Source organism: Brotaphodocola sp. (assembly GCF_983179755.1).
Genome location: NZ_CFAHBC010000026.1, coordinates 1 through 40614 on the forward strand (window position 1 = coordinate 1; position 40614 = coordinate 40614).

At 46.8% G+C, this 40614-nt stretch carries 31 protein-coding genes and 2 pseudogenes; 9 read left to right on the forward strand and 24 right to left on the reverse strand.

Annotated features, from left to right (window positions below; translation table 11 throughout):
- Nucleotides 1-112: 112 nt before the first annotated feature.
- From AC4EVX_RS09745 to AC4EVX_RS09770, 6 genes are all read right to left on the reverse strand, one after another.
- A complete protein-coding gene (locus tag AC4EVX_RS09745) occupies nt 113-745 on the reverse strand; it encodes an ECF transporter S component (RefSeq protein WP_177978412.1) in 633 nt (210 codons plus the stop codon).
- Nucleotides 746-1321: 576 nt separating this feature from the next.
- Nucleotides 1322-1561, reverse strand: coding sequence for an RNA-binding S4 domain-containing protein (locus AC4EVX_RS09750; RefSeq protein ID WP_177978411.1), 240 nt, complete (start codon nt 1559-1561; stop codon nt 1322-1324).
- 231 nt (nt 1562-1792) lie between these two features.
- Nucleotides 1793-2068, reverse strand: a complete 276-nt coding sequence (locus AC4EVX_RS09755; protein ID WP_177978410.1) for an HU family DNA-binding protein — start codon at nt 2066-2068, stop codon at nt 1793-1795.
- A gap of 98 nt (nt 2069-2166) precedes the next feature.
- On the reverse strand, nt 2167-4401 hold the full coding sequence (locus AC4EVX_RS09760; protein WP_490160106.1) for an alpha-amylase: 2235 nt from the start codon (nt 4399-4401) through the stop codon (nt 2167-2169).
- 273 nt (nt 4402-4674) lie between these two features.
- Nucleotides 4675-5433: an exodeoxyribonuclease III gene (locus tag AC4EVX_RS09765; RefSeq protein ID WP_490160107.1), complete on the reverse strand. Its 759-nt coding sequence runs from the start codon at nt 5431-5433 to the stop codon at nt 4675-4677.
- Nucleotides 5426-6349 carry a nucleotidyltransferase family protein gene (locus AC4EVX_RS09770; protein WP_177978407.1) on the reverse strand — a complete coding sequence of 308 codons (924 nt, stop codon included), beginning with the start codon at nt 6347-6349 and terminating at the stop codon, nt 5426-5428. The genes AC4EVX_RS09765 and AC4EVX_RS09770 overlap by 8 nt, the downstream gene beginning before the upstream one ends.
- Nucleotides 6350-6686: 337 nt before the next feature.
- Between AC4EVX_RS09770 and AC4EVX_RS09775 the strand changes: the two genes are divergently transcribed.
- The 4 genes from AC4EVX_RS09775 to AC4EVX_RS09790 all read left to right on the forward strand — a co-directional run bounded on the left by AC4EVX_RS09775 (nt 6687) and on the right by AC4EVX_RS09790 (nt 10386).
- On the forward strand, nt 6687-7886 hold the full coding sequence (locus tag AC4EVX_RS09775) for an ABC transporter substrate-binding protein (RefSeq protein ID WP_490160108.1): 1200 nt from the start codon (nt 6687-6689) through the stop codon (nt 7884-7886).
- Nucleotides 7883-8602: a GTP-binding protein gene (locus tag AC4EVX_RS09780; RefSeq protein ID WP_490160109.1), complete on the forward strand. Its 720-nt coding sequence runs from the start codon at nt 7883-7885 to the stop codon at nt 8600-8602. The genes AC4EVX_RS09775 and AC4EVX_RS09780 overlap by 4 nt, the downstream gene beginning before the upstream one ends.
- A complete protein-coding gene (locus AC4EVX_RS09785) occupies nt 8581-9615 on the forward strand; it encodes an ATP-binding cassette domain-containing protein (protein WP_308450281.1) in 1035 nt (344 codons plus the stop codon). Before AC4EVX_RS09780 ends, AC4EVX_RS09785 begins: the two co-directional genes overlap by 22 nt.
- A gap of 96 nt (nt 9616-9711) precedes the next feature.
- The gene (locus AC4EVX_RS09790; protein WP_490160110.1) at nt 9712-10386 is read left to right on the forward strand and encodes a Crp/Fnr family transcriptional regulator; all 675 of its coding nucleotides are present in this window, start codon (nt 9712-9714) and stop codon (nt 10384-10386) included.
- A gap of 33 nt (nt 10387-10419) precedes the next feature.
- Here the strand turns inward: AC4EVX_RS09790 and AC4EVX_RS09795 are convergent, their stop codons facing one another.
- From AC4EVX_RS09795 to AC4EVX_RS09810, 4 genes are all read right to left on the reverse strand, one after another.
- A complete protein-coding gene (locus tag AC4EVX_RS09795; protein ID WP_490160111.1) occupies nt 10420-12192 on the reverse strand; it encodes a sortase in 1773 nt (590 codons plus the stop codon).
- Between the two features lie 150 nt (nt 12193-12342).
- Nucleotides 12343-13065, reverse strand: coding sequence for a class C sortase (locus AC4EVX_RS09800; protein ID WP_490160112.1), 723 nt, complete (start codon nt 13063-13065; stop codon nt 12343-12345).
- Nucleotides 13037-14575 carry an isopeptide-forming domain-containing fimbrial protein gene (locus AC4EVX_RS09805; RefSeq protein ID WP_177978401.1) on the reverse strand — a complete coding sequence of 513 codons (1539 nt, stop codon included), beginning with the start codon at nt 14573-14575 and terminating at the stop codon, nt 13037-13039. The genes AC4EVX_RS09800 and AC4EVX_RS09805 overlap by 29 nt, the downstream gene beginning before the upstream one ends.
- A complete protein-coding gene (locus AC4EVX_RS09810; protein ID WP_490160113.1) occupies nt 14572-17001 on the reverse strand; it encodes a prealbumin-like fold domain-containing protein in 2430 nt (809 codons plus the stop codon). The genes AC4EVX_RS09805 and AC4EVX_RS09810 overlap by 4 nt, the downstream gene beginning before the upstream one ends.
- A 775-nt stretch (nt 17002-17776) precedes the next feature.
- Between AC4EVX_RS09810 and AC4EVX_RS09815 the strand changes: the two genes are divergently transcribed.
- Entirely contained in the window at nt 17777-18583 is an 807-nt protein-coding gene (locus tag AC4EVX_RS09815) for an adaptor protein MecA (protein ID WP_177978399.1), read from the forward strand.
- A 293-nt stretch (nt 18584-18876) separates the two neighbouring features.
- Here AC4EVX_RS09815 and AC4EVX_RS09820 read toward each other — a convergent pair whose 3' ends face one another.
- On the reverse strand, nt 18877-19077 hold the full coding sequence (locus AC4EVX_RS09820) for a DUF1858 domain-containing protein (RefSeq protein WP_177978429.1): 201 nt from the start codon (nt 19075-19077) through the stop codon (nt 18877-18879).
- Between the two features lie 242 nt (nt 19078-19319).
- On the opposite strand from AC4EVX_RS09820, the gene fdxA reads away from it, so the two are divergent.
- Nucleotides 19320-19490 (forward strand): 4Fe-4S ferredoxin, encoded by a 171-nt coding sequence (gene fdxA / locus AC4EVX_RS09825; RefSeq protein WP_177978398.1) that lies wholly within the window; start codon nt 19320-19322, stop codon nt 19488-19490.
- A 70-nt stretch (nt 19491-19560) separates the two neighbouring features.
- On the opposite strand, the gene AC4EVX_RS09830 is transcribed toward fdxA, so the two are convergent.
- From AC4EVX_RS09830 to AC4EVX_RS09845, 4 genes are all read right to left on the reverse strand, one after another.
- Nucleotides 19561-20244 carry a MerR family transcriptional regulator gene (locus tag AC4EVX_RS09830; RefSeq protein WP_177978397.1) on the reverse strand — a complete coding sequence of 228 codons (684 nt, stop codon included), beginning with the start codon at nt 20242-20244 and terminating at the stop codon, nt 19561-19563.
- A 353-nt stretch (nt 20245-20597) separates the two neighbouring features.
- Nucleotides 20598-21929, reverse strand: coding sequence for a replicative DNA helicase (gene dnaB, locus AC4EVX_RS09835; protein ID WP_177978396.1), 1332 nt, complete (start codon nt 21927-21929; stop codon nt 20598-20600).
- A gap of 131 nt (nt 21930-22060) precedes the next feature.
- Nucleotides 22061-22507: a 50S ribosomal protein L9 gene (gene rplI / locus AC4EVX_RS09840; RefSeq protein WP_177978395.1), complete on the reverse strand. Its 447-nt coding sequence runs from the start codon at nt 22505-22507 to the stop codon at nt 22061-22063.
- Nucleotides 22507-24549 (reverse strand): DHH family phosphoesterase, encoded by a 2043-nt coding sequence (locus AC4EVX_RS09845; RefSeq protein WP_177978394.1) that lies wholly within the window; start codon nt 24547-24549, stop codon nt 22507-22509. Before AC4EVX_RS09845 ends, rplI begins: the two co-directional genes overlap by 1 nt.
- 318 nt (nt 24550-24867) lie before the next feature.
- Between AC4EVX_RS09845 and AC4EVX_RS09850 the strand changes: the two genes are divergently transcribed.
- Nucleotides 24868-26025 (forward strand): DUF4317 domain-containing protein, encoded by a 1158-nt coding sequence (locus AC4EVX_RS09850; protein WP_308450274.1) that lies wholly within the window; start codon nt 24868-24870, stop codon nt 26023-26025.
- Between the two features lie 189 nt (nt 26026-26214).
- On the opposite strand, the gene AC4EVX_RS09855 is transcribed toward AC4EVX_RS09850, so the two are convergent.
- The 3 genes from AC4EVX_RS09855 to AC4EVX_RS09865 all read right to left on the reverse strand — a co-directional run bounded on the left by AC4EVX_RS09855 (nt 26215) and on the right by AC4EVX_RS09865 (nt 31522).
- Entirely contained in the window at nt 26215-27546 is a 1332-nt protein-coding gene (locus AC4EVX_RS09855; RefSeq protein WP_177978392.1) for an MATE family efflux transporter, read from the reverse strand.
- A gap of 395 nt (nt 27547-27941) precedes the next feature.
- On the reverse strand, nt 27942-29942 hold the full coding sequence (locus tag AC4EVX_RS09860; RefSeq protein WP_177978391.1) for a glucose PTS transporter subunit IIA: 2001 nt from the start codon (nt 29940-29942) through the stop codon (nt 27942-27944).
- A gap of 254 nt (nt 29943-30196) precedes the next feature.
- Nucleotides 30197-31522: a 6-phospho-alpha-glucosidase gene (locus tag AC4EVX_RS09865; RefSeq protein WP_177978390.1), complete on the reverse strand. Its 1326-nt coding sequence runs from the start codon at nt 31520-31522 to the stop codon at nt 30197-30199.
- Nucleotides 31523-31781: 259 nt separating this feature from the next.
- Here AC4EVX_RS09865 and AC4EVX_RS09870 point away from each other — a divergent pair, with 259 nt between their 5' ends.
- Together AC4EVX_RS09870 and AC4EVX_RS09875 are read left to right on the forward strand one after the other, a co-directional pair.
- Nucleotides 31782-32606 carry an SIS domain-containing protein gene (locus tag AC4EVX_RS09870; protein WP_177978389.1) on the forward strand — a complete coding sequence of 275 codons (825 nt, stop codon included), beginning with the start codon at nt 31782-31784 and terminating at the stop codon, nt 32604-32606.
- A complete protein-coding gene (locus AC4EVX_RS09875; RefSeq protein ID WP_490160114.1) occupies nt 32590-33396 on the forward strand; it encodes a MurR/RpiR family transcriptional regulator in 807 nt (268 codons plus the stop codon). Before AC4EVX_RS09870 ends, AC4EVX_RS09875 begins: the two co-directional genes overlap by 17 nt.
- 114 nt (nt 33397-33510) lie before the next feature.
- Here the strand turns inward: AC4EVX_RS09875 and lepB are convergent, their stop codons facing one another.
- The 6 genes and pseudogenes from lepB to murC all read right to left on the reverse strand — a co-directional run bounded on the left by lepB (nt 33511) and on the right by murC (nt 40440).
- The gene (gene lepB / locus AC4EVX_RS09880) at nt 33511-34161 is read right to left on the reverse strand and encodes a signal peptidase I (RefSeq protein ID WP_177978387.1); all 651 of its coding nucleotides are present in this window, start codon (nt 34159-34161) and stop codon (nt 33511-33513) included.
- A gap of 122 nt (nt 34162-34283) precedes the next feature.
- The gene (locus tag AC4EVX_RS09885) at nt 34284-35456 is read right to left on the reverse strand and encodes a ribose-phosphate pyrophosphokinase (protein WP_177978386.1); all 1173 of its coding nucleotides are present in this window, start codon (nt 35454-35456) and stop codon (nt 34284-34286) included.
- A gap of 202 nt (nt 35457-35658) precedes the next feature.
- On the reverse strand, nt 35659-36651 hold the full coding sequence (locus AC4EVX_RS09890) for an ATP-binding protein (RefSeq protein ID WP_177978385.1): 993 nt from the start codon (nt 36649-36651) through the stop codon (nt 35659-35661).
- A gap of 112 nt (nt 36652-36763) precedes the next feature.
- A pseudogene (locus tag AC4EVX_RS09895) lies at nt 36764-37426 on the reverse strand (DnaD domain protein); the annotation flags it as partial.
- Between the two features lie 1032 nt (nt 37427-38458).
- A pseudogene (locus AC4EVX_RS09900) lies at nt 38459-38680 on the reverse strand (DnaD domain protein); the annotation flags it as partial.
- A 380-nt stretch (nt 38681-39060) separates the two neighbouring features.
- Nucleotides 39061-40440, reverse strand: coding sequence for a UDP-N-acetylmuramate--L-alanine ligase (gene murC, locus AC4EVX_RS09905; RefSeq protein ID WP_490160115.1), 1380 nt, complete (start codon nt 40438-40440; stop codon nt 39061-39063).
- Nucleotides 40441-40614: the final 174 nt, after the last annotated feature.

Genomic DNA, 40614 nt, shown 5'->3' on the forward strand with positions numbered 1-40614 from the left:
CCGGGCGGATTCCGGACTTGCACCGGTTAGAAACGTGCGCCGCCGGGCGCACTCAGAAAAAGGAGCATGCCCTATCTGAACCATACAGGTTCGGGCACGCTCCTTTCATTTTTTACTTTCTCAGTGCAACTGCCAGTGCTCTCGATACGGCACTTCCAAGCAGAGTGCAGACAACTGCCTCAATCGCACCCTGAAGACCTACAAACAGAGTAACAAAGATGAACGGATTGCCTGCTCCAAGACCGGATGCAATATTCTGGATGTAGTCGGTATTGTAGAAGAATACAACCAGAGAGCTCATAAAGAGCAGAGTATTGAGAAGCGGGCAGGACAGGCTTGCCACAACAAAGGCACCATTCTTCGATACTTTTTTTACCACCTGGAAGATCAGACCGCAGAGCCAGCCTTCCAGAATACGCGGTACAAGCAGAGTAAATAAAAGTCCAAACGGGTTAATCTGAAGAAGGGCTGCACTGAATGCGGAACCACCGGTCAGTGCCATGATCATGCTCGTCATACCGAAAGCACAACCGCAGACAGCACCGGCGGCCGGTCCGAGAATGATCGCTCCGACTGCAACCGGCACAGTCAGAAATGTAATCGTAAGTCCCGGGGTTCTAAGGTAACCGAGCGGTGAAAATGCCATGACAAAGATGATGGCAACCATCATCGCCAGCTTCACCATAAAGGATGTCCGGGAACGGGATTGTTCAAGAGTAATTGTGTTTTTTGTGACTGCTTTCATTTTGTTCTCCTTTTGCTCTGATAAAACGGCGCACCACAAATCTGCGGGGCGTTCCCCTGCTTTTCAGAATATTTATTTTTTCGGGGATACACATACGAAACAAACGACTCTCAAGAATACAAATTTCATTTTTTTAGAAATTAATGAAAATAAAGATCACACAGTTTCAGACAGAATTCTGCATACAGATACCTGACATACAGAAATCACTTACCTGGATTACACACAGATTTTTCATGAAAACTTTTTCCCTGTTTTGAAACACTCTCGCTCAGATCCATCCGCACATCCTGTTACAGCCTCAAGAGGTCTATACATCCATGCCTGTCTCTGAATCATGATCCAAATCTGAAATTCTCTGATTGATTCATCCAAGTAATACGAATTTAGAAATCGCAGAAGCGATTTCTCATCCCGACTGACCGTGATACGTTTTCCCAAGAATAACGTTCATCCGCAACGGTTTATAACGATCCGCAGTCTTTGCAATTTCTGCAAAGGTCTGCGAAACCGTTACACTTCCCTCTTACTATAACACAAATCTTTAAAACAGCAAGTTTTTCTGGAAGGACAATTTTATAGATACTCGAACATCTCTTTCGCATCCTCCTTGCGAATCGACTCCTGCACGCTCGTCACGCGCACCTTGACCGACTTGTTGCCGAACGCAATCTCAATCACGTCCCCGGCTTTCACCTCTGCGCTGGCTCTTGCAACCTTGTCGTTGAGCATCACACGCCCGCTGTCGCACGCCTCGTTTGCCACGGTTCTTCTCTTGATGATACGGGAAACTTTCAGATATTTATCTAATCGCATATCGTTCCTCCTTATTTCTCTAATCTGTAAAACAAAATTCCCCCTATCATGCAGTCGCACATACCATGCAAGTCGCACATAGAGGGAATTATTTTACGCGTTTTATTAAAATCTCAGACTTTTCACTGCGAAACGAAGTAACTATATCAAAAGTCACTTTGCAAGTTCACAGGAGCTGTACCGTTACCAGGAAATAAGCAGAGATTTTATATATTTTCGTTCGTTATAAACTTATGCGTTTACCAGATCCTTCAGAGCCTTACCAGCTTTGAACTTCGGGGTCTTGCAAGCCTCGATCTTCATGCTCTCGCCAGTCTTCGGGTTTCTGCCCTCTCTTGCTGCTCTCTCAGATACCTCAAAAGTACCAAAACCAACCAGCTGGATCTTATCTCCCTTCTTCAGTGCATCAGAAACAACATCAGTAAATGCCTTTACTGCTGCCTCTGCGTCTTTCTTGGAAAGACCTGCCTGCTCTGCTACTGCTGCAACTAATTCTGTCTTGTTCATTATCATTTCCTCCTAGAATGGTCCATAGTACCGTTTCAGGTTACTATCTTGTATTAAAAAATGTACTCTTCCATTTATATCTGTTTTACCTTGCTTTGTCAAGGTTTTTCCACGGTTTTTCCGATAAACACAGCAATGCTTCGCGAGGGCGCCATAAACTTTTTCTGAGACTTGAGTTCCGGCTCTTTTCCGGCCTCATAGAAGCCATTCTGAGCCTCATCTGCGGTCTGAAATACTACCTGCCATTTTTTTCCTGCTGACAGCGTTGGAAGCGCAAATTCATGCGGTTCCCAGTGCATATTGTAGATGACGAAGAACGTATCGTCCGGTGTCCCGTCCGCCTTTCTCGCATAGTCCCCACAGTAGAGAATTCCAAACTGTCTGCGGAAATTGTCAAATTCCGGCTTCCACGCACTGATTCCATGATAGGAGACATCCGGCTGACCGCAGGCAAGCGAATCCATGAGTTTCGGCTCTGTCGGCTGATGAAACACCGGATGCTCTTTTCGGAATGCGATCGCATGCTTTACAAATTCGAGCTGATCCGCGTTCGTCTTCTGGTTATTCCAGTTCAGCCATGAGATCTCATTGTCCTGACAGTAAGCGTTGTTGTTTCCGTCCTGCGAATTGCCAAATTCATCCCCGGCAAGCAGAAGCGGAGTTCCCTGACTCAGCATCAGAAGCAGAACCGCATTCCTGAGCTGTTTTTTGCGAAGCTGACGGATCTTCTTTCTACGAACCGAACCCTCTGCACCACAGTTCCACGAACAGTTGTAATCCGTTCCGTCGCGATTCTCCTCCCCGTTCGCCTCATTGTGTTTCTGGTCGTAAGAAACCATATCTGCCATCGTAAATCCATTGTTAGATGCCATGTAGTTCAACACACCGAAGGTATCGGGATTTCTGCGGCTGCGAAATGCCAGCGCACCCATCTGCCCCTCATCGCCCTTGAGGACGCGTCTCATATCAACGAGAAAGCCATCGTTGTACTCGCCAAGAACTCTCGTCCGTCTCTTTGGCTCCACCGCTAATCCCATCATTTCTGCATTTTTTTCAGAGCCATTCTCTTTTCCGGCATCTTTCGCTTTTTCCGCACTGTTTGCTTTATCCGCGCTTGCAGCTTTGCCGTTTTCCGCTTCCTGCACCTTGCCACGGCTTACCTGTCGGGTCTGTGCAAACTGCTTCTTGAAAATCTGGCTCTCTGCGAGTCTTCTCTGGAACGGATCGGTCTTCGCATTTTTCTTCTGCCCGCTTCCCGCAATCTCAATTCCATCCCAGCTCGTCGCCCAGATCATCGTGTCAGAGAGATAAGGATCGGAGGCGAGAAGCGCGATCGGGGCTGTCCCGCTGATGTGGAGTCCATCGACATGGAATTCCCTCACCCAGAATCTCGCCACTTCCACGACATCGGCAGGCGTCTCCTCTCCGGTAAAGAAAAGTTCTACCACGATTCCGAGTCCTTCCCGGTGCAGGGTTTTTACAAGGTTCTTGAATTCCGTGACCGGATTTTTTCCTTTTCCCGCATAGGATGCCTTCGGTGCAAACAGAAACGACGGTCCATATCCCCAGTAATTTAAGCGACCATCCGCCTCCATGACAGATGTGCTCGAATTCAGATCCGTTTTCCTCGATGTGGTTTCCGAGGACGCAGTCTCCGAAGACTCCATTTCCAAGGATGATGACAAGCCCGTTTTCATTTCTTTCGATCGCTCCTGATAGCGATGCTGGATCTGCCTCGGGCGCATCATCACCTCATTAAACTCGGTTGCTGGCATGAGTTCGACCGTTGTCACTCCAAGTTCCTTGAGATAAGGAATCTTTTCCACAATTCCGGCAAAGGTTCCTCTGTTCTCCACACCAGATGAGGCATGGCGGGTGAAACCGCGCACATGAAGCCGATACACAATCACATCCTCGTAGGAAATCCCCTGACGCTCATCATCCTCCCAGTCAAACTCCGGCTGAGATACCGGTGTTTTCAGCAGAATATTTCCCAGCTCTTTCTTTCCCCAGCGCTCATGTCCCTCAAACGAGCGCCCGTGAGGATCTTCAAAACGAACTCCATCTGCCTCAAATGCATAGTCATAGCGATCCAAATCTTCCCCTAGAACGGTCATCGTCCAGACATTGCCTATCTTTCCCTCTTCCAGAAATGCAATCCGCGCCGTCTCTTTCTTCTCCTCTCTCTGCCGTGAATGAGATCCCGACAGATACAAGAGCAGGGCACACTCCTTCGCATCGGCTACCACTGCCACACGAATGCCTCCGTCTACCTTCGTAAGTCCCAGCACTGCGTCTCCCCTCACACTGTTGTCAATCTTAAATGAATGCATCTCCAGCTCCCCCCCCTTCTTTTATGATTATGAATTACCACATGTAAAGTTTTTATCTTCTCTGTTTTCTCTGTTTTCTCTGTCTTCTACGTCAGCAAACATGGCAGTCCACGATTTCAATATTTCATAGAAAAAAAGGGCAGTCACAAAACGGCACACAGATCACACTGTTTTTGCTGTTTTATGACGGCCCCTTTGAACTCTCCGTTTTCTAGCAACATCCAGCAACATTGTTCTTTTTATGCAGAACTTATCTTTTTTATGCCAAAATTGCTATTCTTTCAGATTCAATTCCACCGGACAGTGATCTGATCCCAACACCTCTGTGTGAATCGATGCGCTCTCAAGATGGTCTTTTAAAGACTCTGAAACACAGAAATAGTCGATTCTCCACCCTGCATTCTTTTCTCTCGCCTTGAAACGATAAGACCACCAGGAATACACGCCCTCCTGATCCGGATAGAAATAGCGGTATGTGTCGATAAATCCTGCATCGAGAAGACGGGAAAATTTCTCGCGCTCCTCGTCGGTAAATCCGGCATTCTTTCGATTCGTCTTCGGATTTTTCAGATCAATCTCCTTGTGTGCCACGTTCAGATCGCCACAGAAAATCACCGGCTTCTTCTCCTCGAGCTTTTTCAGCCACGAAAGCCATGCGTCCTCCCATCCCATTCGATAGTCCAACCGGGCAAGCTCACTCTGAGAATTCGGCGTGTAACAGGTTACAACATAGTACTCCGGAAATTCCGCTGTGATGACGCGTCCCTCTCCGTCATACTTCTCGATCCCGATTCCATAGGTCACAGAAATCGGTTCTGTTCGGGTAAACATCGCCGTTCCGGAATATCCCTTTTTCTTGGCATAGTTCCAGTACTGATGATACCCCGGCAGTTCAAGATCAATCTGTCCCTCCTGAAGTTTCGTCTCCTGAAGGCAGAAAATATCTGCATCCGCCTCCTGAAAAAAGTCTAAAAACCCCTTGCCCACGCAGGCACGGATTCCGTTGACATTCCAGGAAATCAATTTAGTCATACAGATGCTCCTTGTAAACACCGTCTGCAATCAGCTTGCGGATCGAATCCACCACAGTCTGCTTATCTGCCTGATAAGTCACACCAAACCACTTGTCGCGGGTCTCAAGAACCTTTACAGAACCACGTCCGCTCTTAATCATCTGGTCAATGATCGTCGGAAGCAGATACTCAGCCTTGAGGTTGCCCTCCTCAATGTTGTCGAGGAACTTCGGGAAACCGGTCTCAAGCTCATCGAAAAACTTTGGCGGAAGTCCCCACATATTCATGGATACATGCTGATGAGGATCTACGGTAACTGCATTGCCCTTGCCGTCAACTGCACCAAGCACGCCATCCTTCCACTGAATCTCGAAGGTCTCTGTTACGTCCTTCAGAGTTCCATCCGGATTTACCTCGCAGACACCACGGGTTACGGTTCCGTTATCGCTCAGTGTGTTCTCCAGAATGAATCCACCCATGCACATATCATACGGATCTGCATCCGGGTCCATCTCATTTACCATGTAATCATGGATCTTCTTGAATCCCTCTTTGCCGTAGTAATCATCTGCATTGATTACAAGGAACGGCTCATTTACAAGATCCTTTGCGCAAAGCACTGCCTGACCGGTTCCCCACGGCTTTGTGCGACCTGCCGGTACGGAATATCCCTCCGGAAGCTCATCAAGCTCCTGGAATGCATACTCTACTTTTGCCACTTTCTCAATACGATTTCCGATGATCTCCTTGAAATCCTTCTCCAAATCCTTGCGGATAATGAAAACGATCTTATTGAATCCAGCCTCTAAAGCGTCATGGATGGAGTAGTCCATGATGATTTCTCCGTTCGGTCCTACCGGTGCGAGCTGTTTGATTCCACCGCCGAATCTGCTTCCGATTCCGGCTGCCATAATAACCAGAGTTGTGTCTCTCATTGTCTTTTTTTCCTTTCCGTGTATTGCTTTCTCTGATTTTCACTATAACATAAGTAATCAAAAATAGCAATTTTATCTTTTCCTCAAAATTCTTATTGTATTTCAAAAAAATGGTTACTATTACAGCATTCTGTAAGTATGGCATCCTATAAATATGACATCCTGTAAAATTGCCAATCCAGAACATTTCTGCCCATATACAGGAACATTTCTCCATAATCCGTTTTCGTAACATTTGTTACATACTCTCTGGACTTTTTCTGTTAGAATGCGTATAGTAAAAATAGTTAAAAAGCAAACTAAGTCAAGTACAGACAAGCATAAGGAGGAAACTGATTTGAATCCATATTTTTCTCTTACCGATAAAGTTTACAATATAACCGAACAGTACCCGGAGTTGATTGAACCGCTCGTGGAGATGGGCTACGAATCTCTCAAAAACGATGCCCTGCGAAAGCTGATGGGACGCTCTGTCTCCCTTGAAATGGCTTTAAAGACCCGCCATCTCGATGTAGAAAAAACAGAGCAGACGCTCGTCGACGTAATCCGTCGCACCCGCGAAAATCCAGATGCTCTCCGCGTGACCGGTGTGCTTCCCTGCCCGATCCGCATTCAGCTGATGGAAAAGCTCAACAACTGGATTGAAGAACACCACGCGGATGTCAGCTGTGATCTTCAGGCTGCAAGCATGGGACTTGATCATATCGAGGAACAGGTAAAAAACAGCAAGAGCGCCGATGATCTCGCAGATATTTATCTGTCGGCCGGATTCGGTCTCTTCTTTGACCGCAGTCTCCTCGGACACTATTCCGACGCCGGTGTCTTCGCCGACTTAACCGGAATGGAAAAGCTCAACTCCTGCTTTGACAATGAACATCTTCAACTGAAAGATCCGAAACATCAGTACACCATCCTTGCAGGCGTTCCTGCTGTCTTTATGGTAAATGAATCCGTCCTCGATGGACGCGAGTTTCCACAAAGCTGGAGTGATCTGCTCTCCCCGGAATTTGAGAATTCGATCTCAATGCCGGTTCGGGATCTTGATCTCTTCAACGCACTCCTGCTCGGCATTTACAGCCATTACGGGGAGGACGGAGTTCGCGCCCTCGGTCGCAATCTGATGAGTGCAATGCATCCCGCAGAGATGGTCAAGACCGGAACAAAGGCAAAGAAAGCCTCCTCCCCGGCAGTCACCGTCATGCCGTATTTTTTCACGCTGATGAACCGCGAAAACAACACTCTGACTCCTGTATGGCCGTCAGATGGTGCGATTTTAAGCCCGATTTTCCTGCTGAGCAAGGCCTCCTCTTCTGAGAGGTCTCAGGAATTTATCTCCTATCTCGCCTCCAAAGAGATGGGCGAAGTCTTCTGTGCCGGCGGAAAATTCCCATCCGCACACCCGGATATTGACAATGGACTCTCGCCAGAAGAGACCTTCCTGTGGCCGGGCTGGGATTTCATCTACTCACACGATATCGGCTCTCTCTTAAAAGAGACAGAGCGCATGTTTTTTGAAGCATCGGAGGAAACGAAATGAATCTGATTATTTTTTCTGGTCCGCCCTCATCCGGCAAGACCTCAGTAATCTTAAAGACGATCGCCTCCTTTCAGGCAGATGGAAAGAAGGTCGGCGTTGTAAAATTTGACTGTCTGTTCACTGATGATGACATCCTGTACGAGAAAGCAGGAATCCCCGTCAAAAAAGGACTCTCCGGCGGTCTCTGCCCCGACCACTTCTTTGCCTCAAACATTGAGGATGTCGTAAACTGGGGAAACCGCGAGGGACTTGATCTTCTTATCACCGAATCCGCAGGGCTTTGCAATCGTTGCTCCCCTTATCTTGAGGAAATCACCGGAGTCTGCGTCATCGACAACCTCTCGGGAATCAACACGCCGAAAAAGATCGGACCGCTCCTCAAGTCGGCTGACATCGTCGTCATCACCAAGGGCGACATCGTCTCCCAGGCAGAGCGAGAGGTCTTCTCCGCCCGTGTCAGTGCCGTCAATCCGCGTGCAATGGTCATCCATGTCAATGGTCTGAGTGGACAGGGTGCACACGAGCTCAGCACTCTGCTCTACAACAAGGAACAGAACGTTGAGAGCGTTCAGGGCATGAAGCTGCGTTTCTCAATGCCGTCTGCGATGTGTTCCTACTGTCTCGGCGAACGAAGAATCGGTGAAAAATTCCAGCTTGGCAACAGTCGAAAAATGGATTGGAAGGAGAACGAATCATGCACAAACAGACAAGTCTGATCAGTCGTTTCACGATCGCAGAACTACTCGAGAAATACCCGTTTACAGAAGAGTTCTTTCTTCAAAACCGACTTGATACGAAAGGCTCAGAATCCCTGACTTTTCCGGAATATCTTGCACAACTTGACCAGGATGAGATCGAGGAGAAAGCACTCGACTGCGCCGAACTCCCGGAACAGTTCGATATATATATTCATCAGATGGCTGAATTTCTCGGAATTCAGACGGACAACCAGGTTCGCTCCCTCACGATTCTTCCGGGAACGGACAAGAGCCATGTGCCAGAGGGGTTTGACGAACTCACGATTCTTCCGGGGCAGATCATCTCGATTGTCGGACCGACCGGTTCTGGAAAAAGTCGTCTGCTCGCAGATATCGAGTGGGCTGCCCAGAACGACACCCCGACCAGACGCAGTATCCGAATCAATGGTGAACGTCCTGATCCGAAATGGCGCTACTCTGCAAACAACAAACTCGTCGCCCAGCTCTCCCAGAACATGAACTTTGTCATGGATTTAAAAGCCGGCGAATTTCTCGAGCTTCACGCACAGAGCCGAATGATCGAGAACAGCAGAGAAATTGCAGAACAGATCCTCGAATCTGCCAATCAGCTCGCCGGTGAGTCCTTCACTGCGGACACCCCTGTCACCGCCTTGAGTGGTGGTCAGTCCCGCGCCCTGATGATTGCAGACACGGCAATTTTAAGTGCTTCCCCGATCGTCCTGATCGACGAGATCGAGAATGCCGGAATCGACCGCAAGAAGGCGCTAGATGTCCTCGTCTCTCAGGACAAAATCGTTTTGATGGCGACTCACGATCCTCTGCTTGCACTGATGGCAGACCGACGAATCGTAATCCAGAACGGCGGAATCCACAAAGTTCTCACCACAACTTCAGAGGAAAAGGAACTCCTGAAGCGCTTAGAAGAACTCGATGCAATGATGGGAAATGCCCGCCAGCAACTCCGCCAGGGACTCTCCCTCAACCTTGATCTTGTGCAAAATCTCGTGTAACTTAGAGTATAACGCGCAGTAATTCTCTACGAGCATTGACTTAAATACAGAGCGTACTGAAAATCCACGATTCCGTGAGCGAAAGGAGGTTCCGTTATGAAATTTAATCTGAATCAGTGTCCCCTCTTTGCGGGAATGTCAGAGGCAGAGATTGAGGAATGTCTTCTCGTCAGTCAGGCGCGCATTGTCTCCTACCCGAAGGACACCTATCTCTTTCATCAGGGAGAACTGCCCCGCTACATGATGGTTCTGCTCTCCGGCTCGATCGTTATCGGCAATGACTCCCTCGGAGGAAAACGTAACATCGTTGCGACATTTCAGGAGCACGGAGAAATGTTCGGGGAGGTTTTTCTCTTCCTAAACAAAAAAGAATACGACTACTTCGCTCTGGCAGATTCGACTGCTGACGTTCTCCTGATTCCAAAGGCATTCTTTGATGTGGATGCCGTAAACCAGAATTCCTTCAGCTACCGGCTGATTGCAAATCTTCTCCCCGTCTTCGCCGGAAAAGCATACTATCTGAACCAGAAAATCCGCATCATCTCCGGAGCTTCGCTTCGCCAGAAAATCGCCCGGATGCTTCTTCAACATACACATTCTGATCCCGACTACACGTTCTCAATGAACCGGGAAAAGATGGCAGATTACCTCGGCGTTGCCCGCCCCTCCCTCTCAAGGGAGCTCTCAAACATGCAGGCGGAAGGAATGATCTCCCTCGAAAAACGACAGATCCGCATCGTGGATCTCTCCGCGCTTCAAGAAATCATATAACTCAGAAGGGGCTTGTCTCTCCCCTTCTGAATTCTACTCATCCTGCACCAACGCGTCACAGCGCACGGCAATGCGCCGTCCACCTCCGACAGTACAGGTAAACAGAGTCAACGCCCACCAGCTCTCTGTCATTCTCTCCGTCTCTTCTGCATTTAAAATTTCAATTTCTGTCACCTCATAGAAAAATCGATTTCCGTCCATATCTGTAAAAATCACCGAATCTCCTTTTTTCAGATTTCCGATTCCAGAAAAATGCGCGCGATAATTATGACCGGCAATCACCAGATTTTGCAGATACGCCGAACCCGCATATCGGCACGGAGCCTGCTTTAGTCTCTCATCCGTCCACTCACTCATCACGGGAAGTTCACGCCCAAGAGAAGGAATCTCCAATACCCCAATATAGGCTTTCCCATCCACCACTTTCTCCGGCATCACCCGAGCCGGGTCAAGCAGATAGAGTGGTTGTTCCTGCTTTTTCTTTGCTTGTTCTTCCACCTCCAGTTTTCGTTGACTCTCCTTGACATGATTATACGCCCGAATCTCATCAGAACTATTCTTTCCCGCAAAAATCCCAGCCAAAATCATACAGCATGTCCCAAAAATTCTTAGCATCCACACCCAAATGCTTCGCCATTTTTTCTCCCCCGCCTTCTCTTCTGTTTTCTCTCTTTTTCTCTCTTTTTTTCCGTCATCCGCCTTTCTTCTTTTTTCAATCTTTCCACAACATCTCACAAGCAAAATTCCGATCGCTCCCAAAATCAAGACCAGATACCACGAGCTTCCTGTTTGCGGAAGTTTTTCGGCATCCGGCAGATCCGGTTCCTCCACCGAAGTTTCAGACTCCCCAGGCAAATATCTATTCTCCTTCCGATTTGTCAGCAGAAATGTCTCTCCCTCCTGACGAATCGAGACGACATATCCTTCCGGAACTTCCTCTGCCACCTTCCAAACCCTGTCTGCATCCAGATTTTCCCACATACAGCTCCATTGATTGTCCTCCGACAACACGGCATTTTCCATGAATACACCATCCCTCAAAAGCTGTACCGTTACCTGTGTCGGATGCGCCTGAATATCCTGTTGCCTGATCTCCGGGTAAGCCCTTGTCTTCTCCTCCTCCCAGACTTTTATTGCCCTTACTCGAATGGTTTCCGAAGCATCATCATGATCCCGATTTGAAGACCGCGCTTTCTCTTCTTCCCGGTACTTCGGATGCACCGTCACCTGATAAGCTCCTCCTTCATCCATATTCTCTGATTTTCCGTTCTCCGACTTTTCGTTTCCTGATGCAACCTTCTCCGATTCCTTATTTTCCGGTAATTTGCCTTCTCTTGCCAGGACAAGTAAAATCGGCTCCGGAATATAGGTCTTTTTCCCCTCTATCTTTTTCTCTCCAACAATCAGATAAACTCCTGCTCCCAGATTTTCAAATTTCAATCGCCCATTCAGATCTGTCTCCCCTTTTCTCAGCGGAGTCAACCGATCCCTCAGCACATAAATCTCCAATGTTTCCGCGGTCTCCCTCCACCGCGAAACATCCTCAAGTTCAATCTGAACCGGACACGTTTCAAAGTCTCCTGTTTTCCGGTAACTTCCATTTTCCGTTTTCTCCGCCACCTGAATTTTCTCTGATACCTGAATTTTCTCTGATACCTGAAAGATTGAAAAACCTGCATGCTGAATCGGCTTTTCCCGTCCATATTCCAAGATCACAGATCCGATCTTCTTTCCCTCTATGGGACTTTCTGAAAGATTCTCCGTCATCGCCAACACCTGAATTCCCTGCATATGAAAAAATATCATCACACACAAAATCCCTACGCACACTCCACCTGCGATAAGTGTCATGATCCTTCGCATTGTATCTCCCCATCTTTTTCTTTTTATGACCTTCTTTTCTACGTTTTCTTGTTTTTTTCTTTCTCTGTTTTTTCTCTCTATTGCTGTTTTTTCTTAATCTCTATCTCCGTTTTGTTTTTCCACACGACTTCCCCGAACCAGAATCCGATGAGAATTCACCCCATAAGGGGTACAGGTAACAAGCGTGCAAAAATCCTTTTCGGGGTCAATCTCCAATTTTCCAATGTCATCCGGAAGCACGATATTGATCTCATCGATCTGATACTGCAACGTCCGATTGAGCACCCGCAGATTAAAAAAATCGCCGATTTTTAGCTGATCAAGACCTGAAAACAGTCTTGCCGACGGAAGCCCCCTGTGACCGGAAATCACACAGTGACTCCCGGCTCCTCCCACAGGAAGAGAACTTCCCTCGATATGACCCGTCGCAACCTGAAGAACCGCCTCATCCGTCCCATGATAAATCGGAAGCGAACACCGAATCGAGGGGATCTCAATATAGCCCATGATTCCATTTCCAGTCAGATTTAGGAGCTGGTGATAGCGAATCTGATCCTCCTCACTCAGATAATAACGATTCTTCTTTCTCTTTAACTCCATATTGTAAATCCTTGCCTGCTTCCACATGTTCTCAAGATCTTCTCGCTTTTCCTGCGAAACAGCATCTGCATATCCCGCAATCGCACGCGACTGATGCCACCGATTCCAACAATCGCTGACATATGGATAAAGCATCAGCGACACTCCAACAACAAACAGCATCACAGGCACAAACTTCAGAAATCTTCTAATCCATCGTCTCTTTATGCTCGTCATCCTCCCCTCCTCTCGACGAATTTTTCATCAGATACATCATTCCTGCTCCCATCGATGCAAAGATCAAAACACCACCAACTGCATAAAACAGAAAAGTTCCGCGTCCACCTGTCTCCGGAAGTGACACTCCATGTTTGTTGACAACCGTTGTCTCGAGAAATCCTTCCTCCTTGTCAATGACAAATGTGATCTCTCCTGTCGCCGTCTCTCCATTCAAATTTTCCAAAATCGGCGAATCTGACAGAATCTGGTGATCTGCTGTAATCGTAAAATAGAGAGCCGGAACCGTATTGTATCCTGCCGGTGTGATCGACTCTGTCAATCGATATGCACCGTCATCTAATCCCCGAAATGTAAAAACGGTTCCCGTTGTATTCTTTTCCGCCACAAATGACTGCCAGTTTTCATCTCCCTCATCACGATCTGGCAACTGTTTTTCCAGAATAAATTCCGCACCTTCCAACGCTTTTCCTGTCTCATCCAACTTCTTTACAACAATCTTGTAGGTAAAAACAATTACCGTATCCTCCGGTGTCTTTCCAGTCTCTCCCTCCTGTCCCTGATTCGGATTGTTTGAGTATTCCAGATACATCGTATTGGGATTTCCCTCTGCTCCTAAAACTGCCTGATCCGTCAACCGTGATTTATATTCAACCGTCACCGTGCTTCCCGCTTTTACTTCCGGGATTGTCTTCATGTTTTCAAACACTACCTCAAACGCATCCCCATCCTCTGTCGACGTCTGCACAGAAAATCCCTGTGTAATCTCCTTTTCGTCCACAAACACCCGCACTGTATCCACCTGAAAATCAAGCCCCTCTGACTGCTGATCATGAAAAACAAAACGATAGCTCAAATAAGAATCATAATTTGACGCTACTTTTCCGGTCAGCTGAAACGGAACCAGATCTTCCACATCATAATCTGCGGAATCCTGCCATCCAGATTCTTCTCCCAGCGTGTCATTTCGATCCTTCACTTTCTTTTCTGAAGAAGGCTTGTCCGCTTTCGGAGCCATCTTCACATCACCCACAACCTTCACGAGCCAAGTTGTATACGCATCATTCTTTCCCGCCTGAGAACCATCCTTATCCTTCATCAGATAATATCCAGACGGAACACTTAAAACCCTTTCTTCCGAGATCATCTTAAATGCCTCTTCTTTCTTGATTCTGGCATACTTTTTAATCACCGCGAGTTTCTCTGCATCTGTTCCACTTGCCTCCTCAATCTCCTTCAAAATAGAATCCGGAACTCCGGCTCCACACTCTCCACTTCCATTTTCTCCCCACTTTACATTCGATAAAATCCCTTCGGTCTCATCGCCCGTGAAAATCTGATAGACTTCATACTCATGTCCATTGTCCGGCGCAGTAATCGTATGCATCGTTCCCGCCAACGCCGTGATTCCCATCATCATGATTCCAATACAAATCACCATTGAAATCCATGCCATCATCCTACATCCCCACTTGTACCACACAGAACTCTCCCTAACGTTTTGGTTCATCTTTGATCCTCCTCTACTTTCTTCTTTTTTCCAGTCTCCTTCACCTGTCCGATTGGTTTCGAAACACTGAAAACAATATCAAATACACTTCCCATTCCTGCAAATATCAGAAAAGCAACTGTTATATATTCATCCGTCCCGACTCCGCCGGTCTGAGGAAGTGTATATGTCTTTATTCTCCGGTCCGTCACCAGAATCCAACTCGAAAGACTTTCATCCTGTCCCTCTTCAATCTCTATCGCCTCTTCATCCTCTGCACCATAGACTCCTGTAAAACGTGCCTCTTCCAACAGCGGACGAATCGACTGTTCATAATCCGATTCTGCAAAATAGAACCATGTTCTCGTTTCATTTTTTTCATACCCATCCGGAGCTTCTATCTCTTGCAGATAATACAGACAATCTCGATCCAAGAGAAAACCGTTCACCGGATCTCCACGAAACAGACACTCTCCCAGCGCATCCGTAACTCCTTGCACCATCAACTCTCCCGTAGACGAATAAAGTCCATAAAGAGCACCAGGGACCGCCCTACCACTATCTTCCTCACTCTTTTTCATTCGCACAAAATATTCCTCTGCACTAGAGCTAAAACTGTAATCCTCTGCACAAAACTCCCGCCCCCACAAAGTAACCTGCGCTTCATTTTTCACTTCACCCGCCCCGCCATCACTTTTGGCTACTGTCTTATAGGTGAACTGATAACAATACGCCCCCGGATTCGCAACATGAATCCGAATGTGCTGAGCACTTCCATCCACTTTTTCCACTGTAAAATCCGTTCCATATTGAAGCGGAAACGTAACCCCATTTTTGTCCGTCACAAACACAGTCATCGAGCCTGTCACATAATAAGCGTTGCCCGTCATAACGTCGTCAATAACAACCTCTTGCCGACTTAAATCATAAAAATCTGGATTTAATGTGATTGTGTATTTAGATGAATCTGAGGAATGAGATTTACTGAGTATGGGGGAAAGATTTATTTCTGTTGTTACTCGTTTAGTATTTAACCACGCATCATTGCTTACTTTTAACTCTTCATCGTCATTACTAATCCAATCTAATCCATCCTCTAATTCATTTGAATAATAAATAATTACTGTCGACGGTTTAGTAAAATACCAATGTGTACAAAATCCATCGCAACTATCTTTCTCTGTAATGTTTACTAAATATAATCTTCTTGGACTTTTGCTATTATCCCATCGATAAGCTAAATTTTGATTTCCTTGTTTAGCTTCATTTTCACTGAATAGTAAATGTTCTTCGTTATCATAAATAATTATTATTTTTTGTATTTCATCTACTGACCATTCTTTAACATTTCCATTAACATCCCAAAATCTATCCCTAATAGACCACTCCTTCGCCTTTCCACCAGCATATGCCGGAATCTGGGCTGTGATCGTCCACTCAAATTGTCCCGTTAATCCATTAAAATATCCTGTTTTCGCAATACTTCCATCTTTATGCGATTCAATTTTGATTGCAGGATTCTCTCTTTCAAAGTCAACCGTACAACAAAATGTCACATTCAATCGAATCTTTTTATTTTCTTTCATACTGATACTCAAAATTTTTCCTGATTCCAATATTTCTAAAATTCCAATTTCTGCTCCATCACTTGCTCGAATATTTTGCGATAAAATTTGAATTGCTTTTATTCCTTCTGGCATAATATATTGATAAATACCTTTTTCCGGAATTCCCATAGGTGCATAAAAATGAACGTTCAGATAATAAAGATCATTCTCATAGACATGATAGATGCCGTTATCATCCGGCTCGATTGTTATTCCTCCTGCATCTAACAGAGAAACATTAAAATTTGCCAATTCATTTGTACTTCCTCTGCTGAGTACATAATCCTTTAAATCTCTTATTTGATTTTCACTTATAGATTCTGTTTTCTGTTCTGAATTTTTTTGATTTTCTGATGTGTTGAAATATAGATTTTCTGATTCTTGATCGTTTGTTACTGTATCTTCAAAATTTTCCTGAGGATTCTCGTTTTCTAATTTCTTATCCTCTATTTTTTCCTGCAAATCCTTGTCATCCCAGTCACTATCTGATGCTTTTATTATCTCATTCGAACAATTATCTTCATTTCCTAAACTGCCATTGCCATCATCTTCATCCGATCTTATTTCTTCTTTTTTTTGATCATCTTTTCCTTTTGTATTTGATCCAGTGGCATATTGATTTATCACTTCTGCTCTATCATTACTTACTATTATTTTCTGAATGCTTTTCTGATTCACCTGATCTCGATCATGCACATCTCTTGTATGCATCGCAAATACAGGCAAAGGTAGGACTACAAATAGAATAAAAAATACCGTCAGCAAAATCCCTCGCCTCAATCTACGCCCTAACATGTTTTTCACTTCTGGGCAAAACATCCAGTAGATCAACTTTTTCAAATTCATTCATCTCCTTTGGGGGTCTACGTTTATTTATTTTTTTACTTTGATTTTTTATTGAATGATTTAGTGATTTATAATTAGATCTAACCGACTTTTTAGAATTCTTCTGAAAAAGAAAAACTTAATTCTTATTTTTCTCTGATAGTTGGATTATAGTCTATTCCCCCACTCGCTGTCAACTGAAAACTCAAAAAACTCACGGCGCCGTAAGGCTGTAAGAAATCCATTAGGGACCCGTATGAAACGCCGGTGTTTGGACTGCGTATTTTGCAGTCCTATGCACCGCTGCGTTGAATCGGAGCGAGAGCGAGTCCCTATGGATTTACTTCAGCCGTCGGCGCCCTGTTACTCTTTCTGTTATTCTTTCTATTACCCTTTCTGTTATTCTTCATTATTCTTTCTTTTATTCTTCCCATTATCGTTCTTATTATCTTTCCCATTATTTCCCATTATTTCCCATTATTCCCCATTATCTCCCTCTCTGCCAGAATGAACAAGCACATCGCCAAACCGATCGATATGAACGAACTTTTCCAAACGATTTATCTCATACTCAGAGAGCGCAGCTCGACAGAAACAAAATAGTTACTGTTTGTTCATGCGTTACACGAATTGTAGTGGATTTTTATTTCAGGAAATTTCTGCCTGTGTATTGCAACACGATAACCTTAACTTTTTATAAAATTTACACATAGGAATTGATTTTTCCCCGTATCATATACTATAATTAAATTGAGCAAATAGCATCTTTTTTATAGAGAGGAGTGATCTTATGAGGATAGAGCGAATTAATGACAACCAGATACGTTGCACCCTGACCAGTACCGATCTGAGCACACGCAACTTAAACCTGGGAGAGTTGGCTTATGGAAGTGAGAAAGCCCGCAGTCTATTCCGTGAGATGATTCAAAAGGCCTCCACTGAAGTAGGATTTGATGCGGAAGATGATATTCCGTTGATGGTTGAAGCAATTCCGCTTTCCGGCGAGAGCGTTATGCTGGTCATTACCAAGATAGAAGATCCAGAAGAACTTGACACCCGTTTTTCCAAGTTTTCTCAGCTTTCCGAGGAAGACCCGGAGTCCTCAACCAGATTCGCCGGTGAATTTCTTGAGGGAGCTGACGATCTGATGGAATACTTAAACAAAGAGCTTCAGGCGATTTCCGAAGCGCCCGATCCGGAACTTTCCGGCATCGCGACGACACAGGATTCTGATCCGAATTCTCTTAATTCTACTCAGAGTGAGACGAAAAACGCTTTACAGGCAATTCAGAAAGCCCTGCCTGTTCAGACCCGCATCTATCGTTTCGACAGCCTTGATCAGGTCTCCGAAGCCGCCCGAGTAACCGTCTCAATTCCACAGGGCATCAACACCCTGTACAAGAAGCCGGGAACTTCCCAGTATTATCTGGTACTCAGCAGTAAGGATATGGATCCACTTGGATTCAGCCGGATCTGCAACATCTTATCTGAATACGGAACCCGCGTGAAACCGGAATCCGCCAGTGAAGCCTACTATCAGGAGCATTATGAAATCATCGTTCGTGCACATGCACTCGAGAAAATGGCTCTGATTTAACACGCTATGAGCAAGAAATCCCCCACCTCTAAACAAATGTGTAGGTGGTGGGATGAATTGCGGGATACACGGCGTTGATTTTTATTTTTGATCGCATTATAATATTCCTATCATTCAGTCGTACTTACAACGGAAGGTACAACCGTAGAAATTGTTAGAGAATACATCCAATTGCAAGAGAAAAAAAGGAAAAGCAAAAAGTCACAGTCACGTCTTCGACGTACACAACACAAAAAGGACCTCCGAAATACTCGGGTGTCCTTTTTTCAGAAAATCTTACTTTATCAATTTTCTTATAAAGTAGCCAGTACCTCATTGATACCGGTAACCAGATCATCACAGTCAATGCCGTGAACCATGCATGCTTCCTCAAGACTCTCCATCTGAGAAGACGGGCATCCAAGGCAATGCATACCTGCACGCATCAGCATCGGAGCGATCAGCTCATGCATCTGGATCAGCTCACCAATCAGCATATCCTTGCTGATCTGAATGGTCTCTTTATTCTCCATGTCAATTTCCTCCTTATAGAATTCGCGGATGTACTCATACTATAATACTTTTTCCCAAAATTAGCAAGCTCTATTCCCGTTCTGCCATAAGTTACCTGAAGCTAACTGAAAATTGTATCTGATTTTATCCATTTGTGCAACATTTTCCTCTTGAATATTTTTCAAAAATGGGATAGAATAAAGTAACAACGAATGTATAAGAATATTTAAGGAGGACTCATATCATGGCATATGTTATTACCGATTCATGTGTTAGTTGCGGAACTTGTGAGCCGGAGTGCCCGGTAAGCGCTATCTCTCAGGGAGACAGCCAGTACAACATCGATGCAGATGCTTGCATTTCTTGCGGAACTTGCGCAGGTGTTTGCCCGACCGGAGCAATCAACGAGGGCTAATTTTTCAATTAACCTACATAATCCCCTTTCGTATTGTCGTGCGAAAGGGGATTTTTTTATTTGAATTTATTCACATCTTCTTTCCGCTTCTCCCGAATTTTTTCTTTCTGAAAAACGGCATCCTCGTCACGGCTGCCTCCGCCTTGCTCTTCCCATTTTTCTGGTACGCGCGCAGACTCTCATCGAGCATCTTAAAGCGCTCCTCTTCCCTCTCATCGCTGATCCTCATCATGTACTCAAGCTCCTGCACCATCCGGTCATTGACTTGACGGCTGATTTCCCCGCTGATCGCCTCACTGTTTTCCTTGACAGCCTGTCCGACTGCATTCCCAATAATATGATTCATAAGCTGTTGGAACCGTTGCATCTTCTCTTCCGGAGACAGAGCAGAAAGCTCCTGCTTTCCCCCACCCTCTTTGACACTCTTCTTCTCTTCCACTGCCATGACTTCCCCCGTTTTCCCTTCCTTTAAAATATTGACTGCATTCTGTCTCAAAATTTCATCCGGATTGACGTCTTCCTCCCCGTCAAGCATACGTTTCAATACCTGCTCGATCGCCTTGAGCTGATACCCCTTTTCTTTCAGTTCCTTCACCTTTTTCAACAGCTGAATATGCAGATCTGTATAATACCGATAGTCCTTCCCATTACGAGGTATTTTCAGTTGAAGCTCGTCCTCCCAGTACCGAAGAACATGGGACTCAACACCCACGAGCTTTCCCGCCTCCGATATGGAATAATGTGTCCCGTCCATACTTTCTCTCCTTATGGTCTCTCATATTTTTCAGATTTGCCCTGACAGGGATATGTCAAAGATCTGCCAGAAATAAATACTCTGGCATATACAGACAGATACACAATCCCTGCCTTTCTGCACTACTAGAAACATATGACTCCTTGAGAAGAATTATGAATACATGTGAGGATTCTTGCGGAGCGTTTTTATATGATAGGACGCAATTTCCTATCATATAAAAAAAGACATGGACAGTCAGACAGGAATGTTCTCTTTCATTCCCATTTGACTGCCCATGTCTTTTCCGCTATATTTTTCTCATTTCAAATCGATGCCCGCAAAGACTCGTAAACATATTCTGCGCGGCCAACCTATTTTGCCAGATTGACAAACTTTGTGAACTCCGGTTGCCAGAGCAGATTGACGGTTCCGATCGGGCCATTTCTCTGTTTTGCGATGATGACTTCCGCAATGTTCGGTGTATCGGTGTCTTTATTATAATAATCATCACGATACAAAAACATCACGACATCGGCATCCTGCTCGATTGCTCCGGATTCTCGAAGGTCAGAAAGCATCGGACGGTGATCCGTTCTCGTCTCACAGGCACGGCTAAGCTGAGACAGTGCAAGCACCGGAGCGTTCATCTCACGCGCTAACGCCTTCAACGATCTCGAAATCTCTGAAATTTCCTGCTGACGGTTATCACTTGATTTTCCGCTTCCGCTCATCAGCTGAAGGTAATCGATGATAATCATGCTGAGTCCATGCTCAAGTTTCATCTTTCTGCACTTTGAGCGCAGTTCCGTAATCGAGATACCCGGAGTATCGTCAATGATCAGATTGGAATTGCCGATCACACCAATTCCCTCGACAACCGCATCCCAGTCGGAGTCCGTCAGATTTCCGTTTCTAAGTTTCTGTGCGTCAACATTCGACTCCATCGCCAGCATACGGTTAACCAACTGCTCCTTGGACATCTCCAGACTGAACACCATGCACGGCAGACCTTTGCGCACCGCCACATGATCGACCAGATTCAGCACAAATGCCGTCTTTCCCATAGACGGACGTGCCGCAATCAATACAAGGTCGGACGGTTGCATACCGGAAGTTTTGTAATCCAGATCAATAAATCCGGTCGGGATTCCGGTTACACTTCCCTGACTCTTAGAGGCGACCTCAATCTTCTCCAACACATTCAGAGCGACCTGGCGGATCGGCACAAACTCTCCACCTCCACGGCTCTGAAGCAGATCAAAAATCGTCTTCTCCGTAGTCGCAAGAATCTGATCCAGAGGCTCCTTACCTGCATAACAGGTATTCGCAATCGTCTCATTTACATGGATCAGTTTTCTCAAAACAGCTTTCTCACGAACAATATTGGCGTAAGACCGCACATTCGCAGACGTCGGCACTGTTGTGATGATGTCGCGGACAAAGTCAAGACTGCTGACTTCCGGAGGTACATCCTTTTCCTTCAAACGGTCCTGAAGCGTGATCAGATCGACCGGCTTGCCCTCATTAAAAAGCTCTACCATCGTCTCAAACATGATACCGTACTGCGTCTGATAAAAATCAGAAGCCGTCACGATCTCAGAGGCAGCAATGATCGCCTCCCTGTCCATCAACATGGAGCCGATCACCGACTGCTCTGCCTCAATGCTGTGAGGAGCCACCCTTTTCATCAAAGGTTCATCCATACATTTGTTTCTCCTGTATTCCTCTTTGCACCAAAACATTTATGCAGACAGGACCCACGCGCTCCTCGCACCTAAAATCCGTCTGCATATCTGCCCGGCACTCTGCATTTCTGCATATTGCCTTAATATGCTTATGCTTCCGTTACCTTAACCGTCAGCTTTGCAGTTACATCTTTGTGCAGTTTTACAGGAACCTCATGCGTACCAAAGGTCTTGATTGCTTCTGGAAGAACCATCTTCTTCTTGTCAATCTCCAAGCCAAGCTGATCCTTTGCTGCGACTGCAATCTCCTTGCTGGAGACAGAACCGAAGGCTCTTCCGCCCTCTCCCGCTTTCATCTTCAGGGTTACGGAAAGCTCTCCGATCTTCTCTGCGAGTGCCTTTGCCTCAGCGAGCTGTTCTGCTGCAACCTTCTCTGCATTTGCCTTCTGAAGTTTCAGATCGTTTAAGTTCTTTGCGGTCGCCTCAACACCGAGCTTCTTCGGCAGGATGAAATTGCGCGCATATCCGTCATTTACCTTTACAATCTGTCCCTTTTTTCCAAGTGCTTTTACGTCTTCCAGTAATACGATTTCCATTATGAAATATCTCCCTTCTCTAACATCTGGTCGATGACCGCCTTGACACGGCGTTTTGCCTCCTCGACCGTCATTTCTTTCAGCTGAGCGCCTGCAATCGTTCGATGACCTCCGCCTCCCAGCTGTTCCATCATCACCTGCACGTTGACCTCGTCAATCGAGCGTGCGCTGACATAGATGACTCCGTGAAGCTCTGTGAGCACCACAGAAGCCTTGATGCCCTTGATCTCAAGCAGTTCGTTTGCTGCCTGGGCACCGACAACAGTCGGACTCTCAAGTCCTTCCGCCGGACATTCTCCAATTGAGAATGCATCCCGGTAGACCTCCGCAGAAGCGATTGTCTCCGCCTTTGCTCTGTAATCCACCATATTATCGCGGAACAGCTTGCGAACTCGCGTCACATCTGCTCCACAGCGCCGTAAGTAAGCGGCTGCCTCAAACGTGCGAACGCCCGTCTGATTGGTAAAGTTATTCGTATCAATGACAATGCCGGCATACATCGCATCTGCCTCCGCCGACTTGATCTTGATTCCGTCTGCGATGTACTGAAGCACCTCTGCAACCATCTCACATGCGGAGGATGCATACGGCTCCACATACGAGAGCACCGCATTTGAGATGATCTCACTGCTCTGTCTGTGATGGTCGAGAACAACGATCGTCTTCACCATCTTGAGCAGTTCCGGGGCATCGGTGATGCTCGGACGGTTTACGTCCACAACGACAAGCATTGTGTTGGCATCCACAAGCTCCGCGGCCTGCGCTCCCGACAGGAACATATCATCCGGATACTCCGGGTTGTCGACAAATCGATCCATCATCGGTTTTACCGAGGTCGTGACCTCGTTGATCACGATATGCGCCTTCTTATTCAGCGCCGTCGCAATTCGGAAAATACCGATCGAAGAGCCAAAACAGTCAATATCACCGATCCGATGTCCCATAATCAGGAGACGATCCTTCGTCTCCATTAACTCTCGCATCGCATGTGCCTTGACACGTGCCTTGACGCGGGTCGCCTTCTCAAGCTGTTGAGATTTTCCGCCGTAATACTGAATCCGGCTTCCATCTTTCAGAACTGCCTGATCTCCGCCACGACCAAGTGCCATATCAATCGCAACACGCGCATAATCATAATTCTGCGCGTAAGTGTCTCCATTCATACCGATGCCAATGCTCAGCGTCACCGCCATCTCATTTCCGATGTTGACGGTCTTTACATCCTCCAGAATCGAGAATCTCTCCTCCTGAAGTTGCTGAACATATTTCTGCTTGATGATAAAGAAATACTTGTCTTTCTCCAGCGTCTTTACCACACCGTCCATCGCACTGATGTACTTGTTGATCTTTCGGTCAATCAGAGCTGTCAGCAGAGAACGACGTACTTCCTCCACACTCTCAAGTGCCTCATCGTAATTGTCGAGGTAGATCAGTCCGGCAACCATCTTCTCATCCGTGATCTCCTGCAAACAACGCAACATTTCTGTCTCATCGAACAGATAGATCGCAAGCAGTTTCTGTCTGCTGACCAGTGCTTCCTTTTCCTCCTCCTCGGAACTGCTCACATAGATCGGCTGAATATCCAGTCGAAATTTCTTGTCCCCATAAGAGGTATGAACCAGAACCATTCCATCATCCGGCACCAGATCATTCCGAGTCAGGTTGGGAAAAATGGAAAGAAGGCTTTTTCTGTTTCCTTTTTCTGTCTGTATCGCTTCCTGAAATGAGCGGTTCATCCAAAGCAGTCGTCCATCTTCATCTGCCAGCGCATATGGGATCACCATATCCGTCAGCAACTGCTTCTGAATCCACGCATATTCGGAAGAAAACTCCACCAGACCGCCAAGAATTCGCTTGTGACTGTACACATAAATCCAGACCGCCGTTCCTATGTAGCACACGGTAAATGGAATCATCACCAGTGCGCCCACACGGCTTACCAGAAACAGTGCGATATTCCCGCATACCAGAAAGACAGAAAGCACAATGGGCCAGGACAGATATCCCTTGAGCTGTCCCTTTACCACGATATTCTCTTTCATACTTTTGTTCTCCTTGCCGAATTCCTGAGAATTCCAACAGTCATATCATACGCTTTACCCCTGATTATACCATACCAAACGCCAAACGTCCACAATGAACACAGTATCCATACACAGGAACCGGCAACCAATCTTTTTTCGATCTCAAGATTGATGTTGCCGTCCTTCAAAGTTTTTCACACAGAAAATTTCCACCGGCAGACGGGAACCAAGATTGTCTTTTTCTCAAAATTATACTAAAATGAAAAGGTGACTTTTGATTGGAACTTTTCCTGTGAAAGGAAACATACGAAATATGAAAAAGGAGATTATCTTATTATGATTAAAAAAGAAATTTCTGAAATCAAGCGCCAGTTCACCCCCAACAGTTGCTCGATCTCCCGCATCTGTGGCTGTTATGTGGACGGAGAAAAGAATAAAAAAGCGACCTTGAAGGAGGCTTTTCTCTCCCTCCCCGAAGAGGATATGTTCAAATATTTCGAGATTTTGAGAAAAAATCTCTCCGGAACACTCGGAAAAAATCTTCTGAATCTGGAATTTCCACTCTCTGCCGAGGGCGAGGGTACCCCGCATGAGCTGCTGATGAAACTGCGCGCTACACGTCTGACTGATGATGAACTGCTCGACACATTCTACGACCAGATTATCGAGAGCTATGACTATGTCGGCAACTTCCTGATCCTGCTGATTCACGATGCCTATGACATCCCGGGACGCACCTCCGACGGAATTGAGATGGAGGATGCCTCCGACGAGGTTTACAGCTACATTCTCTGTTCGATCTGCCCGGTCGATCTCTCCAAGCCGGGGCTCAGTTACAATGAGATCGAGAGCAACTTCCAGAACCGTATCCGTGACTGGGTTGTCGGAATGCCGGAATGGGGCTTCCTCTTCCCCGCATTCAACGATCGCTCGACTGATCTCCATTCAACCCTTCTCTACACAAGGAAGAGTGAGGATCTACACGACAGCGTTGTCGAGCGGATTCTCGGCTGTCCGCTCCCGCTCCCGGCAGGAAGCCAGAAAGAATCGTTTCAAGCGATCATTGCGGACACGCTCGGAGATGCCTGCGACTATGAGACGGTCAAGACAATCCATGAGAACCTCAATGAACTGATCTCCGAGCACAAGGACGATCCGGAACCAGTCGTTCTCGACAAATATCAGGTCAAGACTCTGCTCGAAAACAGCGGAGTCGAGGAAGAGCAGCTTGAAAACTTCGACCAGAACTTCGATGAGACTGCCGGCGAGCGCGCCTCGATCTACGCTTCCAACATCGCAAGTACTCGCGCCTTTGAGGTAAAGACACCGGATGTCGTCGTCAAAGTCAATCCGGAGCGCACCGACCTCGTCGAGACGAGAGAGATCGATGGTCGCCAGTGTCTCGTCATCACGATCGACGGCGGAATCGAGGTAAATGGAATTCTTGTAAACCAGAATGGTGGAATAACTACAGAAAAGAATACAGAAAATTAATTCATAGTTTCTGAAATACAGAATTGTCTGAGCATCGACTTAAATGTGCAAATGGCGACTTGAATGTGTGAACAGCAATTTAATATGCGAACGGCAATTTTAATAAATGAACGGCTCCGGTCGCCTTTTCGACCTACCTGGAGCCGTTTTTTATTTTTTTAACTCTTTACCTGAAATTTTGTCAGCTCCTCACTTCATCGCCCGTCTCACCTTAAAGTAATACGGAATCTCCACGAGAAGCATCACACTCCATCCGCAGGCACATGCGATCGCAACTCCATAGATTCCCATTCTCGGAGCAAGAATCCATGTAAAAATCACTCTCAGCGTCGTCTGAATAAACGTTCCGAGAAGCGTCATCTTCATCATTCCCATTCCGCGATAAAATCCCTGAAATCCATTCGTAAATGCCGGAAAAATATAAAAGAACGCCATCGTTCCGAGATACTGCGCACCGATCATCACAATCGCCCTCGCATCCTCCCCGGTCACAAAGAGTCCGACAATCGGTTTTCGAAGCAGTAACACCGTCCCACAAATCAGCACCCAGTAGAGAAACTCAAGGCAGAGTCCATCGCGAAATCCTTTATGAAGTCTCTCCTCCTTCTTTGCCCCACGATTCTGTGCGACGAAGGTCGTGATTCCATGGGAAATGCTCTGCTCCGGCATGCACGCAAAATCATCGACCCGGTTTACCGCATTGAAAGCTGCAATCGTGTTGACTCCGAGCGTATTGACCGATCCCTGAATCAGAAGTTTTCCGACCGGCTGGCACGACTGCTGAAGTGCTGTCACCGTTCCATACTGAAGCGTCGTCTTCAAAAGCCCCATATCCATCCGAAACTCGCCTCTCTTCAACTGGAGAAGCGGAATCTTCCGGTATACATACCAGATCGAGAGTCCGGCTGAGACTGCCTCCGCGACAACCGTCGTGACTGCCGAGCACACGATTCCAAAACCGAGGATTCCGATAAAAATCAGATCAAGAACCCCATTCAAAATCGAGGAAAACATCAAAAATTTCAGCGGAGTTTTTGAATCTCCCACACTCTTGAGTGCCGATGCCAGCGCGTTATAGAAGTAGGTAAACGGCGCTCCGAGAAAGATGATTCTCAGATAAATAGATGTCATATTCATCAGCTCCTCGGGCACATTGAGCACTCTAAGCAACCACGGTGTGAAGAAAATCCCGAGCGCAATCACTGCCAGCGAAAAATACAGCCCAAACAAAACCGCAGTCGCCATCTCCCGCTTTAGTTTCTCATACTGCTTTCCACCAAAAAATTCACTCATCAGTACACCGGCACCCATACAGATGCCCGATATTCCAAGAATGACAATATTCATAACCGGACTCGCCATTCCCTCAGAAGCCAGTGCTTCCTTTCCGATAAATCGTCCCGCGATGATCGAATCCACCGCATTGTAAGTCAGCTGAAACAGATTTCCCAACACCAGAGGAATCGAATATCCAAGCAAATGTTGCGGGATTTTTCCCTCTGTCATATCTACCACTGCCATCTCATTCTCCTCCTCATTTTTCTCTGTGCGTTAATTCCGCACTCTTTTCTTTGTATATTAATTACTATTTCACACTCTCTACTCCGGACAAATTCAGTTCGCAAGGAATTTTCTCAATGTTGTAATACCTGATTTCCGATTTTTCAAACATCTCGATCGCTTCCTGACCATTGACTGCCGTAAAGACACTCTTTCATTATACTCTCCTGAGATGTTCTGTCAATTTATTGTCCTTATAATAAGCACTCTCGCAGAGCGTTTTTGTATGATAGGATGCAATTTCCTATCATATAAAAAAGTGCCACAGAACTTCTGGATTTCCCTTACCATTCTGTGGCACTTTCTAATTCAAATTATACAGCCCTCAAACTGTCATTAACCTTTTAGTACTTAATTTACGCCTTCTCAATTCGGATCACGGATTTTTCTCCCCTTGATACCATGCCCTTCTTCAGAAGTGTAATCTTCTCTCCGCTTGTGAAAATCACCGGAGATACGGTCTTCTTACCTGCACTCTTCACATAGTCGAGATCTACTTTTACAAGAACATCTCCACTCTTTACACGGTCGCCCTGCTTTACAGAAACCTCAAATCCTTTTCCGTTCAGCTCTACCGTGTCGATTCCAAGATGAATCAGAATCTCAGAACCATCATCGGAACGAAGTCCAACGGCATGTCCGGTCGGGAATACTACTTCTACAATTCCGTCTACCGGAGACTGAACAATGCCCTCTGTCGGCTCAATTGCAAATCCGTCGCCCATCATCTTCTGAGAGAATGCCGGGTCCGGAACCTGCTCCATCGGAATCACATTTCCTGTGATCGGTGCAGAAAACTCTGCCTGCTTCGGTGCAGATTTTGTCTCTTTCTTCAATGCCTCACGCACATTTGCAGCGATTCCCTCAACCTTCGGTCCGTAAATAACCTGAATGTGAACATCGCTTGAGTGAACGAAGCCCATTGCACCAGTTTTCTTCAGTCTCGGCTCATCGACTGCGGACATATCCTTTACGTCTACTCTCAGTCTGGTCAGGCAGTTGTTAACTACCTTGATGTTGTCCTTGCCACCAAGACCCTCGATGATCTCAAGTGCCTGTGCAAGCTGTTTGTTGCCGATCGATGCAGTGCCAGCAGTCTCGGTCTCTTCCTCGGAATCTTCATCTGCAACATCGATAGACAGATTCTTCTTTGTCAGATAAGTCTTGAATACCAGGTAGTAAGCGATGAAGAAGAACGGTCCTACAATCACGATCCAGTACCAGTGAGACCCCGGCTGGAAAACGCCCCAGATGAAAAAGTCGATCAGACCACCACCAGTATTACCAACGATAACCTTGAATGCTGCCATCAGCATGAAGGAAATACCACCCATGATTGCATGGAAAACAAACAGTGGCGGTGCTACAAACATGAAGGAGAACTCCATCGGCTCAGTAATTCCGGATACTACGCTGGCTGCAACGCCTGCGATCATCAGCGCCTTTACACGTGCCTTCTTCTCTGCCGGTGCGGTGCGATAGATTGCAAGTGCTGCACCCGGAAGACCAAACATCATCATCGGCATCTTGCCCTGTCCAAGGAATACGGTGAACGGCTGAAGCTCAGACAGATCTACCTTATCTACGAACTGAAGGAAGATGTTTAAGCATCCCTCAACGCCCTGGAACACACCACCGATTGCGGTGGTACGGAAGATACCATTCAGAACGTGATGCAGACCGGTCGGGATCAGCAGACGCTCTAAGAATCCATAACAGAATATTCCTGCCAGACCTGCAGCGGAAATCAGACCGCCGAGTGCATCGATTCCCATGGAAATCGGAGCCCATACAAGCGGAGCAACCAGACCTACAACCGTCATAGCCAGAATTACAACGAGTGCCACGAAACGTTTTCCACCGTAGAACGATACAGCTACCGGGAATGTTACTTTGTGATACTTGTTGTGAAGTGCTGCCGTCACGATACCAGTGATCATACCGGCAACTGCACCCATATCCATCGTCTCAACGCCAAGAATCGTGGATATTTTCAGTGCACTGAAATCCATAAAACCAGAATTAATCATACAAGCGGATGCCACCAGGAATGTATAATATCCGATGAAACCCGCAAACGCCGCAATTTCCTTCTCTTCCTTAGCAAGTCCGAATGCAATCGAGATTGCAAACAGAACCGGGATCAGGGTGAATACAATGCCGGATACCTTGTTGATTGTCGTGATGATGAAGTGAAGAATTCCTACCGACAATACCGGTACAGCAGCCTGTACCTGTGCCTTTAACAGCGCAGCACTGAGTCCCAGAACAATACCACAAGCCGCCAATGCCGCAATCGGCATCAGCAGGCTTCGGCCAAGGTCTGAGAAGAAGTTCATGACTTTGCTCTTGTTCATACTAAACCTCCCACGCCACGGATCCCAAACCGTGGCGCCTTTCACATGTTTTCTGCTTCCCCTCTGTTGTGTTACATTTGCCTTAATAATTATTTCATATTCTATACGTTGTGCACACAGTCCTCTTTTCTCCCAAATTTCTGTGTCCTTACAGCTTCTTCGGTCTCTTCAATGATGTCTGCTCTGATGCCCCCATGATGTCATATGTTTCTCATATATTTACTCAAAAGAGCAACTTCCAAAACACTTAACAATTACTTTAACTCCGGCCACATTCCCTTGTTTGCCTCGATCAGGGCATCCAGAACCTTTCTAGCCTTCTTTGCATCGCCGACCAGACGGTTCAGGGTGAATGCCTGAAGAGCCTTCTCATAGGAGTGCTCATAGTAAGCATCTACGATCAGCTTCTCGCTGGATACCTGGTTTACAAGAAGACCAAGATAGAACTGCGGGATGTTGCCGACTCTCATCGGGCGCGGTCCGTTGATACCCAGCTCACAAACAACCTCAACCATTGCATCGTCCTGCATGTTTGCGATTGCACCGTTGTTTTCAACGATCAGGATGTGACGGCTGTTCTTGTTATATGCGATTGCCTCTGCAACCTTGATCATCATCTCTGCATGTGCATCGGAGATAGCGTGGAAACGATCTCCTAACTTACCTTCCTTGATAACTTCTGCACACTCGCTGAAGACTCTCTTCTCACGTCCAGCCATAACCTCATCTGCTCTGGTGAAGTTCGGATTAAGGTGCTGTACCTTGTAATCCGGATACAGATAGTACTGGTCATAGGTGTTCGGCAGGTAATCCGGGAAGTCAGACATGATGGTCTGTACCATTCCATAAGTATCCAGCCAGGACTGATCTCTCTGCTCTGCATCCTGCGGAAGGAAGCCGTTCTTTGCGATCATCTCACGGATCTTCGGAAGCAGGTCCTCACCGGTATGTGCATCATAGATGTGGGTGAACCAACCATAGTGATTCAGACCGAAGTATACCGGATCAAGATCCTCCCAGTTGCATCCAAGCAGACGGCTGCAGGAACGTACTACGTTCTCCGGCTGATCACAGATGTTTAAGATTCTCTTATCATCCGGGAACTCTCTGCGCAGTGCCTCTGCTACGATAGCTGCCGGGTTGGAGTAGTTTAAGATCCATGCATCCGGAGCATAGTTACGAATGTCATGAACAGCCTTGATCATGTCTACGCAGGAACGCAGGCCGTAAGCCATTCCACCGGCACCACAGGTCTCCTGTCCGATCATTCCCATGGACAGCGGAATGTGCTCATCTTTTGCACGCATCGGAAGACCACCAGCTCTCATCTGCATGAATACGAAATCCATTCCCTCGTATGCTTCCTTGATGTCGGTCGTGTAGGAGAAGTCAAGCTCCGGGAAACGCTCTTTGAACAAGATCTCACCGTACTTTCCGATCGGCTCCTGACGCTCTGCATCGATATCAAACAGAACCAGTTTCTTTAACGGGAATTCCTCTCTCAGTCTTACGAAGGACTTTAAGAATCCCAGTGTATAAGTGCTTCCTCCACCTACGATACATACATTATAACTCTTCATTGCTACTCCTTTCTCTCTCTCGAGATACCCTCTTCGTTTCTGTTGACATCATCATACACGTTTCTCAATAAGATGTAAATAGTTTCTGTTTGTTCTGATTCAAGTCTCATATTTTATTATTTATTACTCTTATGGTAATTTTTTTCATTGACAAATAGGATGTTTTTGCCATAAAATAAAAAACAGAAAAGATAGAATTTATGCAAGATTCCCACGTTTTTTAAAAATGCACAAAAGTATCCCGAAAAAGGAGGATTTCATGTTTCCGCTTCAGTTAAACGATCAAATTATTCAGAGCCTGAGCAAAAATGAACTGAAAATTCTTCAGTATGTGTACGGTCACAGTTCAGAGACCTGCGAGATGAGCATCCACGAATTTTCGAGGGTGATTTCCTACTCCCCGGCGACCGTGCTCCGCTTCTGTCGAAAGCTCGGCTTCTCAGGCTTTGCCGAGTTCAAGTACGCACTCCGCACAAATGCATCCAAGCAGCCGGATCAGGAAAGTGTCGATTTCGCGTCCGAGAAACTTCCGACCTCGATCTCCATGGAACGTCAGGTCATGATCTCCGCAATGTTCAACAACATTTCCGGGACCTCCCATCTTATCTCTCAGGATCTCCTCGAGCGCACCTTCGCCTTCTTTGACAGTGATTGTCCAATCTACATCTTTTCGCCCGCCGGAATCACGGAGATCCCATGCGACTACTTTGAGAAACTGCTCTTCTCGATCGGTCGTCAGAATGTCTACCGAACTGCCTCCGCGCGGATGTGCGAGCATCTTCTGTACTCGGTGAACCGAAAATCCCTGCTGATTCTCGTCAGCACCTCCGGAAATTTTGGTCCGACCGAGCGCCTTGCGCGAGTTGCAAGCACAAACAACATTCCGATCCTCGCAATCACTCCGTACTCAAGCAACAACATCGCCTCCCTTGCTGACATCAACTATCGATTTTTCACCGACCAGAGAGAAAACAGCGGTGCAGAATTCACTTCGCGTCTGCCAATTTTCTACATCATCTGCGCGATCATCAACTGCTATCTCGACTACAAACAGAAAGGAGATTCCCATGATTCCGATCTTTGAACAGGCACACTCACTCTTTCTGACTCCGACCGAGTCCGAGATTCTCGACTGGTTTGAGAATCATTTTCCTCAGTGCCTCTATATGAACCTCGAGGAGATGAGCGATCAGCTCTATACCTCAAGCGCAACGATCGTCCGCTTCTGCCAGAAGCTCGGATTCAAAGGTTTCAATGAGTTTAAATATCAGCTCCGCCAACAGCTCAAGGAACAGAAAAATTCTGCACTCTTCTCTGATAACATCATTGAACACTCTCTTGCGCTCTTTCGTGACAATCTCGAACAGCTCGATCTCGATGCGCTTCAGGAAGTCGCCAATCTTCTGACCAGCGACCGCACAATCTACATCTGCGGTTCCAATCTGAGTTCTCTGATTGCAAGTTACCTGCATGCGGTGCTCTCAAGCCTTGATTACAGCTGTATTCTGATCGAATGGCAACGCCTTCTCGGCAGTCTGATCGGACAAATGAGCCGGGATTCGGTTTTATTGATTGTCAGAGCGCACGGAGATCCCCAGTACTATCAGTCCATCATGGAGACGGCCTTCGAGCGAGGCATCAAAACAATTCTTCTCACCTGTGAACGGGACAGCCCTCTCGTCTCTCTGAGCACGTTTGCGTTCTTCTCAAACGATCATAATCAGGAGCTCGCCAATGTCGATACAAACCCCAGAATCGGTCTCTTCGCGATTGCGCAGATCCTGATCGAACTTGTGACCCTCAAAAAGAGACACGTTTCCTCCACCCCTCATCCGACAGAAGAACCCTCCATTTTCCCGAATGAGAAAGATTGATTTTTCTGCCCAAACTAAAAAAGCGGATACAAAACAGATTTTTAAAACCTGCTCTGTATCCACTCTCTCATTTTTTGAATCCTTGTTCCGCGATCTTCTAACGCACTTAAAACACTATTTGAGCATACCCGGCTTCGGGAAGTATCGGAACAATACTTTTGCAATGATCTTTTCCCGCTTCACATAGGTATTCTGCCATCTGCGCGCATCCAGCGAATAGTTTCGGTTGTCTCCCATCATAAAATAGGAGTCCTCCGGCACCTCAAAATGCATCGCTGGCTCAGGTTCCATCGGCTCGCGAATGTACGGCTCATCCATCGGTTCACTTGAACCGTTTAAGTAAACCTTTCCATCCACAATGTCGATCGTGTCCCCGGGCATACCGATGATTCTCTTCACATAGAAAATCTTCTCATTGTCCGGGAAGCGGAAGATCACAATGTCGCCTCTCTGCGGATCTTCAAACTTGTAGCTGAGTCTCGAACCGATCACGCGGTCTCCCGTCATAATCGTGTTCTCCATCGAACCGCTCGGCACTTCGCTGTTGGCAATGATAAATGTATTCAGCGCCCACGCAATCACAGCCGCCGAGACGATGATTTTCAGCCACTCCCAGACTTCACGTTTCCAGCTCGTCTTCTTCTCGTCATGCGGAATATCCCAGTTTTCGGGAGGTTCCGGCTGTCCATCTACTTTGTTCTCCTCGCACTCCGGCTCGTTTGGCTCTTCGCCCGGAAATTTTTCTTTTTTTCTGTCTTCCTTCATTTCAGTCAAACCTGCTTTCCGGCGCTGATATTTGATGTTTCCCTGTTCACACTGTTCACAAATCCTGCGAACAGGAACCTGATTCTCTCTGTCTCACCGACACCTTCTCTTTGGACTTTCGCCTATTTACTACGATACTGCTCCAGAAGACGATTGATTCGCTTCGTCGGATTCAACAGCTCGCTCAGAGAATCGTCGTGATTCAGGTTATCGATAATCAGCGCAATATACTTGCTCATATCCACATTGATATAATACGGACGGGACAGAAGCTCCGGAGTCTGGTAAACGAGATTCGTCGTCAGAATCCGGTCAATGATACCGTTCTCATAGTACTCATCAAACTTTGCAAGACCGTTCGTGAAGAGACCAAAGGTTGCACAGATGAAGACTTTTCTTGCCTTTCTGCGCTTGAGTTCCTTTGCGACATCCTGCATGCTCTCGCCGGAAGAAATCATATCGTCAACGATGATGACGTCCTTGCCCTCTACGCTTGAGCCGAGGAATTCGTGTGCAACGATCGGGTTTCGTCCATTGACAATCTTCGTGTAGTCACGACGCTTGTAGAACATACCCATGTCCAGTCCGAGCACATTTGCAAAGTAAACTGCACGGCCCATACCACCCTCATCCGGGCTGATGACCATCATGTGATCGCTGTCGATCTGAAGATCTGTCTCGGTCTTGAGCAGATACTTGATGAACTGGTAGATCGGCTGAACCGTCTCGAATCCCTTTAACGGAATCGCATTCTGGACACGAGGATCATGTGCGTCAAACGTGATAATGTTCTCAACGCCCATGCGGGTCAGCTCCTGAAGAGCAAGTGCGCAGTCAAGAGACTCTCTGCTCGAGCGCTTGTGCTGACGGCTCTCATAGAGGAACGGCATGATAACATTGATACGGCGTGCCTTTCCCGTCGTTGCTGCAATGACACGCTTCAGATCCTGAAAATGATCGTCCGGAGACATGTGATTCGTCATTCCGCACAGAGAATAAGTCAGGCTGTTGTTGCATACATCCACCAGGAAATACAGATCATCACCACGGACAGACTCCTCAATCGTTCCCTTTGCCTCACCGGAACCAAAACGCGGGGTCTTTGCCTCAATGATATAGGAATCCTTCTGATATCCCGCAAATGCGATTGTAGACTTGTGCTCGCTCTCCCGCTCCTTGCGCCATTCTACCAGCCATGCGTCAACTTTGGCGCCCAGCTCAGCACAGCTCTTCAGCGGAATCAGGCCCAGCGGGCCAACCGGAATGGTCTCAATGGTTTTCTCTTCGTAGATCATTTCATCCTCCATATATAATGTGAAAAACGCGCCCGGAACCGTTTCTGTTCAGACGCTCCGCAAACCACGTTCTCGCAAGGTGATTAATTGCTTCATTTTCTTCTTTTCTCGCAATTATTAACGTATCCTTTATAACATTATGCACCGATGAAGTCAAGCCAATCACGGAAACTTTGCCTTTTTTCTATCTTCATACAAATTCTCACACGGATGTCATTGTTTTTTTCACTCGAATGTCCCCGCCATAAAGCGGAATCATCATATAGCTACTCATAATTCTCGAGGTCACGCGGTCTGAGTAGGTATCCCGCATCATATCCATCGACAAATTCGTCGAGATGATCGTGCCTTTCTTGCGGTTGATTCTCTCATTGATGCAGTAGAAGAGCTGAGAGGAGACAAAGGTATTATTGACCTCAGTTCCCAGATCGTCAATAATCAACATCTCGCACTCCAGAATGTGACGGTATGCCTCCTCACAGTCCTCCTCTGCCCCCCGGTTGAACTTATATTTGGAAAAAATCTCAAACAGATCCGGCGACGACAGATAGATCACCGACACATACCGGTCCATCAGCGCCTTCGCAATGCAGTTTGTCAGAAATGTCTTTCCAACTCCGGTGCTTCCCGTAAACAGAATGTTCTGTCCACTGTTCGGAAAATTCTCTGCAACTTCCTGACAGCGTTTCACGACGAGTTGCATGTAGGAGAGCACCGTGCGATTCAACCCCGGAAGCAGCTGCTGATCGTCATAATAGGCAAACGTCAATGTATTAAAATTCTCACGCTTCAAAACTTCCTCAATATTCGACTGTGCGTAGAGAACCTGAAGCCGTTTTCTCTCAAAGCAGTGACAACGATGACCATTCGCATAGCCAGTATCCTGACACTCCCGACAGCGGTATCTCATCTCCATGTAATCTGCCGGGTATCCTCCTGCTGTCAAAAGAATCTGCTTCTGCTCCCTCAAATCAGAAAGTTTTCTCCGGAGTGTCTCGCGCGCATTCGGGTCTCCGTGCAGAGCCATTCTCGCGCACTCTGCCCCGCTCCCCGCAATCTCCTGATCGAGTTTCTCAATCTGAGGAATCCGGCGGTAAACCTCCTGAACCCGCGCGTCTCTCTCAACCCTGTCCTTTCTCTGCTGTTGCTCATACTCCCGCATCAGCGCATTGTACTGGGAATTGCTCAGTGCCATCTGTCACTCCTCTCACTTTCTCTTGTCTTGCTCTTTGTTTTTTCAGCTTTTTCTTTTCTAGCTTTTTCTTTTCCAGCTTTTTCTCGGCGCTCTCTTAGAACAGTAGGACTTTCTACTGTTCTCCAAGCCAGCCCTTTACCTGATCGAGCACCAGAGAATCATAGTCTGTGCTTCTCTGCTCAAAATTATGAAAACGGTTGACCGGAGCCTTCACCGTTGCCCTCGGACTCTGCCGGTTCTGCGTACTCTGTGTCGTCCGTCGTTTCTCATCGATCTGGTTCACATCTTCCATGCTCTTTACGCCGGCTTCCCGCCAATCAGAGAGAATTTTATCGGCATATCGGAAACTCGGCTTATGCGTGGCTTCCATCGTTCTTCTGCACGCCTCAATGACAAGCTCACGGGAAAATCCGTAGGTCTTAAACCACTTCTCAATCATCTCCCGCTCCCCGTCCCCGGGCTTGCGATCATTCAGACCGAAGGCGCGCATCACGGCAAACGAATCCTTCGTGAATCCGGTCGAGTATGCCTTCGCCTCCTCGACGGTCTGAAATCCCTTCTCATGCCAGTTCATGCCGACTGCTTCAATGTAGCGCACGCTCGTGTGACCATTCTGTACGCAGTACTCGACGAGATATTCAAGCATCTCCGCAGACAGATGAAGTCCCTCATAGAGGTTCGCAAAAATATCCACATCTCTCGGTGTAAAAATTCGATTCAAATATCTCTGCGCAATGTAGAGAAGCTGGGAGAATTCCTCATCATTCTCAAGCTGAGCACTCAGGGACTCCTCCTCTTTCTCAGTCTCCTTTGCACCTTCTTCCTCCGGCTTTGCAGACAGCAGACTTGCGATAAGCGGATCTGTGCTCGCTGATCCCTCTGAGGCAATCGGCACTGCATCCCGGATTCTCGGCTCTCGTCCCCAGATTCCGCTCGTTCTCATTCCCTCTCCGACATTGAGATTTTCACGCTCCGGCTCAACAGCAGACGATTTCTCTGCTTTTTTCGTCTTCACCCGACTGCTCTCCCCCGTCTCTTTCTGACTCTGCTCTTTCGGATTATGCTCTTCCTGCTGATTGATCAGATCGAGCAACTCCAGCTGAATCATCTGAGTTGTCTGACCGGTCTGATTCGCCTGACCTGCCTGACTTATCTGATTTAACGGTTCCGTCTGAGTTATCTGATTGATCTGAGATGTTTGAGTTGTCTGAATTGTCTGCTCCAACGGCTCTATTTGCGCCTGTTGATTTTCCTGTTCTTTCAGCGAAGTTGGGGTTGCCTCCTCCTGTGTCGAAAGCTGAGACTCCACCTCCAGTCCTCTTCTCTGACCGATGACTCTTGCACTGTTCTCTCTCACCTGCTCAATCGGCACTTCCCCAAAGAGTGCAGACAGACCGCCAAGCGAGGGACGTGCCATCTGAAATCCCCTCGTCCCGAGCGTAAACTTTCCACCATCCTGACTTCCACTCTCAGAACGATTTGCAGTCGCCACCGCCGACCGCACCGAGGTATTTACACTGCTACTTTCCTCAACTGCAACCGCCCGTCTCGTCTGCTGGCTCAGAGAATCTTCTGCCTGATCCACCGGACCGTTCTGCACACTCTGAATCATCTGCAAGACTTCTGAGCTGCTCCCTGATCCAGCACTGCGCTCCCGCTCCGGAGGTTCCTGATCCTCAGATGCAAAGAGATCCTCCATCGTGAGTACTGCGCTCTTTCTCGCTCTGGATGAAGATACGCTCTTCGCCCCGCTCTTCCTCGCTGAGATTGTCGCATTCTTCGGACCTACAAGCGCAGTTGCCCCCTTGACTGCACCGACTTTCTGCCAGTAGAGCACAGCCCGCTTCACATCCGCCTCCGTGTGGTTGAGGGCATCCGCAATGGTTCCGACATCCAGTTTTTCGGAGGCGTGACGGAGCAGATAGAGATATACTTTCACATACTCTCCATTCGCATCTGCCATATATCGGTCTATAAATTCATTTGCAACCATTGTTGCCTCTATCTGAAATTTGCATGTCAAATCCATTGTCTTCTCAGTCCTTTCCCGTATCGGTTATCTTGCTTTCGGTTCCTTTATTTTCCATCGTTTTCTAAGGGCAACACGGGTCTGGCACCTCGATGCCAGACCCTATTTTTAAGCCCTGTAAATGCTACGATTTTTATTTTTTTAGTGTATCACATCTTGAAAAAAAAAGAAATAGGAGCACTTATCCACACTCTCGATTGTGGATATTGTGGATATTGTGGATAACTTTTTTGAGTTTCTGAAAATCCAGGAGAAAAAAGCCAGAAATTCCTTATAAATAAAGGGTTTGCAGAATTTTTAGACATTATGTTATGTAAATTAAATAATCCACATAATCTCCGGCACCAAAAAACCGGAAATTATGTGGATTTTGTGGATAACTACTTGCCGAGGAGCTTTTCCCCAACTTTTACAATGTCTCCGGCCCCCATAGTTATCAACAAATCACCGGTGGAACAATTTTCTAAAATAAATGTTTCAATTTCGTCGAAAGTCTCGAAATAATGAACCTTCTTGCCCATTTTCTCCAGTCTGTCCGCAATATCCCGGGAACTGATGCCTAACGTATCGGTCTCTCTCGCCGGATAGATCTTCGCCAAAATCACCTCATCGGCACCGCTGAGGGCTTCTGCAAACTCATCCAGGAATGCCTTCGTTCTCGTGTAGGTGTGAGGCTGGAAGACACACCACAGCTTCTTGTGCGGATAATTCTTTGCCGCGGAAAGCGTCGCAGAGATCTCCTGCGGATGGTGCGCATAGTCATCAATGATCGTGATTCCGGCAAGCTCTCCCTTTTTCTCAAAACGGCGATCGGTTCCGGTGAATGCTTTCAGACCTACCGCACTCTCCTCCTCGCTGATTCCGAGTTCCTTTGCAACTGCAATCGCAGACAGAGCATTGTATACATTATGCTCTCCCGGAACACTCAGCGTAATCCGTCCTGCCTTCTGTCCTCTCTCGACGAGGGTGAACGACGGGTGCGCATACTCATCATAAGTAATATCAGTTGCACTGTAATCGCTCTCGGCGCTGTGTCCCACCGTCACGATCCGGCATCTGAGACCTGCGGTCAGCTCCTGATAATTTGCAATGTCACTGCTGATGACGAGAAGACCACTCTCCGGAAGTTTCTCTGCAAACAGACGGAATGAATGGCGGATATCATCGAGATCCTTGAAGAAGTCGAGATGATCTGCCTCCACGTTCAGAATCACCTCAATTGTCGGGAAGAAAGAAAGAAAGCTGTTCGTATACTCACATGCCTCTGCGACAAACAGATCCGACTTGCCGACACGGATATTTCCTCCGATCGCATGGAGAATTCCTCCGACAGTGACAGTCGGATCTTTCTTTGCCTCAAGCAGAATCTCCGTAATCATCGAGGTCGTTGTCGTCTTTCCGTGCGTTCCTGCAACTGCAATCGCCTGACCGTAGTTCTTCATAATCTGACCGAGAAGGTCTGCGCGGGTCATCATCGGAATTCCCCGGCGCTGTGCCTCCTGAAACTCCGGGTTGTCCGGGTGTACAGCTGCCGTGTATACAACAAGCTCTACCTCGTCCGTGATGTTCTCTGCACGCTGTCCATACATGATTTTTGCGCCGTGAGAGGCAAGCTGATCCGTCAGCTCCGACTCGTGAGCATCCGAACCGCTGATATGAAATTCTTCCTCAAGAAGAATCTCAGCAAGTCCGCTCATGCTGATTCCTCCGATTCCGATAAAATGTACTGCCAGCGGTTTTTTGAAATCTATCTGATACATATGAAATGTCCTCTTCTTTCCTGATTCTTTTTGACTGTTAAAAAATTATTTCTGTCGATTCCAGTCAAATTTTCTCATCATTTTCATTATTTTCTTACTTTGTTTTCTTATTTGATTTCTTACTATAAATGAGCAAGTTCGTGATTTTGCATAAAAGAAAGACACCTTGGATTC

What these genes read in the sequence shown, in the direction of transcription:
- murC (WP_490160115.1), bottom strand. Translation starts at nt 40,440, where the DNA reads ATGTATCAGATAGATTTCAAAAAACCGCTGGCAGTACATTTTATCGGA.
- AC4EVX_RS09890 (WP_177978385.1), bottom strand. Translation starts at nt 36,651, where the DNA reads ATGGCACTGAGCAATTCCCAGTACAATGCGCTGATGCGGGAGTATGAG.
- AC4EVX_RS09755 (WP_177978410.1), bottom strand. Translation starts at nt 2,068, where the DNA reads ATGAACAAGACAGAATTAGTTGCAGCAGTAGCAGAGCAGGCAGGTCTT.
- lepB (WP_177978387.1), bottom strand. Translation starts at nt 34,161, where the DNA reads ATGAAGGAAGACAGAAAAAAAGAAAAATTTCCGGGCGAAGAGCCAAAC.
- AC4EVX_RS09750 (WP_177978411.1), bottom strand. Translation starts at nt 1,561, where the DNA reads ATGCGATTAGATAAATATCTGAAAGTTTCCCGTATCATCAAGAGAAGA.
- AC4EVX_RS09795 (WP_490160111.1), bottom strand. Translation starts at nt 12,192, where the DNA reads ATGATATTTTTTCATATGCAGGGAATTCAGGTGTTGGCGATGACGGAG.
- fdxA (WP_177978398.1), top strand. Translation starts at nt 19,320, where the DNA reads ATGGCATATGTTATTACCGATTCATGTGTTAGTTGCGGAACTTGTGAG.
- AC4EVX_RS09780 (WP_490160109.1), top strand. Translation starts at nt 7,883, where the DNA reads ATGAATCTGATTATTTTTTCTGGTCCGCCCTCATCCGGCAAGACCTCA.
- AC4EVX_RS09870 (WP_177978389.1), top strand. Translation starts at nt 31,782, where the DNA reads ATGTTTCCGCTTCAGTTAAACGATCAAATTATTCAGAGCCTGAGCAAA.
- AC4EVX_RS09830 (WP_177978397.1), bottom strand. Translation starts at nt 20,244, where the DNA reads ATGGACGGGACACATTATTCCATATCGGAGGCGGGAAAGCTCGTGGGT.
- AC4EVX_RS09815 (WP_177978399.1), top strand. Translation starts at nt 17,777, where the DNA reads ATGAGGATAGAGCGAATTAATGACAACCAGATACGTTGCACCCTGACC.
- AC4EVX_RS09785 (WP_308450281.1), top strand. Translation starts at nt 8,581, where the DNA reads ATGCACAAACAGACAAGTCTGATCAGTCGTTTCACGATCGCAGAACTA.
- AC4EVX_RS09805 (WP_177978401.1), bottom strand. Translation starts at nt 14,575, where the DNA reads ATGAACCAAAACGTTAGGGAGAGTTCTGTGTGGTACAAGTGGGGATGT.
- AC4EVX_RS09875 (WP_490160114.1), top strand. Translation starts at nt 32,590, where the DNA reads ATGATTCCGATCTTTGAACAGGCACACTCACTCTTTCTGACTCCGACC.
- AC4EVX_RS09845 (WP_177978394.1), bottom strand. Translation starts at nt 24,549, where the DNA reads ATGAAAGAGAATATCGTGGTAAAGGGACAGCTCAAGGGATATCTGTCC.
- AC4EVX_RS09855 (WP_177978392.1), bottom strand. Translation starts at nt 27,546, where the DNA reads ATGGCAGTGGTAGATATGACAGAGGGAAAAATCCCGCAACATTTGCTT.
- AC4EVX_RS09860 (WP_177978391.1), bottom strand. Translation starts at nt 29,942, where the DNA reads ATGAACAAGAGCAAAGTCATGAACTTCTTCTCAGACCTTGGCCGAAGC.
- AC4EVX_RS09760 (WP_490160106.1), bottom strand. Translation starts at nt 4,401, where the DNA reads ATGCATTCATTTAAGATTGACAACAGTGTGAGGGGAGACGCAGTGCTG.
- AC4EVX_RS09885 (WP_177978386.1), bottom strand. Translation starts at nt 35,456, where the DNA reads ATGATCTACGAAGAGAAAACCATTGAGACCATTCCGGTTGGCCCGCTG.
- AC4EVX_RS09765 (WP_490160107.1), bottom strand. Translation starts at nt 5,433, where the DNA reads ATGACTAAATTGATTTCCTGGAATGTCAACGGAATCCGTGCCTGCGTG.
- AC4EVX_RS09800 (WP_490160112.1), bottom strand. Translation starts at nt 13,065, where the DNA reads ATGACGAGCATAAAGAGACGATGGATTAGAAGATTTCTGAAGTTTGTG.
- AC4EVX_RS09770 (WP_177978407.1), bottom strand. Translation starts at nt 6,349, where the DNA reads ATGAGAGACACAACTCTGGTTATTATGGCAGCCGGAATCGGAAGCAGA.
- rplI (WP_177978395.1), bottom strand. Translation starts at nt 22,507, where the DNA reads ATGGAAATCGTATTACTGGAAGACGTAAAAGCACTTGGAAAAAAGGGA.
- AC4EVX_RS09745 (WP_177978412.1), bottom strand. Translation starts at nt 745, where the DNA reads ATGAAAGCAGTCACAAAAAACACAATTACTCTTGAACAATCCCGTTCC.
- AC4EVX_RS09850 (WP_308450274.1), top strand. Translation starts at nt 24,868, where the DNA reads ATGATTAAAAAAGAAATTTCTGAAATCAAGCGCCAGTTCACCCCCAAC.
- dnaB (WP_177978396.1), bottom strand. Translation starts at nt 21,929, where the DNA reads ATGGATGAACCTTTGATGAAAAGGGTGGCTCCTCACAGCATTGAGGCA.
- AC4EVX_RS09865 (WP_177978390.1), bottom strand. Translation starts at nt 31,522, where the DNA reads ATGAAGAGTTATAATGTATGTATCGTAGGTGGAGGAAGCACTTATACA.
- AC4EVX_RS09790 (WP_490160110.1), top strand. Translation starts at nt 9,712, where the DNA reads ATGAAATTTAATCTGAATCAGTGTCCCCTCTTTGCGGGAATGTCAGAG.